Source organism: Hymenobacter actinosclerus, from assembly GCF_900111515.1.
Taxonomy (GTDB): Bacteria; Bacteroidota; Bacteroidia; order Cytophagales; family Hymenobacteraceae; genus Hymenobacter; species Hymenobacter actinosclerus.
Map to the genome: position 1 here is coordinate 251,090 of NZ_FOHS01000001.1, position 56,584 is coordinate 307,673.

Consider the following 56,584-nt stretch of genomic DNA (forward strand, 5'->3'; position numbering starts at 1 on the left):
CTCCCTCAAGGAGCGCGAAAGCTCCATCGAAGGCGCCCTGCGCATGGCCGACCAGGCCAAGCTGGAGATGCAGCAGCTGCAAGCCGGCAACGAAAAGCTGCTGGCCGAAGCCCGCATGGAGCGCGACCGGATTCTGAAGGAAGCCACCGCCATGTCGAACCAGTTCATCGAGCAGGCCAAGACCAAAGCCACCGAAGAAGGCGGCCGCATGATTGAGCAGGCCCGCGAAGCCATCCGCAACGAGAAGAACGCCGCGCTGGCCGAGGTGAAAAACACTGCCGCTCAGCTCTCCATCGACATTGCCGAGCGCATCCTGCGCCGCGAGCTGACCGATCAGCCCGCCCAGCAGCAGCTCGTCGATTCGTATTTGAAAGAAGTAAAGCTCAACTAAGCGGCAAGCTGTGAGCTGCAAGCTGCAAGCTTTCGTTCTACTGGCTAGAGCACGGGCAAAGCAGAAAACTTGCAGCTTGCGGCTTGTAGCTTGCAGCTAAAAATATATGTCTGAACTACGAGTTGCTTCCCGTTACGCCAAGTCGCTGATTGATTTGGCCCAGGAGCGGGGTGAGCTGGAGCAGGTGAAGCAGGACATGGACCTGTTCAGCAAGACGCTGGGCGAGAACCGCGACCTGCGCATGCTGCTGCGCAACCCCATTGTGAAGCACGATAAGAAGCTGGCCATTCTGAAGGCTATTTTCGGCGGCAAGGTGACGGACATGACGGAGAAGTTCTTCACGCTCGTAACCCAGCACAACCGCGAAAACTCCCTCGTTTTCATCGGCGACGAGTTCCTCAATCAGTACAACCTGAAGAAGGGAATGCAGGTCGCCCAGGTGACGACGGCCACCGTGCTCGACCCCAGCCTGCGCGAGCAGCTGCGCCAGCTCGTACGCGAGCAGGCCGGCATGCCCGAGGTAACGCTCCAGGAAAAAGTAGATCCAGCGCTGATTGGGGGCTTCGTGCTCCGCATCGGCGACCGGCTCATCGACGACTCGGTGAGCTTCCGGCTGCGCAAGCTGCGCACCGAATTCTCGAAGAATCCCTACCAACCCCAACTATAACCCACCATGGCAGACGTACGTCCGGATGAAGTATCCGCCATTCTGCGGGAGCAACTCTCCAACTTCAAAACCGAAGCCGAACTCGAAGAGGTGGGCACGGTATTGCAGGTTGGCGACGGTGTAGCCCGCATCTACGGCCTGGGCAACGCCCAGTCGGGGGAATTGCTCGAATTTGAAAACGGCCTCCAGGCCCTCGTGCTCAACCTGGAAGAGGACAACGTGGGAGCAGTAATGCTCGGCGACTACTCCGAAATCCGCGAGGGTGCCACTGTGCGCCGCACCAACAAAATTGCCTCCATCAAGGTGGGCGAGGGCATTGTTGGCCGCGTAGTAAACACGCTGGGCCAGCCCATCGACGGCCGCGGCCCCATCCAGGGCGAAACCTACGAGATGCCGCTCGAGCGCAAGGCGCCCGGCGTAATCTTCCGCCAGCCCGTAACCGAGCCCATGCAGACGGGCATCAAGTCGATTGACGCGATGATTCCGATTGGCCGGGGCCAGCGCGAGCTGATCATCGGCGACCGGCAGACGGGTAAGTCGGCCGTGGCGATTGATACCATCCTCAACCAGCGCGAGTTCTTCGAGCGCGGCGAGCCCGTGTTCTGCATCTACGTAGCCGTGGGCCAGAAGGCCTCGACCGTGGCCCAGGTGGTAAACGCCCTGACCAAGGGTGGCGCCATGGACTACACCGTAGTGGTGTCGGCTTCGGCTTCCGATCCGGCCCCCATGCAGTTCTTTGCGCCCTTCACGGGTGCCGCCATCGGCGAGTACTTCCGCGACACGGGCCGTCCGGCCCTGGTGGTGTACGACGACTTGTCGAAGCAGGCTGTAGCCTACCGCGAGGTGTCGCTGCTGCTGCGTCGCCCGCCGGGCCGCGAGGCCTACCCCGGCGACGTGTTCTACCTGCACAGCCGCCTGTTGGAGCGCGCCGCTAAAATCAACGCCTCGGACACCATTGCCCGGGACATGAACGACCTGCCCGACAGCATCAAGCACCTGGTGAAAGGTGGCGGCTCGCTGACGGCCCTGCCCATCATCGAGACCCAGGCGGGCGACGTTTCGGCCTACATCCCGACCAACGTAATTTCGATTACGGACGGCCAGATCTTCCTCGAAACCAACCTGTTCAACTCCGGTGTGCGTCCTGCTATCAACGTGGGTATCTCGGTAAGCCGGGTGGGTGGTAACGCCCAGATCAAGTCGATGAAGAAGGTGGCCGGTACGCTCAAGCTCGACCAGGCCCAGTTCCGCGAGCTGGAGGCCTTCGCCAAGTTCGGCTCCGACCTCGACGCCTCGACCCGCCTCACCATTGAGCGTGGCCGTCGTAACCTCGAAATCCTGAAGCAGCCCCAGTTCTCGCCCCAGCGGGTGGAGGATCAGGTGGCCATCATTTACGCCGCCACCAACGGCCTGCTCGACAAAGTGCCCGTGAACAAGGTGCGCGAGTTCGAGAAGGAGTTCACCCAGACCATGCAGACCCGCCACGCCCCCGAGCTGGCGGCCCTGAAGGCCGGCAAGCTCGACGACACCGTCATCGGCGCCATCCGCCAGGTTGCCAAAGACCTGTCGGCGGTTTATTCTTCGTAAGCTACAAGCCGCAAGCGGCAAGCTACAAGCTGATGTTTTATGTCAGCTTGTAGCCTACCGCTCGCAGTCCATAGCTCAGCACATATGTTAATTAAGCCGCGAACTTTAAGCGGCGAGCTTCACACTGACATCTACTCGTCAGCTAAAAGCTTGCAGCTTGCAGCTTGTCGCTTGTAGCTCAAAAAAATGGCTAGCTTAAAAGAAGTCCGCAACCGCATTGTGTCGGTGCAGAGCACGCAGCAGATTACCAAAGCCATGAAAATGGTGGCGGCGGCCAAGCTGCGGCGCGCCCAGGACAACATTCTGCGCATGCGGCCCTACGCCCAGCGCCTCAACGGCATCCTGGGCAACCTGACGGCCCAGGCCGACAGCGAGGTGCAGAGCGAGTACGGTGTGGCGCGCTTGGTGCGCCGCGTGCTGATCATCGCCATCACCTCCGACCGGGGGCTGGCGGGCGCGTTCAACAGCAACGTGTTCAAGGCCACCAATACCCTGGTGCAGAGCCGCTACGCCGAGCAGGCGGCCTCGGGCAGCGTGACGGTAATGGCCATCGGCAAGAAGGCGCACGAGTACTTCGGGAAGCGCGGCCCACTGCTGGGCGACTACCAGCACGTGTTCGGGCAGCTCTCGTTTGATACCGTGCGCCAAGCCGCCGAGCAGGCCATGGAGGGCTTCCGCAGCGGCGAGTACGACGAGGTGGTGATGGTGTACAACGAGTTCCGCAACGTGGCCACCCAGATTATCCGGGTGGAGCAGCTGCTGCCGCTGGTGCCCACCGAGGCCCCCGCGGAAGCCGCCGCGACCAGCAACGTGGACTACATCTTTGCCCCTTCCAAGGAGGAGATTGTGCAGACCCTGATTCCGCAGTCGCTCAAGATCCAACTCTACAAGGCCGTGCTGGAAAGCAACGCCTCGGAGCACGGCGCCCGCATGACGGCCATGGACAAGGCCACCGAAAACGCCGGTGACTTGCTCAAGGAGCTCAAGCTGACCTACAACCGCACCCGCCAGGCGGCCATTACCACCGAGATTCTCGAAATCGTAGGTGGTGCCGAAGCCCTGGCCGCCAGCCGGTAATCCTTTTTAGCTGGTAGCTGGTAACTGATGGCTTTCGTGCAAAGGCCCGCTTCCTTCCGGAAGCGGGCCTTTGTTTTGAGGCATGAGCGGCGCGGGGCCGCGGGTGCGGCTGGCTGAACCGGGCCGGCGGCGGCTTAGCGGGGCAGCGTGGCGCGGTGGGCGGTTACTTCGGCTATGGCCTGCTCCGGCCCGGGTACCTGCACCTCCACCCGGCGCACATCAACGGCCTGCAGGAAGGCGGCCACCGGTGCTTGGGGGGCTTAGAGCGAATTTTGAGTCGGTGTACCGGCTGTAGAGACGCAGTAACAACCTGGAAATCCGCTATACGTCTTCGGCGCAGGAGTATATAACGGTGGCGGCGCTGGTGGAGCAGGTGCTGGCAGCCGATACCCCGGCCCCGGAAGCGACCATCGATGCGCTGGTCGCCGCCCTCTACGGCGTGGCCCTGCCGGCGTAGGAGCGAGGGCTACGGTTGTGTTATATTTGTCGCCCCTGTTTCTGCGGGCCTTCCCGCTCGTTGCCTATGACTCCCGTATTCGCCAACGACGCCGGCGAGCTGCTGGCCCACCCCGCCGGCTACGCCCTGCTCCGCTACCGCCCCGGCGCCACCGACGTGGAGGCCCTGGCCGCCCTGCTCACCCGCATGGGCCGGCTGCTGGTGCAGCGCCGCTGGAGCTACCTGCTCAGCGACGCCCTGGAACTGCCCACACTGCCGCCCGCCTGCAAAGACTGGATGGTAACCGAATGGATTGGCGGCCGCATCGAGCGCCCCCCCGTGGTGCACGTGGCCGTGGTGCAGCCCGCCGCCGTGCTGGCCCGGCTTTCCACCTACGAAATGCAGGCCCAGGCCCAGGGCCGCACCCGCTACTACCACTTCGCTGACGAACCCGCCGCCCACGCCTTCGTAGTGGCCCGGCTGGGGGGATAGGGCGGGTTTAAAAGGCCAAGAAAGAACCAGCTCCCCTCCTCATATAAGAAGGGGAACTGGCTCTTTCTTGACCTTTTAAACCCTGTCTCCTCCTTCACCCCTGCATATACTGCCGCTTAGCCAGCTCCTTGCTGGGCTTGGGTGCGTGGGGGTGTTGTGCCAGCAGCTCCCGTACGTGCTGGGGCGTGAGGTGGGTAAAGTCGGGGATGACGGCGAGCGGGGCCTGGAAGTCGGTGGGTTGGAGGGTGGTGCTGAGGGCGATGCAGCGCATGCCGGCGCGGTAGGCGGCCTGCTCGCCGAGCAGGGCATCTTCGAACACCACGCACTGCCCGGGGGGCAGGCCCAGCTTGCGGGCGGTGGTGGTGTAGGTGTCGGCGTGGGGCTTGCCCTGGCGCACGTCGTCTTTGCCGATTACCACGTCGAAGTACTGGCGCAGGTCGAGGTAGTCGAGGATGTAGGAAATCGTGTCGTCGCCGGAGCCGGTGCCCAGGGCTGTTTTGAAGCCGGCCGCGCGGGCCGCCTGCAAAAACCCGCGCAGGCCGGCCACTTCCTGCCGCTTGTTCCAGTACAGCACCCGGTACAGCAGCTCGCGCTGGGCGGCGTACTCCTCGATTTTCTTTTCCGGGACGGGCTTGGTGAACACCGTTTTGAGGATTTCGCCGGCGGGCATGCCGTTGAGGCGGCGCAGCAGCCGGCGGGCGTTGGTGCTCAGGCCCAGGTCGCGGAACAGCAGCTGAAACGCGCGGGCCTGGGAGGCGGTGTTGTCGATGATAACGCCATCCATGTCGAAGATGAGGGCGTAGGGCAGGGGGGAGGAGTCAGGCATAAGGATTGGGGGGCACTCGGTGGGCGACGTTTTCTGCCTCTACGCAACTCCCAACGGGGTAGGCTACCTTTGCCCGTTGAACCGCCCGTGGCCTTCGGGGTGCGGCCTTATCAATTATTGCCTTGAAAACACCCCTGACCCTGCTGCTGGCCGCCACTCTGGCGCTGCCGGCCCTTGCCCAGAAGAAAAAGCCCGCCGCTCAAACCCTGGACCGTCCCAAGCTGGTGGTGGGCATCGTAGTCGACCAGATGCGCTACGACTACCTGTACCGCTACTGGAGCAAGTACGGCCAGGGTGGGTTTAAGCGGCTGCTGGGCGAAGGCTTCAGCTACGAGAATGCCCACTACAACTACGTGCCCACCTATACCGGGCCGGGGCACGCCAGCATTTATACCGGCACCACGCCCTCGGGCCACGGCATTGTGGGCAACAACTGGCTGGTGCGCGAAACCGGCCAGCGCACCTACGTCACCGAAGACAAAACCGTGCAGCCCGTGGGCGGCTCTATGGAGGCCGGCCAACAGTCGCCGGCCCACATGCTGGCCACCACCATCACCGACGAGCTGCGGCTGGCCACCAACTTCGAGAGCAAGGTGATTGGCGTGTGCATCAAGGACCGGGGCTCCATTCTGCCCGCCGGCCACGCCGCCAACGCCGCCTACTGGTACGACGGCACCAACGGGGCCTTCATCAGCAGCACCCACTACATGCAGCAGCTGCCGGCCTGGGCCACGGGCTTCAACGCCGAAAACCGGGCCGCCAGGTACCTCGACCAGCCCTGGACCACGCTGCTGCCCATTGCCCAGTACACCGAAAGCACCGCCGACGACGTAGCCTGGGAAGCCCCGTTCAAGGGCGAGGAGCGGCCTATATTCCCGCACGATTTGCCCCGCCTGAGCGCCCAGCTGCCGGCCGCCGTGAAGGGCGCCCTGAAGGCGGAAGGCGAAAAAGCCGTGCCCACCCGCAACCTCGACCTCATCCGCTCCACGCCCTTTGGCAACTCTTTGACGCTGGACTTCGCCCTGGCGACGCTCCAGGCCGAGCAGATGGGCCAGCGCGGCACCACCGACTTCCTGGCCCTGAGCTTCAGCTCCACCGACTACGTCGGCCATCAGTTCGGGCCCAACTCCATTGAGGCCGAAGATACCTACCTGCGCCTCGACCAGGAGCTGGCCCGGCTGTTCGACTACCTCGACCGCACGGTGGGCAAAAAGCAGGCCCTCGTGTTTCTGAGCGCCGACCACGCCGCCGCCCACTCGCCCAACTTCCTGCTCGAACACAAGCTGCCGGCCGGTTCGGTGGGCCCGCGCCTCATGCGCGACTCGTTGCAGCAGCGGCTGGTGCAGCGCCACGGCCCCGGCCAGTGGGTGCTGAGCTACGAAAACCAGCAGGTCTACCTCAACCGCCCGCTCATCGCCCAGAAAAAGCTCGACCTCTACCAGCTACAGCGCGAAGCGGCCGAGCTGATGCTGGACTTTGCCGGCGTAACGCGCGCCCTGGCCGCCGACGACGTGCAGAAGTCGCACTGGGAAAGCGGGCTGCTGATGTACCTGGAAAACGGCTACTACCCCAAGCGCAGCGGCGACGTGCTGGTGGTGCTCTCGCCCGGCTGGCTCGAATCGTACTCCTACCCCGTGAACAAGGGCACCACCCACGGCTCGGGCAGCTCCTACGACACCCACGTGCCCCTGCTGTTCTGGGGCTGGGGCGTGAAGGCGGGCAAGTCGTCGGCGCCGGCCAGGATTACCGATATTGCGCCCACATTGGCCCGCTGGCTGCACATTCAGGAGCCCAGCGCCAGCACCGGCGAGCCGCTGCGCGAGGTATTGGGCTGGTAGGTTTTTTAAGCTATTAGCTGAGAGCTGTTAGCTGTTAACTTCCGTTCGTCGGCCGGTTTTGTCTGCTTACCTTTGCAGCCCGCTTGTGCGGGGCGGCCGGCGCTGCCGGCCCCTTTCTTGTGTTTTCTCACCTTCAAGCTAACAGCTAACAGCTCTCAGCTAACAGCTTACCCCAACATGGCCAAATTCAACCCCTGGCACGACGTATCGCGCGGCGACAACGTCCCCCAAACCGTTACCGGCATTATTGAAATCCCGAAAGGCTCGAAGGCCAAGTACGAGCTGGACAAAGACAGCGGCATGCTGAAACTGGACCGCGTGCTGTTCTCGGCCGTGCATTACCCGGCCGCCTACGGCTTCATTCCGAAAACCTACTGCGACGACAACGACCCGCTCGACATCCTGGTGCTGTGCTCGGTGGAAATCGTACCCATGTGCCTCGTGGAGGCCAAGGTGATTGGCGTGATGCAGATGGTGGACGGCGACGAGGAGGACGACAAAATCATTGCCGTGGCCGCCCACGACATCTCCGTCAACCACTACAACGAGCTCGACGACCTGCCGCCGCACACGCTGCGCGAAATGCAGCGCTTCTTCGAGGACTACAAAGCCCTGGAGCACAAGTCGGTAACGGTGCAGCGCTTCCTGCCCCGCGAGGAAGCCTACCGCATCATCGACGAAAGCATCCGCCTCTACAACGAAACCTTCCCCAACGGCAACGACCACGACCAGGTGCTGGCCAAGGAGGAACTGAAGGGGTAATAAAAGGCAGTGGCAGAAAAAAAGCTGTCATCCTGAGCTTGCGAAGGACCTTCTTACGGTAGCACTGATGCCATAACGATTGGTGCTACCGTAGGAAGGTCTTTCGCAAGCTCAGGATGACAGCTTTTTTTCTGCTAACTCTTGCTCCTAACTTGCCCGCATGGAACTGCTTCACCCCGAACCTGACCACCTGCCCCGCCCACCACTGGCCGGGTGGCAGCAGGTACTCGACGCGGTGCTATACAGTAGCGTCTGGCTCTCGTTGGCGGCGCTGGGGCTGATGTGGGCCACGTTTCTGTTCTGGGGCGTGCATATTTCGGGGCGGCTGGGGGCGTTGATTTTCACTGCCACCCTGTTTCTCTACAACCTCGACAGCGTGCTGCCCTACAAGCACGGCCAGCTGCCCGGCGCCACCCGCCGCAAGCAATGGATTCGGGCGCACCGCCCCCAGCTGCTGGGCCTCACGCTGGTAGCCGGCGCGGTGGCCGCCGGGCTATACCTGACCGATGCCCAGTTGCGGCCCCTCACGCTGTTTGGAGGCCATCTGGCGGTTATTTCAGTGCTCTACTCGATGCCGCTGTGGCGCCGCCAGGGCCGCTGGTGGGCCCTGCGCGACCTGCCGCTGCTCAAGGTGTTCCTCATTGCCTACGTCTGGTCGGCCGTTACCGTCTGGATACCCGCCCTGTACCTGGGCCGCTACTGGGCGTCGCCGGTGGTACTGGTGCTCTTCGCCCGCCGCTTCCTGCTGATTCTGGCCGTGGCCTTCGTCTTCGATATCCGCGACTACAGCAAGGACCTGCTGACTGGCACCCGCACGTTTCCGGGCCTGCTGGGCATTCGGGCCACCAAATGGCTGGGGCTGGCGGCGCTGCTGGCGGCCGCGGTGCTGGTACCGCCGGGCGTATCGGTGGCCCACGCCGTGGCGCTGGTGGCGCCGCTGGGGCTAATGGCTGCGGTTACCTGGTACGCCGAGGAGTCGCGCCCCGACTACTACTTTGCCCTGCTCACCGATGGCGTAATGGTCGTGCAGTTCGTGGCCGTATGGCTGGCGGTGGGAAGGTGAATGCGTGAATGAGTGGCTCGGTGAATGCGTGAGCCCGTCCGTCATCCTGAGCGGAGCGAAGGACCTTATCCCGTTGCAAGAGCCTTGCCTACGTCGGTGCTGGCGTAAGCAGGTCTTTCGCTCCGCTCAGGATGACAGGCGGGCTCACGCATTCACCGAATCACTCATTCACTCATCAGCTCCTCCAGGGCCGGGCCGATGAAGCGGACGATGTCTGAAGCCAGCAGGCCGGTGTGGCCGGTGTGAGGCAGGGCTAGGTCGCCGGCGCGGCCGTGGGCGTGCAGGCCCAGCAGGGCGGCGTCGAGGGGCGAAAGATTTTTGTGGGCCCGGAGCGCCAGCAGCAGGCCGGTCAGCACGTCGCCGCTGCCGCCGGTGGCCATGCCGGGGTTGCCGGTGCTGTTGAAGTAGAGGGTGCCGTCGGGCGCGGCCAGCACGGTGTAGGCCCCCTTGATGATACAGTAGCAGCTGGTGCGGCCCACGAAGGCGCGGAGCTGCTCCAGGCGGTGGTAGTCGTCGCGGGCCGGCTCGCCCACGAGGCGCTCGAACTCCTTGGGGTGGGGCGTGAGCAGCGAATCGGGCGGCAGCAGCTTCTGCAATTCGGGGTGGGCGCCCAGCAGGTTGAGTGCGTCGGCATCAATAACGAGCGGCACGGTGGCGGTGGTCAGCAGTTGGTGCAACACTTCACGGGTGTCGTCGTGCTGCCCCAGCCCCGGCCCGATGCCTATGGCGGCATAGGGTGTCAGCTCGGGCAACTCGCTTATGTGGTCAGAAGCCGAGTCGGCCAGGCACATGGCTTCGGGGGCTGAAATCTGGAGGATATCGTAGCCCACGGCCGGCACGCGGGTCGTGATGAGCCCCACGCCGGCCCGCAGGCAGGCCTGGGTAGCCAGCACCGCCGCCCCCATCTTGCCCTTGCTGCCCGCCAGTAGCAGCGCGTGCCCGAAGGTGCCCTTATGGCTGAACTTCGGCCGCTTCGGCAGCCGTCCGCGCAGGTCTTCGGCCGTTACGAAATGCTTATCCACCGGCGTATTGCGGATAACTTCCGGGTCCAGCCCGATCGGCAGCAGTTGCCAGTCGCCCACGAAACCGGCGTTCTGCGGCAGCAGGAAGGCCAGCTTGGGCAGCTCGAAGCTGAGCGTGTAGTTGGCCCGTACCACGGCGCTGTCGGCCGGCTGGGGCGCGTCGGCCAGCAGGCCCGAGGGCATATCTACCGCCACCACCGTCGCGCCCGCCTCGTTGATGTGCCGCACCAGCGCGGCCGCCACGCCCGCCAGCGGCCGGCTCAGGCCGGTACCAAACAACGCATCCACGACCACCGCCCCGGCCGCCAGGGCAGGCAGCTTGTTTGGGTCGATTTCCCGGGCCGGCAGCTCGGCGGGCAGCTGCTGTTGCTGGTGGCTGAAGTCGGCCGAGTGCCGGGCGGCGGGCAGCAGCCACAACTGCACGGCGTAGCCGGCACGGTGCAGGTTGCGGGCCACGGCCAGCCCGTCGCCGCCGTTGTTGCCCGGCCCGCAGCACACGTGGATAGCGGTATCGTAGTCGAGCAGCAGCTCATCCAGCAGCCAGCTGGTCACGGCATCGGCGGCCCGCTCCATCAGGTCGGTTGAGGTGATATGTTGGGCCTGAATGGTGGCCTGGTCGAGGGCGCGGGTCTGGGCGGCGGAAAGGAGTTTCATCTTCTCTATACCTTCAGCCGGCTCCGAGGGATGCACCGGCCGGCTGGAAAGCGCCTCAAGCGGCTCGCCAGAAACTTCCGGGCCGCCCGGCGCGTTTGTAACCTGGGCCGCCCGGCGGTCCATCTTCATTTAACCCGACCCCTTATGCAAACCTGGAACGATATTATCCGGCTGGCCAACCACAGCAGCCCGGCCCCCGATAAGCGCGTAGAGAAAACCGATGCCGAGTGGCGCGCCCAGCTCACGCCCGAGCAGTACCACGTCACGCGCGAGCACGGCACCGAGCGGGCCTTCAGCGGCGAGCATTGCGAAAGCCACGAAGCGGGCCTCTACGCCTGCGTCTGCTGCGCCACCCCGCTCTACGACTCGCGCACCAAGTTCGACTCGGGCACCGGCTGGCCCAGCTTCACCCAGCCCGTGAAAGAAAACGCCCTCAAGTACAAAAAGGACACGAGCTACGGCATGACGCGCATCGAAGTGCTGTGCAACGCTTGCGACGCCCACCAGGGCCACGCCTTCCCCGACGGCCCGCCGCCCTCCGGCGTGCGGCTCTGTATCAACTCGGCCAGCGTGCAGCTGGTAAGCGAAAAGCAGGAGGCGTAGGCCGCTTCAACGGCTGCGGTAACACTGCTAAAAGCCCTTTCGCCCCGCGCGGAAGGGCTTTGCTGTGGCCGCCTGGCCGGAAGCCGGGGCGGGCCCGCCCGAAAGGTGGTGGCCCGGTAGCCGGAACCGAGGAATTTCTGCCGATTTTTGCACTCCCACCGCGCGGCGCCGGTTATGCGCGTACCGTCTTTCCTGCCACCGGGCGCCAGGCCTCGCCTGCGCCCTCTTCCCACCCCGCCCATGTCTTTGCTCTTCACCGATTTCACCAGCTGGCAGGCCCATTGCGCCGCCACCAGCGAACCGCTTTTTCAGCCCGTGCTGCAGTACGAAATCGAGCAGAAGGGCCGCACCGAGGAGCAAATATGGGACGGTCTGCAGCGGGCCTACGACGTGATGCGCGACGCCGTGCACACCGGCCTGACCCAGGACATGACTTCGCGCTCGGGCATGGTGAACAACGGGGCCAAGAAAATTGCCGCCTCACCCATCACTGTGCTGTCGCCCGAGTTCAAAAACCTCATTACTCGGGCGCTGGGGGCCAAAGAGGTCAACTCGTGTATGGGCCGGGTGGTGGCCGCGCCCACGGCCGGCGCCTCGGGCATCCTGCCCGGCGTGCTCGTCACGCTCCAGGATATTCATAAGCTGGAAGACCGCCAGATTCTGGAAGGCCTGCTGGTAGCGGCCGGCATTGCCCTCATCATTGAGCAGAACGCCTCGCTGGCCGGCGCCGTGGGCGGCTGTCAGGCCGAAACCGGCTCGGCCGCGGCCATGGGCGCCGGGGCCATCGTGTACTGCCTGGGCGGCTCGGTTGAGGAAACGTTTGCCGCCGTGGCCATTACCATTCAGTGCATGCTGGGCCTCGTCTGCGACCCGGTGGCGGGCCTGGTGGAGGTGCCCTGCGTGGTGCGCAACGCCTCGGCCGCCGCCATTGCCTTCAGCTCGGCCCAGATTGCCATTGCCGGCGTCAACCCCGTCATCCCCGTCGACCAGTGCGTGGCGGCGCTGGGCGAAGTGGGCGAAAGCATGGAAACCCGCTATAAGGAAACCGCCCTCGGCGGCCTGGCCAACACCCCCCGGGGCCGCGAAATCGAGAAAATGGTGCTTGTGCAGGACGTGCAGATCCTGCCCGACGAGGACGGGGACTAAGTTACCCGGTGGCTAAATACGCTGGCCAACAAAGACAGTGCGTGAGTTGATGGCGGCATATTTACCCCATCAACTCACGCACTGTCTTTGTTGGCCAGCCAGTCGTTGTCCAGCTCGCTGCCCGGGTTCATGGTGATACGGGCCAGGTGGGCGATGGCGCGGGCGTAGCGCCTGCGCAGTTCGTGGTACTGCTGCCAGGCCTCGTCTTCGGGGTGCAGGTCGAGGCCGGTTTCGCGGAGCTGCTCGTGGGCGCGGGCGAAACTGGCGCGGGTGGTGGGGTCGTCGGGCGAGTGGGCGGCGTCTTCTTCGAAGTGGAAAAAGCGCGCTACCCGGTTCAGGGCCACGCAGCCGGCCTTGAAGCAGATTTGCAGGTGCGGGTTGGCGGGTTGGTTGAGGCTGCTGGTGATGAGGGCGGCCGTATCGAGGATGACGCCGGCCGTCGACACCCAGGAGCGGCCGGGCTGGGGCGAGCGGAAGAAGGAGAGAATGGGCAGTGAGGTGTGGGTTTCCTCGATTTCGATGAACCACTCTTCCCAGGCCTGCCACTGCTGCTGATTTTCACCCAGCCCGTTCGTGCGCTCGAGCCAGCAAATGAGTTCCGTAGCCGAGGCCCTGGTGCCGGCCCGCAGCTCCAGCCGGGCCACCGTCAGCTCGCGCTTCGAGAAGGCCTGGTACATGGTGGGCAGGTAGGAGATGAGCAGCGTGAGCAGCAGCAGCCCCAACGTGGCCTCCGAGTACGAGAGCATGTTGGCCCACATGTTGTGGCTGGGCTCCTCCGAGCCCAGCGTAAGCAGCGAACTGTTGCTGATGCGAAAGCAGCGCTCCAGATGGCCCTCGCCCAGCGCCCAGAAAATAAGGGTATAGCTGATGCTCAGCAGCGCCAGCCACACGATGGGCAGCATAATCAGGCCGACGGGTGCATACAGGGCCATTACCCGGTCGCGCTGGGCATAGGTGCGGCCCAGGCGGGCCACGGCCCGAAACAGCACCCGGATGCTGCGAAACACCCAGCTGCTGAGCAGCACGTTTTCGTTGCGCGGCAGCACGAACGAGCGCACGGCCCCGAACAGGGTGCTCACTACCAGAAAAAGGCCGACCCCCAGGGCCAGCCCGCGCAATACAATATCCGGCATAAGCTCAACGGGCGCGCTAACAGGCCGCCCGCCCTTGTACTGCCCGCGGGCCGCCGGGGTTGGCTAAGCGGGCACCCTTCCACAAAGGCAAGTGCATGGAAGTTGCGGCTATATCAGGGCTGAAACTTTACCCCCGCGCCTTCCACAGCTGCCGGAACGTTTTGGGGGCCACCTGCACGGCATCGCGGCGCTTGCTCCAACCCACCTGGCCCAGCAGGCGGCTCAGCACCCAGTTCTTGGCGGCGGCCGGGGCCAGGTCCCAGACCCAGCGGCGCTTCATACCGTGCAGCCAGAGGCTGATGGCGCGGCGCTCCTCAGGGTCGGTGTAGCCGGCTTGCACGCTTTGCTGGCGGTTTTTGAGCAGCAGGTTATGAATCGGAATCTTCACCGGGCACACCGAGGTGCAGGCCCCGCACAGGCTACTGGCGAAGCTCAGGTGCTTGTTTTCCTCCATCCCCGACAGGTGGGGCGTAATCACTGAGCCGATGGGACCCGAGTAGGTGGCCTCGTAGCTGTGGCCGCCGATGTTCTTGTACACCGGGCACACGTTCAGGCAGGCCCCGCAACGGATGCAGTTGAGGGCCTCGCGCTGCTCGGGCTGGGCCAGCAGGTTGGTGCGGCCGTTGTCGAGCAGAATCACGAACATTTCCTCGGGGCCATCCTTTTCCAGCGGCTGGCGCGGACCGGTATAGATGGTGTTGTACACCGTGAGCTGCTGGCCGGTACCGCTGGTGCTCAGCAGCGGCCAGAACAAATCCAGGTCGCGCAGCCGGGGAATCACCTTTTCAATGCCCACAATGGCAATGTGGGTGCGCGGAAACGTGGCCGAGAGGCGGGCGTTGCCTTCATTCTCCGTCACGCACACCGCGCCCGTATCGGCCACCAGAAAGTTGCCGCCCGTGATGCCCACTTCGGCGGCGGTGTATTTGTCGCGCAGCAGGTGGCGGGCCGTAAGCACGAGCTGCTGGGCGTCGTCGGTGTGGGCTATGCCGAGATGCTTGACGAAGATATCAGCAATGTCGGCCTTGCTCAGGTGCATGGCGGGCGTGACGATGTGGTAGGGCCGCTCGCCGTTGAGCTGCACGATGAACTCGCCTAAATCTGTCTCCACCGACTCGATGCCGCGCTTGCCCAGGTACTCGTTGAGGTGGATTTCCTCGGTCGTCATGCTCTTGGCCTTTACCACGGTGCGGGCCTTGCGGCGCTCCATAATCCGGCCCACCTCGGCCAGGGCCTCCGCCGCGTCGCGCGCCCAAATTACCTGGCCGCCGCGTTTGCTGAAGTTCTCCTCAAACTGTAGCAGGTACTCGTCGAGGTGGTTGATGACCTCCGTTTTCAGGTACGACGCCCGGCTGCGGGCCAGCTCGTGGTCGGCGTAGAAGCCCATGCCGGTGGTTACGGCCGCGTTGTACTTGCCAATGTTGAAGCGGATTTTGCGCCGGTGCTCTAGGTCGAAGGCCTTGCGGTCGGTGTCGACCAGAAACTGGGCGGCTTTGGTGGGGACAGGGGCGGCAGTCGGCTTCATGGCAAGGGGGCGTCGGTGAACAGGGTCAGACAAAGATAAAAACCCGCCGGACCGGAATCGGTTCGGCGGGTTTCAGAAGCTGGCAAGAAACTGACGGCTACAAAAGAACGTCATGCTGAGCATGTGGCGCATAGAGCCAGTGCTCGAAGCATCTCTACCGCAGTGCTAATCCTGACGCAGGAGTTAGTTTGGCAACGAAGCGGTAGAGATGCTTCGACAAGCTCAGCATGACGTTCTTCTCTAACAGCTCGGCTACTTCTTGTTCGAGTCCACCACGATGCGCTTGTCGCGGTTGGCCAGGTCCCAGGCAGTGTAGAAGACGAGGCGGGCGCGCTTCTCCATCTTGGGGAACTCGATTTTCTCTACTTCGTCGCCCGCGCCGTGGTAGTCGTCGTGCACGCCGTTGAAGAAGAAGGCCACCGGAATGCCGTGCTTGGCGAAGTTATAGTGGTCGGAGCGGTAGTAGAAGCGGTTGGGGTCCTCGGGGTCGTTGAAGCGGAAGTCGAGGTCGATGTTGGTGTACTTCTCGTTCTGGGCCTGCAAAATGGTGTGCAGCTCCGAGCTGAGCTTGTCGGAGCCGATGACGTACACGTAGTCGCCCTTGCCCTCGTGCTCCTTGTCGGTGCGGCCCACCATGTCGGTGTTCAGGTCGACTACCGTGTTTTCGAGCGGGAAAATGGGGTGGTCGGTGTAGTACTCGGAGCCCAGCAGGCCCTTTTCTTCGCCCGTTACGGCCAGAAACAGGATGCTGCGGCGGGGGCCGTGGCCCTCCGCCTTGGCTTTCTGGAAGGCCTGGGCCATTTCCAGCACCGTTACCGTGCCCGAGCCGTCGTCGTCGGCGCCGTTGTGCACCTCGCCGTTGATGATGCCGATGTGGTCGTAGTGGGCCGACAGAATCACCAGCTCGTCCTTGCGGTCGGTGCCTTCGAGGTAGCCCATCACGTTCTCGGTTACGAAATCCTCGGTTTTGCGCGGGGCGAATACCGTAGCCTTAGCGGGCCGGAAGGGGCTGACAACCGGCTTGCCGGCCTGCGTTACGGCCGCCGCGTACTTAGGCACCGTCTGGGCGTTGGTGCCCAGCAGCTTGTAGCCCACTGCCGGCGACACGAAGTAGGCCGTAGGCCGGCCGCCGTCCTTGGCATCCTTGAAGGCAATGCTGGGCCGGCTGATATAGGGCGCCATGCGGGCTGCCAGCTTGTCGAAGTTGCTGTTGGGGTTGAAGTCCACGAAGAACACCGAACGGGCGCCCTTCTGGGCCGCCAGCGTCAGCTTGGCCCGGAAATCCTGGCCCCACTTGCTGTTCTGGCCGTCTTTGCCCAGCAGCGCCGTGCCCTTGGCCGTCTGGGGCTCGCCGAGCATAATCAGCAGGTCCTTGCCTTTCACGTCGCCCAGGCTGGCGTAGTCGGAGTAGCCGTCCTGCTCGATGCCGTAGCCCGCAAACACGGGCTGCACGGCCGTGGGGGCCGCAAAGCCCAGGCCGCCGAGGGCGTAGAAATCGGTGAGCCACTTGTAGGAGTTGGGGCCGATTTTGAGCGTGGCGCCGTCGGCCCAGCTGCTGCGCACCATGGTGAAGTGCTGGATGTAGGGGTTGTCGGAACCCTTTACCGGACCTTGCAGACCGAGGTCGGCAAACTGCTTGGCCAGGTAGTCCATGGCCATTTTCTGACCCTTCTCGCCGGTTTCGCGGCCCTCGTATTCATCCGAAGCCAGAATGGTGAGGTGCTGGCGCAGATCGGCCTGGGTGATGGTTTCGGCGTAGGTGCGGGCCGGGTCGGCGGCGGTGGTGGCCGTGGAGCCGGCCGTGGTTACGGCAGTAGTGGCCGTGGCGGCGCCAGCACCTTTGGCCGAGCCCAGCGGCTGCTGGGTGGCGCAGGAAGCCGCCGTAAAGCCCGCAGCCAGCAGGTAGGCGAAGTGGGATGGTTTGAACATGGAATGGTTGAGGGATTTGTGGACTGATTTATCGTGTGTCATCCTTCACAGGCTCAGGATGATAAAGGCGCGCGTTACTCCTTCACAATCAGCACCGAAGCATACGCCGCCACGCCTTCGCGGCGGCCCACAAAACCGAGCTTTTCGGTGGTTGTGGCTTTGATGCTGACGTCGTCGGCCGCAATGCCTAGTACCTCGGCCAGCACGCGCTGCATTTCGGGGATGTGGGGGTTGACTTTGGGCGCTTCGAGGCAGATGGTGGAGTCGATGTTGCCAATGGTGTAGCCTTTCTCGCGCAACAGACGCGCAACTTCGGCCAACAGACGCTTCGAGTCGACGCCTTTATACTGCGGGTCGGTGTCGGGGAAGTGGAAGCCGATGTCGCGCAGGTTGGCCGCGCCCAGCAGCGCGTCGCAAATCACGTGAATGAGCACGTCGGCGTCGGAGTGGCCGAGGCCGCCGTGGGTGTGGGGCACCAGGATGCCGCCGAGCCAGAAGGGTAGCCCTTCCTGGAGCTGATGAACGTCGTAGCCGAAGCCAGTGCGGATTTTCATGGAGAGGAGCGTTGGAAAGCGGGCAAGTTACGGCTTCGGCCCAAAGCTGCCCGCCGGCCAAACCAGGCCGGGCGAACCGGCAGCCCGGCAGCAGCAAAAGCGGGCCACGGCGGAAGCTGAAAACCGCAGTTGCAGCAGCGGCCAGAAGCGCCCTGGCAGGGTAGGGGCGAAGGATTAGGAAATATCTATGGAAACCAACAACTCATTTAAAGTTTCCTGCGTACCTTTGCACTCCGCTATGGAAATCAAAGACCGAATTCTGCAATCCGCCCTGACGCTTTTCACCCGCAACGGGATAAAAAGCGTGTCGATGGATGACATTGCCTCCGACCTGGGTATCTCCAAAAAAACGCTCTACAAGTGGTTCGATAACAAGGACGATTTGGTGTCGGGTGTGATTGGGGGCCACCTGCACGGGGTGCAGGACGAGTGCGCCGGCATTGCCGGCGCGGCCGACAACGCCGTGGACGAGATGGTGCGCATGATGGAGTGGGCCAAGCGGCAGTTCTCCGAGGTGAACCCCAACACCGTGCACGACCTGCGCAAGTACTACCCGGCCGCCTGGCAGCTGTTCCACGACCATAAAAACAAGTACATCCTCAGCCAGATTCAGGACAACCTGCACCGCGGCATTGCCGAGGGCCTCTACCGCCCCGACCTCGACGTGGAAGTGCTGTCGCGCCTGCGCCTGGCCCAGATTGACATCCTGTTCGACGCCGACGTGTTTCCGCACGTCCATTTCGGGCAGCCGCGGGTGCAGCTGGCCTGCAACGAGCACTTTCTGCTGGGCATGGTCACGCTCAAGGGCCACAAGCTCGTTAATGAGTACCGCCACGTAACCGAAGAAGAATAGATTTCTGGGGCCTGGCGCCTGGTTTGAACCCCAATAGGACCTAAGCGCTACCAACCACGCATCAAGCACTACAAAAGCAACTCCTGCTTCCCATTTATATGAAAAAGAACCTTCGCCTTTTGCTGCTGGCCGCCGGGTCGGGCCTGCTGGCCCCGGCCGGGGCGGCGCTGGCCCAAACGGCTCAGCCCGCGCTGGGCTCCTCCCTGGATGCCACTGCCGGCACGCTGCCGCTGAGCCTCAAGCAGGCCATCGACTACGCCGTGAAAAACAAGCCAACGCTGCTGTCTACCCGCCTCGGCGAGCAGTCGGCTAAGGCGAAAGTGGGCGAAATCCGGTCGGCGGGCCTACCGCAGGTGAACGTGGTGGCCAATGTGGCCGACAACTTCAAGCTGCAGAAGAGCCTGGTGAACTTCGGGGCGCTGGGCGGCGGACAGTCGGCCACCACGCTCACGCCGCAGGATATTGCGGCCGCCCAGAACGGGCAGACGGTGAACCTGGGCACGGTAACGCTGCCTTCCGACCCGGTACCGCCCCAGGCGTTTGCCTTTGGCCTGCAATGGGCCGGCAACACCAGTGCCTCGGTGTCGCAGCTGCTCTTCGACGGCGCCTACCTCATTGGCCTGAAAGCGGCCAAAGTGTACGAGGAGCTGGCGCAGAAGCAGACCCAGCAGGCCGAAATCGACGTGGTGGAGCAGGTGAGCAAGGCCTACTACAGCACCCTGGTGGCCCGCGAGCGGCTCCAGCTGCTCTCGCGCAACGTGCAGCGCCTCGATACGCTGCTTTATCAGACCAGTGAAACATTCAAGGCGGGCTTCGCCGAGAAGCTCGATGTGCAGCGCCTGCAGGTGCAGCGCAACAACCTGGTGGTGGAGCAGCAGAAAGCCAGCCGCCTCACCGAGCTGAGCGTGGCGCTGCTTAAGTTTCAGATGGGCCTGCCCCAGAGCCAGACCGTGGCCCTGAGCGACTCGCTGAGCACTGCCCTCGTAGATGCCGGCACCCTGCGGCGCAGCCTCGGAGCGGCCGATTTCAAAACCGGCGGCGGCGCGAGCGGCCTCGGCGACGTGCCTTCGGCCCCGGCTCCGACTACCACCGATAACGCCGACCAGCGTGCCCAGGACCAGCAGACGGCCCTGAGCGGCGCCCGCACCGGCCAGCTGGCCGGCGCCATCAACTACAACAACCGCATCGAGTTCAGCACCCTCGAAACCCAGCAGGCCCTGGCCGGCCTCGATTTGGCCAACCGTCGGGCCGGGGCCTACCCGCGCCTGCTCGCGACGGCCGCCTATGGTTTCTCGGGCTCGGGGCAGAATGCCAGCGACCTGTTTGCGTTTCGCGGGCCCAACTCGCGCACCGGCAACGGCTTCTCGAACCAGAACTGGTTTGGCTTCGGCAACGTGGGCCTGAGCTTGCAGATTCCGGTGTTCGACGGCTTCCGCCGCAAGTATCTGGTGCAGCAGTCGCGCATTCAGCAGCAGACCATTGAGCGGGGCTTCGAAACCCTGCGCCAGAGCATCGACTTGCAGGATGCCCAGAGCCGCACCAGCCTCATCAACGCCCTCGACGTGCTCGACAATCAGCGCGCCAACCTGGGCCTGGCCGAGGAAGTGGCCCGCGTGTCTCGCATCAAGTTTCAGGAGGGCGTCGGTGCCAACCTGGAGGTGATTTCGGCCGAAACCAACCTGCGCGAAGCCCAGACCAACTACTACGCCGCCCTCTACGATGTGCTGGTAGCCAAGGTCGACCGCGACAAAGCCACCGGCGAACTGTTCCGCAAAGCATCTAATTGAGGAGCTAGAAGATAGGAGCTAGAAGCTAAAATTGCTTTGAATTCCTACTCCAGACCTCTCCATTCCCTTCTTCTAGCTCCCAGCTTCTAACTCCTAGCTTCCCTTACATATGTCTTTCGTTTCAATTACTCCTTCGCGCATCGCGGCCTGTGGCTTGTGGCTTGCAGCTTGCGGCTCCCTGGCCTCCTGCGGCTCCAAGGACCCGGCGGCGGAGCTGGCCAAGCTCAAGCAGGAGCAGGCTACCACCCAAGCCAAAATTTCGGACCTGGAAGCCAAAACCGGCCCCACGGATGCCGAAAAGGCCTTGCAGGCTACGCCGGTATCGGTTATCAAGGTGACCAACGAGGACTTCAAGAGCTACCTCGAAGTGCAGGGCCGGGTTGATTTCGACCAGAACGCCACCGTATCGGCCCGCGCGGCCGGCACGCTCACCACGCTCAGCGTGAAGCGCGGCGACCGGGTGCGCAAGGGCCAGACCCTGGCCACCGTGGATGCCGCCGTACTCGACGCCAGCGTGGCCGAGCTGAAGGTGCGCATGGACCTGGCCAAGGTGGTGTACGAAAAGCAGAAGCGCCTCTGGGACCAGCAGATTGGCACCGAAATCCAGTTCCTGCAAGCCCGCAACAACTACCGCGCCCTGCAAAGCAACCTAGCCACCCTCAACCGCCAGCGCGACCTGTACCGGGTGGTAGCGCCCTTCGCCGGCACCGTGGATGACGTGCTGCCCAAGCTGGGCGAAACCGTAGCCCCCGGCGCGCCCGTGGTGAAGCTGCTCAGCAGCAGCGGCAGCGGCAAAATCGTGGTTGATGTATCGGAGGCCTACGCCAACAGCATCAAGGTGGGTGACAAGGCCCTGGTCACCATCCCCGATTTGGGTGAAAGCGACCTGCCCGCCACCGTACGCGTGGTAACCAGCACCATCAACCCCACCAGCCGGACCTTCACGGTGGAGCTGCGCCTGGCCGACCCCGGCAAAGCCGGCCGCCTGCGCCCCAACATGGTAACCAACGTGCGCATCCTCAACTACAACCGCCAGAACGCCACCGTAGTACCCGTCGATCTGGTACAGCGCGACGAGCAGAACAGCTTCGTGCTGGTCGTGGACGAAAAAGGCGGCAAGAAAGTGGCCGCCAAGCGCGTTATTCAGGTAGGCAACACCTACAACGGCAAAGTCGAAGTAACCCAGGGCCTGCAAACCGGCGACCAGGTTATCTCAGCCGGCTACCAGAATCTGAACGAGGGACAGGCGGTTAGTTTGTAATTGAGCTGCAAGCCACAAGCTGCAAGCTTCAAGTGCTGTTCTTTTCGCCTGTCCTCACAAAAACTTGCGGCATGCAGCCCTAACCTCAAAGTAGATGCGCCATTTCCAGCAGCTTTTAGTGTGGCAGAAGGGGATGAACATTGTGGCGGGGGTTTATGCGGTGGCGCGGCAGTTACCTAAAGAGGAATTGTTTGGCTTGCGTAGTCAGTTAACCCGGGCCGCGGTTTCTATTCCGAGCAACATTGCGGAGGGTAGCAGTCGGGGTAGCGCCAGGGACTACAAGCGGTTCCTGGAAATAGCGTTGGGTTCGACTTTTGAAGTGGAAACGCAACTATTAATAACTGAACGGATTGGGCTTGTATCACTTGATGAACTAACACCACTGCTTTCCATTGTTCGGGAGGAGCAAATGATGCTTCAAGCATTTATGCGCCGTCTGGAAAAAGAGATTCAATAAACACCTAAAGGGCCAACAGACCAATGCTTGCAGCTTGCAGCTTGTAGCTTGTAGCTCCCCACCGCCATGCAGGACACCGGAAAAGAATTCGGACCCACCAGTTGGTCCATTGACAATAAGACGACGATTTACATCGTCACGCTGGTGCTCACCATTATGGGCATCTTCGCCTATATCAACCTGGGCAAGGAGAAATTTCCGGACATCGTAATTCCGCGTATTATCGTGGCCACGATTTACCCCGGCACTTCGCCTACCGACATTGAAAACCTGGTGACGCGCCAGATTGAGAAGGAAATCAAGAGCGTGAACGGGGTGAAGAAGATTTCTTCGACCTCGAACCAGGACTATTGTATTGTAGACGTGGAGTTTACCTCTGGCGTCGACGTGCAGTATGCCAAGCAGCTCATCAAGGACGCCGTGGACAAGGCCAGCTCCGAGCTGCCCAACGATTTGCCCTCGCCGCCCACCGTGCAGGAAGTCAACCTGTCGGAGCTGCCCATCATGAACATCAACCTGGCCGGCAACCTGCCCATCAGCCAGCTGAAAAAGTTCGCCGACGACTTCCAGGACAAGATTGAGGCTCTGCCCGAAATCACCCGCGTGGATATCATCGGGGCCCTCGACCAGCAGGTGAACGTGGACGTGGACCTGAACCGGCTCCGGGCTTCGCGCCTGAGCTTCTCGGACATCAGCCGGGCCATTGGTTCGGAGAACGTGACCATTTCGGGCGGTACCGTGGACGTGGGCAACCAGAAGCGTGCCGTGCGCGTGGCGGGCCAGTACGTGCGGGCCGATAATATCGCCAACATCCAGATCAAGAACCTCAACGGCTCGGCCGTGCGCCTCGGCGACATTGCCACCGTTACCGACGGCTTCAAGGACCGCGAGTCGTTTGCCCGCCTCGATGGCAAGCCGGCCGTAACCCTGAACGTGGTGAAGCGCCAGGGTGAAAACCTGATTGACGCCTCCGACAAAATCAAGGAAATCATTGCCGACTCCAAGCTGACGCTCCCCAAGGAGCTGACCATCACCGTAACCGGCGACACCTCCAACGACACCCGCGTTACGCTCCACGACCTGATCAACACCATCATCATCGGCTTTATCCTGGTAACGCTGATTCTGATGTTCTTCATGGGCACCACCAACGCCCTGTTCGTGGGTTTGTCGGTGCCGCTGAGCATGTTCCTGGCCTTCGTGCTGCTGCCGACCTTCGACTTCTCGCTCAACATGATTGTGCTCTTCGCCTTCCTGCTGGCGCTGGGTATTGTGGTCGACGACGCCATTGTGGTAATTGAAAACACCCACCGCCTGCTGCACGAGCACCCCGAGCTGACAACGGCCCAGGCCGCCAAGTACGCCGCCGGCGAGGTATTCATTCCGGTACTGGCCGGTACGCTGACGACCGTGGCGCCGTTCGTGCCGCTCATGTTCTGGCCCGGCATTGTGGGCTCGTTCATGTTCTACCTGCCCGTTACGCTGATTCTGACGCTGATGTCGTCGCTTATCGTGGCCTTCATTATGAACCCGGTGTTTGCCGTGAGCTTCATGGAGCGCGAAGACCACCACCTGGGCGAGAAGCCCCAGTGGGACCGGCCGCTCTCCATCGGTATTGGCGTGCTGGTGGCCATTGCCCTCGTGGGCTTCCTAGTGGGCTCGACTTTCGTAGGCAGCCTAATGCTCACGCTCGCCGTGCTCGTGATTCTGAACCGCTTCGTGTTCGTGCACCTGATTGCCGGCTTCCAGACCAAAGTGCTGCCGCGCTTCCAGAACGCCTATGGCCGCCTCGTGGGCTGGGCTATTTCGTGGCCGAAGGCTATTATGCTGAGCATGGTCGTGCTGTTTGTGGTGTCGATTGTGGCCATCGTGGCCCGCGGCCCCAAGGTCGACTTCTTCCCTAAGGGCGACCCCAAGTTCATCTACACCTACCTGAAAATGCCGGTGGGCACCCGCGTGGAGGTAACCGACTCGGTGGCCCGCGTGCTCGAACAGCGCATCTACAGCGTTATCGGCAAGGATAACCACGACGTGGAATCGGTGATTACCAACGTGGCCATCGGCGCCGCCGACCCCGGCGAAGCCACGGCCGCCGGTACCTCGCAATCCAACCTGGCCAAAGTGGCCGTGGCTTTCAAAGAGATGAGCGAGCGAACCGGCCAGTCGACGGCCATCTACATGGATGAGATTCGCAAAGTGGTGAAAGGCATTCCGGGCACCGAAATTTCGGTCGACCAGGAAAGCAGCGGCCCGCCTACCGGCAAGCCCATCGCCATTGAGGTAGCCGGCGACGACTACCCGACGCTGATTAAGCTTTCCAAGGACGTAACCCGCTACATCGAGTCGAAGAACATCGGCGGCATCGAGCAGCTACGCTCCAACCTGGAAGACCGCAACCCCGAAATTGCCGTGGACATCAACCGGGTGCGCGCCAACCGCGAGGGCATCAGCACCGCCCAGATTGGGATGGAAGTGCGCACGGCCATTTATGGCACCGAGGCCAGCAAATTCAAGACCCCCGACGACGAGTACCCGATTCAGGTGCGCTACGCCGAGCCCTACCGCTCCGACATCGACGCCATCCTGAACTCGCCCCTGACCTTCCGCGACGCCACGGGCCAGATACGCCAGGTGCCCATCGCCTCGGTGGCCGATGTACGCTACGGCACGACCTACGGCGGCATCAAGCGCAAGGACGTGAAGCGCGTTATCACCATCTCCTCGAACGTGCTCGGTGGCTTTACGGGCCCCGACGTGGTGCGCCAGATTGAAACGGCGCTCCGCTCGTTCCCCGTAACGCCCGGCTACACCGTGAAAATGGGGGGTGCCCAGGAAGACCAGAAGGAAACCTCCGACTTCCTCGGCATTGCCGCCGTCAGCGCCATCGGCCTCATCTTCCTGATTCTGGTGATGCAGTTCAACTCCATCAGCAAGCCGATTATCATCCTCATCGAAATCATCTTCTCGGTTATCGGCGTACTGCTGGGCCTGGCCATTACGGGCATGAACATCAGCATCGTGATGACGGGCGTGGGCATTATCGCGCTGGCCGGTATCGTGGTGAAAAACGGTATTCTGCTGGTTGAATTCACCGACATGCTGCGCGACCAGGGCATGCCCCTGCGCGAGGCCATCGTGCTGGCCGGCCGCACCCGTCTCAACCCGGTAATCCTGACGGCCACGGCCGCCACGCTGGGCCTGATTCCGCTGGCCATCGGCCTGAACGTCGACTTCTACGAGCTGTTCAACTCGGGCAGCCCCAACATCTTCATCGGCGGCGAGTCGGTAACGTTCTGGGGCCCGCTGGCCTGGACCATCATCTTCGGTCTGGTGTTCGCCACGCTCATCACGCTGGTGGTAGTGCCGGTGATGTACCTGATTACTGAAAGCCTGAAAACCCGCATCAAGGGCGAGCCCGAGGTGCCGGCCGACCAGGAAGAGGTAGACGCCGCCACGCCACCTATTCTGGCCAACGTGTAAATCAGCAAGCTCCGGGAAGTACTTCTTTCCGGAGCTTTTTTTGCGGAGCCTTGCAACCATTCCGGCCAACTCCGCACTCCTTCGCCCGAACGGGCGCAAAAGGCCCAGCTGCCGGCCTCATTCTGCTTTTTCTACTCTCTGTTGGCTCGTTTCATGTACGCCTCCACCACAACCGCCTCCAAAACCATTCAGCAGCAGGTGCTGCGCATCATCAGCAAGCGCAAGGCCATCAAGGCCCGGCGCCTGCGTATCGGTAGCGACCTGAGCCGTGAGCTGGGCTTCGACACCGTGGATGTTGTCGACATCATTCTGGAACTGGAGCGCAACTTCCACATCGTTATTCCGGATGAAGTGCCTCTGACCACCGTGGGCGACTTCGTTAATTACGTGGCCACCCACACGCCCACCACCGCCCAGGCCGCGTAGGTTAGTTAGCTGTTAGCGCATAAGAAAGCCCCGTCTGATAGTTCAGACGGGGCTTTCTTATGCAGCTAACAGCTAACAGCTAACAGCTAGCAGACTCTAGCGGACGTTGCCGCCCAGGTTGCCGCCGGCGGGGCGGTCCTGGGTAGAGAGGTTGGGCTCGCGGCTGCTGTCGGTGGTGTTGGCGGCTACGTCGGCCTGGGTGGCAGTGGCCGAGGCCATATCGGGGGCCGGGGTTGCTACCGGCGGCTTGTTGGCCTCCGAGCCCATGTTGCCTACCTTGGCCGAGGTATTATCAGATGAGGCAGCCGGCTTGGTGGAGCCGGTTGCGGGCTGGTCTTTGGGTTCCACGACCAGCGTCGGGCGGGTCTGTTCCCACTCGGCAAACTTCACCAGCTCGTCCTGAATAGTGGTGCTGAACCAGGCCACCAGCGCGACATCGTCGAGCAGGCCCAGTACCGGAATAAAGTCCGGAATCAGGTCGATGGGGCTCAGGAAGTAGATGGTAACGGCCACGGCAGCTACTACCGTCGAGGTGGGCAGGCCCGTGTACTCGCCCGATGCCGAGAGCTTGATGAGCCGGAACATGGTCTGCATCGTTTCCCAGGCCTCGTGGGCAATAGAGCCGACGTCCTTCTTGCTGCTGGCTTTCTCGTACGCCTCAGTCAGCAGCTGCTTCATGCGCGTGGGCTTTTTCACGTATTCCTCTGCCTTGCCGAGAAATTTTTTGAACAGGGCCGAAGAGGCTATATCCTGTCCTTTAGGGTCTTGCTTATCCATGGAGATGTTGAAAATAGAAAGGGAGATACCGGCTTTAGCGCCGATGTTGTGCTATACTCTATCAGGCCAAAATGGTTTTGCCCGCCTCTGCCCACCCCCAGCCCACAAAACCGCCCCCAGGCATCTACACAACTACGCCCCGACGGGAAGGACGGGGCGGGGTTGTAAAACAGGAAATAACGGAGCCGGGGGCTGCCTACCGGTCGACGCGGCCGGCGGCGTAGAAGTTGCGGCTGTAGTAGGCCTGGCGCAGCGAGCTAACCATTACGCCGCCGTTGCAGGCAGCATGAGCAAACTTATTGTCCTTCAGGTAGATGCCCACGTGGTAGATGGGCTGGCCCGGACCCCGGCGAAAGAACACCAGGTCGCCGGTCTGCATTTCGTCCTTATCAACCCGCTTCACGGTGCCGAACATGGAGCGCGAGCTGCGCTGCAGCGTGAGGCCGTACACTTCCTGAAAAACACGGGTAACGAAGCCCGAGCAGTCGGTGCCCTTTTTGCTGCTGCTGCCGTAGCGGTAGGGCGTGCCCAGCCACGAGGCCACCGTGGCCAGCAACGACTGGTTTTCGGTGTAGTTGGTCTCGATGCCCAACCGCTCGGCTACCTTGTCGTAGGCCACCGAATCGGAAGAGGAGAGGGTGCGGGAGTTGTCGCCCTCGAAAGCGGGCACGAGGCCGCTGAGCAGGGAGGCTTGTTGGGAAGAAGCAACCACTAGGTTGCCAGACGCGGCGGGGGCTTGCTCAAAGAAAAAAGAGAGGACCATGGCGGCCGCGGCGAGGCAATAGAGGATGCTGTTTTTCATTGTCCGTCGGAAGGGGTGCTGGCAGCTTCGGCAGGCAGGGCCGGGCTGTTCCAAAAAGGTGTTCGTTACTCGATAGGCAACCGGTAGTCCGGATGGCAAAAGCGAAAGAAGTGACAGTAGCTCCCTGCTTTCCGGACTGGCCGGACAGAGGCGTGGGGTAAAGCTAAGTCGAGGCAACCCGAAACACCAAGGAAAAATGCGGCTAAAACAGAATATTCTTGTAATAAGTCAACGAATTTTTCGAATAGTCTTGCAACTTGCTCAACTTGCCCGAATAATATTACGTACATCACGCCCTTCGCATTTCCTCATTATTGCCTTATGCAGGTAGCCCGCATTGTGGAAAACTCGCCCTTCGCCCGGCTGGCCCGGCTGAAACTGGCGGCCCCGAACGTGGCCATGGTGCTGGGCCGCAGCATTCATCTGAGCGGCGTTACGCGCGAGCAGTTTCTGCGCGACCCGTTCTGGGTGGCGCACGAGATGGAGCACATCCGGCAGTTCGAGCAGTACGGCCGGCTGGGGTTTCTGGTGCGCTACCTCTGGGGCTGGGCCCGCCACGGCTACTACCACATCCCGTTCGAGGTACAGGCCCGCGCCGCGGCCGAGCGCGACGCCCACCACTACACCCAGGGCCGCCCGCTGCCCACCGCCGCCGAGCGCCACCCCAGCCCGAAGGTGAGATAGTGATATGGTGAGATGGTGAGTTGCTGTTCGAAAGGCCTGATTGCGCAAGTGGCGCTGGGAAACCTTTCGAACAGCAACTCACCAGCTCACTATTTCACCATATCACCTCAAAGCGCCGCCAGCCGGCCACCGTCGACGACCAGGGTGGTGCCGTTGATGAAGCTGGCTTCGGATGAGGCCAGGAAGCAGATGGCGGCGGCCAGCTCTTCGGGCGTGCCCACCTGGCCGGTAATTTTTTCCTGGCCGCTTTTCACGTTGGGGTTGCTCCAGAGCATGGGCGTATCCACGGCGCCGGGCGCTACGGCATTTACGCGGGCGTGGGTGTGCGGTATTTCCTGGCTCAGGCCCCGCACGAAGGCATCGGTGGCGCCCTTGCTGGCGGCGTAGGGTATTACGTTGGGCGTGGTCTGGAAGGCATGCACCGAGCTGACGGCCACAATGGCGCCGCCCTTCATGTGGGGCAGGCAGAGTTGGGTGAGCCGGAACAGGGCCCGCAGGTTCACGCTCATCAGCTGGTCCCAGTCTTTGGGGTCGAGCTTGGTGATGGGGTCGAAGGTCATCATGGCGGCGTTGCTGATGAGCACATCGATGCGGCCCCATTGCTTGAGCGTGCGCTCCACGGCCCGTGTCAGTTCACTGTCTTTGCCCACGTCGCAGCGGATGAACAGGGCCTCTCCGCCGGCCTGCTCCACCAGGCTCACTGATTCTTTGCCCTCGTCGGTGTTGCGGCCGATAATGACCACGCGGCCCCCTTCGCGGCCCAGGCGCACAGCCGTGGCCCGGCCAATGCCCGAGGTGGCGCCGGTAACGAAACAAACTTTATCCTGAAAGCGGCGGGCCGCGTCGGCAATGGCAGTGGAGGGCATGAGCAGCGGGTTATAAAAAGAGTAGTACCCCAACTGGTAGCCCGGCCGGATGTTTAGGGCCGCCCAACCACCGCTGGCCAAAACAACGGCGCCAAAGGCAACTTCGGGTGGCCTTTTCACGAATACAACCGGGCAAGCCCGGGTTCGCCCGTTGGCAATTCATCCACGTTACTCTTCCATTGTTATGAGCACTTCAAAAAACAACCCGGCCGGCGAGGCCGCTGCTAAGCACGTATCGTTCACGCCCGCTCACTCCGAAGCCGGCGACACTGCCCGCGACCAGCAGCCGCAGGGCACCAGCCGTAAAGCAGACCAGGGCCAGGACGGCGCCGAAGGCGGCCTGGAAGCCCAGGCCAAGAACTGGCTCGGCCAGCAGCAGTGGCTGCAGAACATCGATGTGAACCAGCTTTCCAAGCAGGCCAAAGACCTGGGCTCGAAAGCCGTGGAGCAGGTAAACCGCCTCAGCCCGACCCAGAAAGTAGTAGGCGGCGCCCTGCTGGTAAGCGGCTTGAGCTGGCTGGCACTGCGCTCCGCCAGCAACAAAAGCCGTAGTTCCGCGGCGGCCTCCCACGATGATTCCGACAACGACGACACCTGGCAGCGCAGCAGCGAGTCGGTGTACCGGGGCCGCACAACGAAAACCGAGTAAAAAGCAGGGGAGAAGCAACCTGCCGTAGCTAAAGCCCGCAAAGCAGCCCGCTTCTCACCCGGCCCTACGCCTACCAACCACAAAGCCCCTGCCGTCTGCACTGACGGCAGGGGCTTCGTGCTTGGTAGGCTTTCCGGAGGTTACGCCCGCGCTATGGTTCAGCTTCAGCCCGCTTGAGGAAGTCCGGCAGCGTATGCCTGCATTACTACGCCACCCACTACCGGGCCGGCGCAGTCTGCTCCAGCAGGCGGACACGGTGGCGGGTGCCGCTACGCAGTTTCAGCCACTGGCGCAGCCGCTGGGCTTCGGGCACCGGCAGAGGCTGGCGCGAACGAATGGCTACTACTACCAGCGTATCGGCACGGAGCGAGTCGGTGGCCGACTGCACCACGCTGCTGGTGCCCAGCTGCTGCACCAGCGGGTGCTCAATCTGCACCTCGCGCAGCAGGGCGGAGTCGGAAGGCAGGCCGGTGGAAACCACGGTGCTGGCCACTACAATGCGCTGAATGCGCTGGGTCAGGCGGTCGTCGTAGCTGGCCAGCGTCTGCTGGCCCAGGTCGCGCACGTCTTCCAGCAGGCTGGTTCGCAGCGAAAGGGCATCGGTCGAATCGAGACGGCCCAGGCCCTGACGCACAATTAGCCTGGCGTCTTCCAAGCTGTAATCAGCCAGCCGGTTGTGCAGGGTCTGGATCTGGGGGGGCGTGAGGCGCTGGCCGGCAAACAGGATGTTGATGGTGCTGGTTTCGGGGTCGAGGCGCCGGGTGGCTACGTACGAATTGGCCAGGGTGCACTGCTCCTCGATGAAGCGCTGGGCATTGTGGGTGAACACCGTGCGCTGCACGATGCCAGCGGCCAGGTACACGCTGGGCACGGCCGTAAGCAGGGCCAGGCCCCACACCGTCAGCTGCACGCGCCGGGCGCGGGCATCATCCGTGAACGTGGCCCGCGCAATGGGCAGCAATTTCACTACCAGCAGCGTGGAAAGCACGATAAAAACGCAGTTGATGAAGTACAGGTAAAGAGCCCCCAGCATGTACTGCCACTGGGCAGTGGCCAGCCCGTAGCCGGCCGTACACAGCGGGGGCATTAGGGCGGTGGCAATGGCTACGCCGGGCAGCACGTTGCTTTTCTCGCGCCGGGTGAGGGCCACGGCCCCGGCCGCCCCGCCAAACAGGGCAATCAGCACATCCCAGGTGGTGGGCACGGTGCGGCCCAGCAGCTCGGTGCCGGCCTCGGTGAGGGGCGTGAGCCGGAAGTACATGGCCGATACCAGCAGGCTGATAACCGTAGCCAGCAGCAGGTTGGAAAGGCCCCACTGGATAATCTCGACCCGCACTGTGGCCGCCCCGAACCCAATGCCCACGATGGGGCCCATGAGCGGCGAAATCAGCATGGCGCCAATTACCACGGCCGTCGAGTTGACGTTCAGCCCCACCGACGCCACCAGAATGGCGAACATGAGCACCCACAGGTTGGTCCCCTTGAACATGAGCCCGTCTTCCACGTCCTGCACAATGTCGGCGGGCGTGCCCATGTCCTGGGTCAGGTCGAAGCGGCGGCGCAGCCAGCGGAGCAGCACAAGCACAAAATTCATGGGAGCGGGGCAAGAGGATAGAGCGGCGGCAGCGGCCCCCGAAACAGGGCCTTAGCAAGGCAGCAGCAGCGCAAAAGGGCTACCTCGCATTTGGCCGTAAAGAAAGCATCCGGCTTCGGGCCGCCGCTACCGGGCTTCGCCAGCCGACTCGTCGTCGCGAAACAGCTTCATATCGGCCCAGAAAGTGCCGAAAGGTATAATGGACGCCACGAAAGCCAGCGCCGTTTTGCGCCACGACCAGCTGTAGCGCACCGCCGCTCCGATAACGAGCAGGCAGTAGAGTACGAACAGGGCGCCGTGGGCCGTGCCAACGGCCCGTACGGCCGTCGGCTGGCCGAAAAAGTACTTCAGCGGCATGGCAATGCCCAGCAGCACCAAAAACGAAAGCCCTTCCAGAAATCCAACCAGCCGCAGACGGCCCAGCGAGGAAGCAAAAAACTGTTTCATAAGCACAACGAACGGAGGCCGCAGAAAACGGCCGCTCGGGTGCAAAGGTACGCCGGCGGCCTCGTCCTCACCTGCTGCGGCCTTTTTGGCCGGCTCCCGGGCGTTCTGCCCGAACGCACCAACGGCGGCAGCTTCCGAAGAAACTGCCGCCGTTGCGCGCATCAGCATCGGTCAGGGCCCGGTTACTGCTTCACGAACCGCTCGTGGAAGGTTTTCTGACCATCGGAGACGGTGAGCAGATAGACGCCACTGGCCAGGTTGGCCACGTCCAGCTGACCGTTTTCGAAGCGGGCATTGGCCACGTTGGCGCCGCGCAGATCGGTAACCGAAGCCGATACCACCGGGGCCTTACCGGCCAGCACGATATTGAGCACGCTGGCCGTTGGGTTCGGATACAGTGTCAGGGCCTTATCGAAGTTGCCGTCGCCCACCGAGGCGCTCTGGGCCGCTACGTAGGTCTCGGTGCCGGCCGCTACGCCCGCGCCTTCGGTGATGGTAACCGAGTAATCCTCGGTTTCGCCGTAGCTGTAGTTGCCGCAACTGGTGGTGGCGGCATTGTCGCTCATGGTTACGCGCAGGCGGGTTTTACCGGTTTTGGCTGAAGACGGTACCGTAAAGGTGGCCGACAGCGTACCGGCACTCGACGAAGAGCCCGACACCACCGTCTCGCCGGCATCGGTGAAGTCGCCGTCCTGGTTGTAGTCGATGTACACGCGCCAGTTCTCGGAGTAGGCCGTCGAGGCGAAGGCCGCCGAAATGTTAATCGTCTGCGACGAGCCGGCTGCAATGTTGGTATTGAGCGCGGTACCGTCGTAGTAGCCGCCGTCTTTGCCCGAGGTGCGGTTGATGGAGCCCAGCTTCACCAAGTCAATCCACTCGTAGCTCACGTTGCTGCCCTTGCTGGCGCAGTACGTAACGACCACCGGCGGATTGGTGGGCGGCGTGGGTGGGGTAGGCGGCGTTGGCGGCGTGGTGCCGCCGGTCGGGGCCGTACCGCTAACCGTGAACGAGCCTATCGAGCCGTAATCAGAGTAGCCATCGGTTGCGGGGTTGGCTGAGCCGGTGCCATCCACCTGCACAAAGTAGGTGCCGGCCCCCAGCGTGGTGCTGACCGTCGCGTTGAGGCTGCCGCTGGTATCAAAGGTGCCCACCACGCCGCCGGCGCTGTCGAGCAGCCGCACTATCACATCGAGGTTGCCGTAGCGGGCCACGGTGTTCACGTTGAAGCTGACCGCGCCGCCGCTGGTCGTGAAGCTGAAGTAGTCCTGGTCGTCGGTGCGCTCGATGAGGCCGTTGCCGGTCAGGGCGTTGCCGTTGCGGGCCAGGGGCGTGGCGGCCCCGGTCGAGTTGCCGTGGTCGTCGGCGCGGTAGCCTACGTTGTAGGTCGAGCTGCTGATGATGGCCAGATCGTCCTCCTTGTTGTTGGCGCTATTGTATTCGCCCTTGCTCCACTGCGTAACCGGCTTGTAGTAGCCCACGCCCATAATCGGGGCCCAGGTGCCCTGGCCCTGGTAGTAGCCTTCGCTGGGGCTGGTGCGGCCGTCGTGGCTCAGGCCCAGCGTGTGGCCCACCTCGTGCGAGGCCGCCTCACCCCCCGACTTGGGGTCGCTCATGAACACCCAGCAGGGCGTGTCGTTGTTGTAGCGGAACGACGTCACGTAGGCCACGCCGCCGGCGCCGGGGGCTGCCGTAGTGGTGGGCGTCACAATCACGCGCATGCGCATGTTCTTGGGGTAGGCGTTGAACACGGCCTCGTCGGTGGTCACGTTCATATCGAACGGCCGGAAATCCTCGCTCACCAGCTCCCAGAACGCCTGCACCTTGGCCGCGTCGTTCTGAATGCCCGAAGGCGCGGCGTCAATCGGGTTGCCGTTGTTCCAGGGCGTGCCCGATACGTACTGCCCGTCGAGGTCGATGTAAATGCAGCCCTTGGCGCCGGGCAGGCTCTGCAGCGAGGCAATGGCGGCCGCCGTTGCGGTGCCGCGGTTGGCCGCGGCCGGCTCGGGCGCCTGGTAACCCACGGGCTTATCGTAGTCGATGCAGATTACCTGGTTGATGTCAACTTCCTGTACCTGGGCATTGCCCTGGGCGTCGGTCGAGTAGCGGTAGGCCCGCTTGGCATCGCGCAGCACAATGTTGCCCTCCACCTGATTACCTTCTACCCGCAGAAAAAACGACGAGTTGGGCACGCCGGCCAGCTCGCCGATGAGGTATTCGCCGGTCGAGGCCAGGTCTTCGCGGTAGTTCACCTGGCCGGTGAAGTCCTTGTTGGCGGCCACCCGCAGCGAAACGGTGGGCTTGGGCTGGCGGCGGGCCAGGTCGGAGGCCACTTCCATTTCGAGCTGCCGGGCCAGGTTTTGTGGGCTCCCCAGCGAGTAGGTGGGGCCAGCGGGCCGGTTTTGGGCGGGGGCCGGTGTGGCGGCGGCGGACAGTAGGGCCACACCGAGCCCGTAGGCATAAAGCTTGTTCATGGAAAAGAAGGTTGGTTGTGGAAAAGAGAGGGCAAACAAGCGCCGCAGCTGGATGACCTGTTGCGCTATCCGGCAAATGTATTATTAATCAGGAAACGGCCGCTATATTTATTTCTCATATATAGGTTTGATCCATAGGTTCTTGGCCGTGCTGTCAAAGGGGTGATCTGCAGCCAGCTGTTCAAAAAAGCCAATTCGGACCCTGGCGGCGCTATCGGCCCGGACCGGCAGGATAAATTGTCTTTATTCCGGAAGCCATAATTATATTCAGTTGGCCGGTTCCCCGCACCCCGCGGCCAACTGGCCCTGAATGGCAGCGGCGACTACCCCTTTCGGAGTAGTCGCCGCTGCTGGCATTGCCGGAAACCGGGGTATTAACCCGCTACCGCCATTTTTACGTTGAAGGCGCTCGGGCCTTTCTGGCCCATCTCTACCTCAAAGGTCACCTTGTCGTTTTCCTTGATGGTGAGGCTGCCCAGATTGTTGGCGTGCACAAATACGCTCTGCTGCGTAGCCGAGTCCTTGATGAAGCCGTAGCCTTTCGAGTCGTTGAAGAAGGTAACCGAGCCGGTCCGCACCGGATCTTCTTCCTCCATGTCTTCCTGCCGGATAGCACCAATGCGGATGCTTTCGAGCGGAATCTCCTTCTTCTTCTTGGTCGGATCCGGGGGAGTGTCCACGATGTTGCCGTTCTCGTCAACATAAGCGAGCATCTCCTCGAGACCCTGGCCTTTGCTGGAGTTGGCTAAGCGCTCCTCCTTCTTCTCCGCCTTTTCCTGGCGCTTCTTCAGTCGTTTCTTCTCGTTCTCCCTTTTGCCGAAGGTGGCCTGTGATCTACCCATATAATGTGTTCGATTGATGTCAGATTCGCCCCTGCGAAGCAGGAGCTGTGATGATAAAAAAAGCCGCTTACCTGGTTGAAACAGCCCATAATCTAGCAAAGTTCCTATATTGAACTCTGCCGGAAGGGCACGGGTACAGCGGGGCCGGAAGCCAGGGGCGCCGCGTTGCAGGAAGGCTGAGGGGCGCGGAACAAACCAGCGCGGCCGGGGCTAAGCAATAGCGGCAGGGGTAAAGTTACGCCATAATTCCGGCAAAAAGAACACCCCGCGGCTATATTGCAGGCGAGGACGGCCGCCACCCGCCCGCGCCCGAACGTGCCCCGGCAGCGCCCGTCGCGGCAACAACGGGCGGCGTGGTAAGGCTAGGCCGACAGGGCCTGGACGGTCACCGGCGCCAGCACCAGGGCTACCACATCGGCTACTTCGCGCACTTCGCCCGGCACCATATCGGCCAGCACCACCCCGCCAATGCGGACGCGCACCAGCCGGAGTGTAGGAAAGCCCACGGCGGCCGTCATTTTGCGCACCTGGCGGTTTTTGCCCTCGGTAACCGCAATGCTCACCCAGCTGGTGGGGCCGTGGCGGTCGTCGCGGATTTTGCGGGGGCGGGGCGGCAAATCGGGGGCGCCGGGCAGGCGGTGGGCAGCGCCGGGCAGCGTCTGGTAGGGCTGGTGCTCCACGCTGATTTCGACGCCGGTGCGCAGGCGGGCCAGGGCCTCATCGGTGATGCTACCGTCGAGCTGGGCGTAGTATTCCTTCTCCACATCCTTGCGGCGGATTCGCTCACTCGCCAGCCCGTCGGTGGTGAGCAGCAGCAGCCCCTCGCTGTGCTCGTCGAGGCGGCCAATGGCCATGGTGCCCGCCGGGAAGTCGTGCAATTCGCCCAGAAACCGCTTTTTCCGGGCTTCCCGGGCGTCTTCACTCCGGAACTGGCTCAGGTAACCGAAGGGCTTGTACAGCAGAAAGTGGCGGGGTTCAGTCATGGCTGGCAAAGGTACGATACGGGGCCGCCCACGGGGCCCGGACTGCGGCCAACCGCCAACTCTTCCCAACGCTTCGGGCAAATCGACCAGGCAGGATAGCGCTTCCCACCAAGGCAAACAGCGGCCGGAAAGCACCCTCCGCAGGTGCCCGCAGACTTGCTGCGGGCACCTGCGGAGGGTGCCGGAAACCTGCCTGTCGCCTTATTGGGGGCGGGTTTTGTTGTGAATGTCGCTGGAGCCCGAGGCGCGGGAGGTGAGCTGTACGGCCGCCACGTAGGCGTCGGAAGAGCCGCTGGCCTGCACGTCGGCCTGCTGGCTTTGCAGGTTGCTGGCGTGGTAGTCGCTGCTGCCGCTAAGGCGGATTTGCTGCCGGTCGGCGCGGCCCGTCAGCTTGATATCGGAGGCGCCGCTGGCCGTTACCGTTAGCTGCCGGGTGTTGAGGCCCAGCGTTACATCGGAGGCGCCGCTGGCCTCGATGCTGAAGTTGTCGGCCTCGAAGGTGGAGGTGCTTTTGATATCGGACGCGCCGCTGGCCTGCAGGCCGGTCAGGCGCGGGCAGGTCACGTACACGGTCACCTTTTTTTGGTTGAACAGGCTCGCCGGGGCGTCTTTGGCGCGGTAAATCACAAGCACCCCGTCCGCTACTTCGGTTTTGATGTAGCGCTCCAGTTCGGCGTCGGTTACCACTTTCACGCTGGTGGCCGCCCCCTGCGTCAGCACCACGTCGCAGGCGCTGCTGGCCCGTAGCTTGTCGAAGCTGCCCACCGGGCGCAGCTGTTGCGCCCAGCTGCTGCCGGCGCTTAAAAGGCCCAACAGCACCGTGGCGGCCAGTTTTTGTAAAAGGGATGGGGTAGGCATGGCAGTAGAAAGTAAGGGGTTGAAGGTAAGACAGCTAGCGGAATAGATGCGGCGCCCGGCCGAAGGGTTGCCCGGCCCGCGGCCGCGGTTCGGAATAGTTGGCAGGCGCGCGTCCCGATAACCCGGACGCGGCTGCCGCCGTATCAGGCCCCAGTATAGCTACTGGCCTATATCCGGCCGCGTAGTTTCTTTCACCTGACCCTTTTTATCATGAATAAGTCGCTGCTTTTACTTTCTGCCGCTGCCAGTCTGGCCGTGGTTTCCTGCAACCAGGACAAACAGGCCGCCGTGGATGCCGCCGTTACGCCTTCGGCCGATACGGCCGTGGTGATGAACGATAACATGGACTACCGCGCCGATGCCGACCGCACGGTAACCCAGATTGCCAGCGACCTTGACCTCGACGATACCACCGCCGTGTCGACCATCGGCCGGGGCTACTACGACCGGGGCCGCCGCTTCGCCGAAGTAAACAACCAGTACAAAACCGACACCGTGGGCTATTATGCTGCTCAGCGCGCTGTAAACGACGAAACCGACAAGACGGTAAAGAGCGTTGTCGACGAGGACCGCTACACTACCTACACCAACAACCGCGACACTTACTACGCCGGCACGCCCTACACGCCCGCCCCGGCGCCCGTAGCGAAGGCCGCACCCGCCAAGCCCGCCGGCCCGACGGTGGTAAAGCGCGAAAAGCGCCTCGGCGGCGACACCAAAATCACGTACTCGAACGGTAAAGTCATCAAAATCGACAAGGATGGCGACACCAAAGTGAAATACTCCGACGGCACCAAGGTGAAAACCGACGCCGACGACGGCAACGTGAAGGTGAAAGACTAGCCTTCGAGCCGATAATAGCAAAAAGCAAGGCCCCCGCCCGGATTTTCCGGACGGGGGCCTTGCTTTTTTAGCGTTAACTGGCAGGCTACTCGCGGGTGAACAGGTAGCTGCCGCCACCCTGGCGCAGGGTAAACGTGTGCTGGGCGGCATCGAAATCCATCATAATGCCCGCCTGATCGAAGGTGAACTGGGTTTTGGATTTGGCCGTGAGCGGAAGGGCCGGCTGGCCCGTTGCCTGCGCCGTTAAGGTGGTGCCCGATGCCGTAACCGTGATTTTAAGTGGAATCTGGGTGCTGGCGTAGGTGCCGGTCAGTTGGTTGAGGTCGGCGGCGACAACGTTCACCGAAGTGGCAGGGCGCAGGTCGGGCAGGCGGTAGGGCTTGCCGAAGTAGCTGGCCAGCGCGCCGATGAGCACGTCGTTGAGGGGGAAGTTGCCTCCATTCTGGCAGTAGGCCAGGGCGAGCTTTTCGGTGGGGTAGTAGAGGACGGTGGAGCGGAACTCGTCGATGGAGCCGTTGTGGCCGTAGCCCTTTTTGCCGTCGAAGGGCATCATCAGCAGGGCCATGCCGTAGTTGTCCTGTTGCGGCATCATCAGTTGCAGGCTGGCCGGCTTCACCAGCTTGCCCCCGAACAGGCCCTCGATAAAGCGGTCGAGGTCGGGCGTAGTGGAAACCAGGGCGCCGGCCCCGCCGGGGATGCTCATGTCGGTTTCGGGCTCGGGCTGCCAGGCGCTGCCGGTCCATTTAAACGAGGCCGCCTCGCGCTTTTTGCCGTCGATGCGCCCGCCGTAGTACGTGTCTTTCAGGTTCAGCTTGCCGGTAATGCGCTTTTGCAGAGCCTGGGCGTAGGGCTGGCCGCCGGCTTTCTCCAGAATGTAGCCCAGCAGCACGTAGTTGGTATTGTTGTACTCGAACCTGGCGCCAGGCTCGAAATCCGGCGTCAGCTGGCCGATGGTGGTGAGCATCTGCGCCTGGGTCCGGGGCGTGCTCATGTAGGTCGGGTAGGCCGCGTCGCGGGTGAAATCGTGCAGGCCGCTACGGTGGTGCAGCAGCTGGTCGAGGGTGATGCGGGCGGCGTTGGGCAGCTGCGGAAACCAGGTGGCCAGCGGGGCGTCCAGCTTCAGCCTGCCTTCCTCAACCAGCTGCATGAGCATGGTGGCCGTGAAGAGCTTGCTGATGGAGCCGATGCGGTAGCGCGTGGCCGGGGTGGCCGGCACGCCCGGTTGCTGCTGCCCAAAGGCGCGGCTGTACACCACCTTCCCATCCTGCGACAGCGTGAGGCTGCCCATGGCGCGGTGGCTGGCCTCCAGGCCCGTGAGCAGGCTGTCGAGCCTGGGCTTATTGAACGGGGCCGCCGGGGTGGATTGGGCCGGGGCGGTGCCGGCCAGCAGCAGCGGCAGCACGAGCACGGAAAGAAGCTTGCGGAGCATAAGGAGCGGGAGCTAAGGGTAGAAGATAGTCCAAAGGAAAAGTCTACATCGAAGAAGTTGAATTCTTTTCAACCACCGCCCCTAATCCCGCCGTCAACGGCCTGATAAAGCCCGCGTTATCGTGCAACGCCAATGCAGTTTTTTGCTAAGCCCTGGGTTCGGGTAGGCCCTGAAAGTAGGGGCGGGGTTGCGGCGCAGGGGCTGATTCGGATGGGGTTATTTCTTGAAATAGGCCAGCAACTCGGCCCGGTGCGAGTTGCCGATGGGCAGCAGGGTGTTGTCGAGCAGCAGCACGTTGTCGGGCTGCAGCATGCGGATGTGGGCGGCGGCCACGATGAAGGAGCGGTGCACCCGCACGAAAGCCGGGCCTAGCACGGCCACCATTTCCTTCATGGTGTGGTGGAGCAGGTAGGCCTTGGTGGCGGTCGTGATTTTGACGTAATCCTTGCAGCCTTCCACGTACACAATGTCGCGGTGCGGAACCTTCAGCAGGCCCTGGCGCTCCTTTACCAGCAGGTATTTCTCGGCCGCGTCGTCGGCGGGCGGGATGGGCTGGGTGGCGGGCAGGCGGGCAATGGCCTTGGTGAACCGCTCGTAGCTGAAGGGCTTGAGCAGGTAGTCGAGAATATCGAGCTCGTAGCCCTCGTAGGCGTACTCGCGGTAGGCGGTGGTGAGGATGGTTTTGGGCGGGTGGGTAAGGCTTTTGAGGAAGTTGAGGCCCGTGACCAGCGGCATTTCAATATCGAGAAACAGCAAATCGACGGGGTGCTGGGCCAGGTGCTCGTAGGCCTCGATGGCGTTGCGGCATTTGCCCGTCAGCGTCAGGCCCGGCGTCTGGCCGATAAACTGGCTGAGCACCTGGTGGGCCAGCGGCTCATCATCCACAATCAGGCAACGAACGGGCGCGGGCGTGTTGGTCATGGCTTGGGGGATGAGGTGATAGGTGATAGGAGGATGAGGAATGGACAAAAAAGCACGGCTATTCCACCCGGAGCGTCAGCTCGGCGCGGTAGCGGCCGTTGTGCTCGGTCAGGTGCAGCTCGTGGGCGTTGGGATAATACAGATTCAGGCGCTGGCGGATGTTCCGAAGGCCGATGCCGCCGCTGCGCCGGGGCGAGGCCGCCGGGGCTTCGGGCAGCATGTCGTTTTCGATGAGAAAGTGCAGCCGACCGGGCGTAGTCGTGAGCGTGGCCCGCACGCTGGCGTCGTCGGCGAAGTGGTGGCGGCCGTGCTTGAAGCTGTTTTCGACCAGCGGCAGCAGCAGCAGCGGCGGTAGCTGCACGCCGGCCGCGTCGCCCACCGCCCGGAACTCCACCCGCGCCCCGGCGTACTTGCGCTGCTCCAGCTCGAAGTAGTTCTGCAGAAACTCCACCTCCTCGGTCAGGGCAATGCGGGCCTTGCCGCTGTCGTAGAGCACGTAGCGCATCAGCTCGGAAAGCAGCAGAATAAAGCGCGGCGTTTCCGGCGAGCCGGCCAGGCTCAGGCCGTAGATGCTGTTGAGGGTATTGAACAGAAAGTGCGGCTGCAGTTGCGCCTTGAGCTGCTCCATCTGCAGGGCCAAGTGGTCTTTTTCGAGGTGGCGGCGGCGGTATTCCTGCTGAAAAGCAAACCGCACAAACGCCACGCAGCTAAAGGCCAGCAAGTCGGTAAGCAGCAGTTTGAAGTAGGGCTGGGCCCACCAGGTAGTCAGGCCCTGGACCGCCAGCCGGTAGCCCTGCTGATAGTACGTAACCAGCGCCGGCGGCTGGGCAATGTGCTGAAACAGGCCGTAGCTCAAGGCCATATTCAGCTTGATGCTCCACCATACATACACCACGCCAGCGAGCCCGAGCAGCAAATAGCGACGACGGTGCAACAGCAGCGGCAGCAGCCCCCGGTAGTAGGGCACCATGTAAAGCGTAGCCAGCAGGGCGAGTAGGCTGAACTGGGGGTAAGGAAAGTTGGGGTGCCTGATAAGCGGCAGCTGCCTGGTGGCTCCTTCCACCAGCACACTGTACTTGTAGAGCCCCACGTACAGCGCCCACACCAGCCCCTCGAACACGAGCGGGAAGCGGCTGGGCCGGTCGGGGGCGGCAGGTAGGGCGGGGGTTTGCATGGGGGCAAGTTGGCGGATTTTTTCGCCGCCCCCTGCATCAGCAGGTCCGGATTTCGACCAATGGGGGGTGTTTTTTCGACCAAAAAAACGCGGCGGGTACTTGGTCGCGTCGGGACCGGGAGTGGTCGAAAAACGCCTTGGAAACGCGCCGGGCGGGTGTTGCTTTGTCCCATTCCCAGCCGGTTGGCGGTTGGGCTCTCTCCCCAACGCTGCCTAACCTCCCGACCCATGAAAACTGCTTCTGCCTCCCTGCTCCTGCTGGCTGCGCTGGTCGCCGCCCCCGCCGTGGCCACGGCCCAAACCACTCCGGCTAAAACTGCGGCCGGCCGGCCCACCGCGGCAGCCGCGCTCAGCGGCACCGTCGCCGACAGCCTCACCGGGCAGCCCCTGGCCTTTGCCACGATGGTGGTCAGGAAAAGCGCCGACCCCGCGTTCGTGCTGAGCACGATGACCGACGAAAAAGGCGCGTTTCGTTTCGAGGGTCTGGCGGCCGGCACCTACAACCTGCTCGGAACTTATATCGGGTACAGGAATGGCGCGGTTGAAGCAGTGGTGGTAAGCGCCAACACGGCCGATAATAAGCCGCTGACTATGGCTTTGGCGCCGGACCGGAACCTGCTCAAAGAAGTGAAAGTAACCGGCAACCGGCCCTTTATTGAGCTGCGCGCCGACAAAGTGGTGCTCAACGTGGCCGAAAGCCCCATTGCCCAGGGCGGCACCGCCGCCGAAGTATTGTCGCGGGCTCCCGGCGTGGTGGAGCAGGGCGGCCGCTACCAGGTGCGGGGCAAAACGGCCCTGGTGCTCATCGATGGCAAGCTGACCAACCTGGGGGGCACCGACCTGGCCAGCCTGCTCGCTTCGCTGCCCAGCAATACCCTCGATAAAGTGGAAGTAGTTGCCAACCCCTCGGCCCGCTACGACGCCAACGGCGGGGCCGTCATCAACATCCTCACCAAGAAAAACAGTGCCTTCGGGACCAATGGCAGCGTAAGTGCCGGGGTGGGGGCCGGCCGCTTCGCCCGCTACAACGGCGGCGCTACTTTGAGCTACCGCCGCGACAAGCTGAACATATTCGGGGGCCTGGACTACTTGCGCACCAGACAGTACCGCCGCTTCGAGAGCAACCGCGTGCTGGGCCAGGAAACGCGCATCGCTGAGGCCAGCTACAGCGTAACCGGGCGCAACAGCCAGACGGCCCGCCTCAACTTTGATTACGACCTGACCAAGCGCAGCTCGGTGGGCCTGCAGATTCGTGGAATCGTGAGTGCCCGCGAAACGGACGGCAACACCAACTCGGCCGTGGCGGGCCTGGCCGGGCCGCCCAACGCCACCAACGCGCTGCAAACCAACGGCACCGCGCGCGGCTTCAACCCCACAGTAAGCGTGTACTACCGCACGCTGCTGGATTCGGCCGGCAGCGAGCTGAAGCTCAACGCCGATTACCTCACCTTCCACAAGCGCTTCGACGAGCAGTACCGCAACGCCGGCTACAACCTGCTGAGTGAAGAAGCTACAACCAACGAGCTGCGCACCTACTCGCCGGCCCGCAACTCGGTGGCTTCCTTCACCGCCGACTACACCCGCACCCTTGGCAAAACCACGGCGCTGGAAGCGGGCCTGAAGTCGTTGCGCACCGTTACCGACAACGACATCAACTGGGAAAACCTGGCCGACGACGGCAACTGGCTCAACGACGCGCGTCGCACCAACCACTTCGTGTACCGCGAGTACATCAACGCGGGCTACGCCTCGCTGCGCCGGCCAATGAGCAAGAAAATTGGCCTGCAACTGGGCCTGCGGGCCGAGCACACGCACAGCGAAGGCGAGTCGCTGACGCTGGGGCAGGTGAACAGGCGCGACTATTTCAACCTGTTTCCGAACGTGTCGCTTGACTACGCAATGTCGGAGAAGCAGCAGTGGAATTTCAGCTACCGGCGCAACATCGACCGGTTTCGCTTCGACATCGTCAACCCCTTCCTGACCTACCTTAGCCCCTACCTCTACTACCAGGGCAACCCCAACATCCGGCCCTCGTTCTCGCACAACTTCTCCGTTTCGCACAGCTACAACAACGCCGTGGCTACCTCCGTGAGCTACGGCCGCCACACCAACGCCCTGGCCGAGGTATTCCACCGCGACCCGGCCACCAACATCGTCATTCAGTCTGATGCCAACCTGAGCCGGGCCACCACCCTGGATGCCAACGTGAGTCTGACCAAGCAGCTTGGCGGCGGGGCCATCACCACGGCCAATTTTGTGGGCGCTACCTACGTCCGGTTCTACTCGCCCAGCATGCCCTGGCTGAACCAGTCGAGCGTGGGCGTGATGGCCAGCAGCAACACCACCCTAAACATGCCCAATGGCCTGCGGGCCGAGCTCAACCTGTTCTACCGCACGCCGCTCACGTATGGTGCCTACGCCTTCAGGGCCCAGTACAACGGCAGCGTGGCAGTATCGAAGCCGGTGTTGAAGGAAAAAGGCATGCTCACGCTGACCGTCCTCGACCCGCTGAACCTGCAGAAAAGCCGCTACGATACGCGGGCCGCAGAAGTGCAGGCCTACAGCCTCGATAAAACCGAAACCCGCTTTGTGCGCCTGAACTTCAGCTACCGCTTCGGCAACCAGAAAGTGAAGATTATCAGAGCGCGCCGCACGGGCATCGAGGCCGAGAAGATGCGCCTGGAAAACTAGCGGCCGGCTCCCGACTTTCAAAATAGGTTGTTGCGCCCCGGTCTTTCCTCTATGAGAGGAGCCCCGGGGCGCAATGCCTTTCCTGAAAAACTGCTACTACTGCACCCCAAATTCGCGCAGCTCGGCGTCGATGCGCTGGTTCCAGCGGGCCTGGGCGGTGTCGTTGGTGCCGCCCGCCGTTTCGTGGTCGTACTGGTCCTGAAGGCGGTTCATCTCGCGGAAAGAATCCAGGTACTGCCAGCCCAGGATGCTCTGGTAATCGGCCACCGTGAGGCTGTCGGGGCCCACCCTGCGCCGGAACTGCTCGGCCACCAGCCGCACGATATCGAAGTGGCGCTGCTCGTGGTTGAGGTTGAAAGCCGTGCGCTGCCCCTGCGCCACCCACGACGAAGTGCGCACCACGTACACCTGCAGCTCAATATCCAGCTCTACCACGCCCTGGCGCACCCGCGGCCGGGTCCGGTAGCCGAAGCTCGGGAACACCGCCGCCGCATACTGCCCCCTGGGCCGGGGCGGGCCCGTGAAATCGGTCCAAGCCAGGGGGCGGGCCGGGTCGTAGAACAGCGTGTCGGGCTCGGTCTGGCGGGTATCGTAGCGGAAGGTGGGCTGCACGGCCGTGGCCAAGCGCAGGTCGGTGGCCGCCGCGGTGGCCAGCCAGCCGTTGAAGTAGCGCAGGCTGCCGGCCAGCGCCTGCCCCAGGGCGGCCTCCACCACGGCCCGGTCGGGGCGGGCGCGGCCGTAGCGGGCCTGGCCGCGGTACTCGGTGAGCGTAATGGAGCGGCCTTCGGGGTTGCGCCACTCGAAAGCCAGGTGCAGGACAATGGTGCCGTTGGCGGCGGCCGGGTTGGGGCCGGGCGTTTCGCGCACCTGCAGCGCCAGCACCCGCAATGTTACGGGGTAGCGGCTGGTTGGGCCGGCCGGCAGCGTAGCAGCCGCAAACTGCTGCAGCGCCGCCGCCGTACCGCCGCGCAACTCTACCGGCCGGGCCACTGCCGCCGCCGGGCTGGCTGCTGGCGCTACGGGCAGCAACAGCGCCACTGCCGGCTGGCCGGGCCGCTCGTCGCGCACGGCGACTATGCTGAACAGCGCCGGCCCGAAACCGGGCGCAACGGGCCGCAGCACCAGCGGCGCTTCGGGCGCGGGCCACAGCAGGTGCAGCAGCAGTACAAACAGGTTCAGCGTAAGCATCATTCAGCAGACACCCGCAGCCGGCTGCTTGTTCCGGGGAGGAGATGATGGAATGAAGAAGTGAACAAGAACTGTCATCCGAAGCAAGCACGGCGAAGGACCTGTTTACGCTGGCACCAACCAAAATCCGGCTCGTTTCAGCAGCATAAGGTCCTTCACTGTACTTGCTTCGGATAACAGTTCTTCTTCACCCCAACTCAGCCCCCGCCCAGGCGCTGGCGGCGGTACTCGGTGGGGCTTTGGCCGGTGAACTTGCGGAAGGTTTTGTTGAAGTGCGACAGGTTGTTGAACCCGCAGGCGTAGCAGACCTGGGTGACGGCCAAATCGTCGTCGAGCAGTAGCCGACAGGCCTGGCCTACGCGGTACTCCTGTACGAAGTCGGTGAGCGTGTGCCGGGTCATTTTCTTGAAGTAGCGGCAGAAGGCCGGCACCGACAGGTAAGCCACGTCGGCCACCTCCTGCACCGAGAGGTTGGCGCGCTGGTAGTTCTGCTCCACAAACTGATACACCCGGCTCAGGCGCTGCTGCTCCTTGCCGCTCAGGCCCTGGCCGCCGGCACCGGCGTGCAGCGGCTGGCAGTCGGGGGTGGGGGCGGCCTGGGCCAGCTGCTGCAGGGCCTGCAGCAGCAGCAGCAGCCGGGCAAAGGGCGGGGCCGTGAGTAGCTGCCGCAACAGCGGGCCCACGGTCTGGCGGGTGGCGGCCCCGAACGAAAGCCCCTCGTGCGAGCGGGCCAGCAACTGCCGGATAGCCACCATCTCCGACCGCTCCCAGAAGTCGGGCCCCAGGAAGTCGCCGCGCAGCTGCACCACAATTTCCTCGAACGGCGTGCCTACCGGCTGGCCGTAGCTGAAAGTGAGGTGGGGCAGATCGGGCCCGATGAGCACCAGCTCGCCATCTTCGAAGCGCGAAATATGCTGGCCGATGTGGCGCCGGCCGTGGCCCCGCGGGATGTAGACCAGCTCGTACTCGGGGTGGTAGTGCCAGAGCAGCTCGGCCTTGCTTACCTGGGTGTAGTGGAGCAGCGTAAACGAGCTGTCGGCGGTGGGGTGGATGGGCTCAAACTGTAGCTTCACGGCGAAAAATGGTGCCTCAATGGCGGAGTGGGAGCGTGAAGTTAACACATTTGGTCAATCAGGCACTAAGAATGGCGAATAAAGCAGTAGTTATCTGCCTGAAGCTTAACGACCTTTGTTAAGTGGAACCGGATCCGGCACAAACCGGCCCCTGGGTTTGCCAGCCTTTGCGCGCTGGCAGCGGGTTTCACAACAGCATCGCAACTGTGGTTGCGTCCGGGCGGGAAATCTGCAACTTTCCCGCCGCTACGGCCGGCGTCAGCTGAAAAGGACAGCCGGCGCGTCGGCCAAAAAGTGGGCGTTGTGTGCGCATCAGATATCCAGCGGCTTTGGGTGGGAATTTTAGCCGCTGGCCGTTTCCCGGCTCTTTCTGAGGGTTGGTAAACGCAAAAGAGGTTGAGGCTGTGGGAGCTTCAGCCTCTTTTTTTTGTTGCGTGCCGTATGACGAGCAACTCCCCCCGCCTTTTTGCCCGTACTTTGAGGCGTCCCAAGCTGTACCTTATGCGTTTATTTCTGTTGTGCGCGGCCCTGCTGCTCGGCTTGCCGCGCGCCTGGGCCCAGCAAGCCGATACCACCCGAATCCGCCTCCAGAACGTTGATGTAGCCCCCAATGCCGCCAATATCTCGGGCTGGCTGCTGCTCGACAAGGACATCCAGACCGAGCTGGAGGGGGCCGTGTACAACCTCTACAACTTCAAGTACGACAAGGCCGAGCGGCAGTTCCGGAGCCTGCGCCGCCGCTACCCCCAGCACCCGATGCCCTATTTTCTGCTGGGCCTGAGCACCTGGTGGAAAATCATGCCCAGCAACATTACCAACAAGCAGTACGACAAGGTTTTTCTGGCCTACATGGACACGGCCGTTACCCGGGGCGAGGCGCTCTACAGGGCCGATAACAAGAACTACGAAGCCAGCTTTTTCCTGTCGGCCTCCTACGGCTTCTCGGCCCGCCTGAACGCCGAGCGCAGCAACTGGCGCAAGGCCACCGTGGAAAGCAAGCGGGCCCTGAGCTACCTCGAAAAAAGCCGCGAAGCCAACGGCCTGAGCCCCGAATTCCTGTTCGGCCAGGCCCTCATCAACTACTACGCCCCCTGGATTTCCGACAACTATCCGCTGCTGCGGCCGGTGCTGCTGTTCTTCCCGAAGGGCAACAAGCAGCTGGGCCTGCAGCAGCTGCGCAACGTGGCCGCCAACGGCTTTTACACTGGTCCCGAGGCCAAGGTGTTCCTGATGAAAATTCTGCAGAACCAGGAAAACAAGCCCGCCGAAGCCCTGCCCATCGCCCAGCAGATGGCCACCACTTACCCCGATAACGCGTATTTCCAGCGCTTCTACGCCCTGATGAGCTACCAGGTGGGCGACCTGCGCGAGTGTGAGCGGGTGAGCCGCGACATTCTCGAAAAAATCAACCGCGGCATGCCGGGCTACGAGGGCATCAGCGGGCGCTACGCCACGTTTTTCCTGGGCAGCCTGATGGAGAGCCGCTACCAGGACCTCGACAAGGCCCGCGACTACTACCAGCGCTGCGTGGTATTCTCCGAAAGCACCGGCGACACCCAGCAGGGCTTCTACCTCTACGCCCTGCTCAACCTGGCCCGCATCGCCGCCAAGCAAAAGGACCCCGAAGCCGCCACCCGCTACTACCAGGACGTGCTCAAAAAAGCCGACCGCAAATCAGACGCCCAAAAAGAGGCCAGGGCTTATCTGCAGAAGCAGAAAAAGGCCCGGAAGTAGCAGTTGGCAGGCGGGCATTATCAGGCGCCACGCCCAAGCCACCCCGATCAATGAGGTAAGAAGCCAGGCTCGCCACCCCGCGCCGCACGCAGGCAGCCTGAGCGGATTAAGCGCGAATCCGCATCAAACGCCAAGCCCCCGGCGCCAGCACGGACGTCAGGGGCTTGGCGCTTAAAACAGCCTGTTGGTTTATGCGGGTGGATTCGTTGCGCTGTCCTTCGGGTGCTTGCAATACCATAGGCTTGCCAAGCACTGATTTTCTACTGCTCCTTGAACACCGTGTCGATGGCCAGGCCGGCGGCCAGCAGCAGCACGTTGGAGGCCGCCTGCTGCTCGCCCATGTCGTGGATGGACACCAGGTAGTTGTCGGCGCTGGTGAACAGCTCGCGGCCCAGCCCGGCCCACTTCTTCGTAACGAGGCCGATTTCCTGGCCCGAGGCGCTGATGAACTTGAAGTCCCAGCCCTTCCAGTTGCCCTTTACCTCGGCCACCAGCGCATCCTGCGGCGAGTAGACGTGGAAGCCGCCGCCCAGCGAGAACAGCTTGCTTTTGAAGTAGCCCACGGGCTGGTTCTGCGCGTCGTACACGTGCACTTTGGCGCGCAGGAACGTCCAGCCCCGCTCGATGCGGAACAGGGGCATAGCCTCGGGCTGCTCGCGCACGACAATCGTTACGGGCAGCATGCGCTTGCTCACGACCAGCCGCAGGGCCAGCAGCCAGCCGGGCGTGGCCTCGGTAACATAGCCCAGTTGGTCCTGGGTTTCGGGGTCGAGGATGTCGTAGGTGTCCTTGAGCTTGAAGGCGCCCACGTGCTCGCGGATGAAGTAGCTTCTTCTGGAAAGCATAGAAAGGGGTTGGTGGAAGGAATAAGAGCTGCGCCCACGGACCAGGAATCGGTTGGGCGCGGGCGGCAGTGCGTACTGGCAAAACCCGGCGCAAGCTACGGTTTTGCCGCTGTTGCCCGGGGCCGGCGCCGCAGTCCGGCTGAACAATTGCCTAACCTTTTGAGTATGAACAGCCAGCGGCCCGCTCTTCGGGGCGGCCGTAGTTGTTCTGCCTCAATTCTCCTTCTTATGGTTTCTGTTTCCTCGGCTCCGGCCGCTACCCAACTCTCCATTCCTGAGCTGTTTGCCCGCCAGCAGGGCCGCGCCGGGGCGTTGCGCCGCGAGGCCGTGAGCAGCCGCGCCGCCCGCCTGCGCCGCCTCGATACCTGGCTGACCGACAACCGTGAAGCCATCCAGCAGGCCCTCTACACCGATTTCCGCAAGCCCGCCGTCGAAACCGACGTCACCGAAATCTGGTCGTCGCAGACCGAACTGCGGCACACGCTGCGCCACCTAGAGAAGTGGGCCGCCCCGCGCCGGGTGGGCACGCCGCTGGCCCTGGTGGGCACCAACGGCTGGGTGCAGGCCGAGCCCAAGGGCGTTACGCTGATTATCGCGCCCTGGAACTACCCGTTCTACCTGGCCATCGACCCGCTGATTTCGGCCCTGGCAGCCGGCAATACGGCCATCATCAAGCCCTCGGAAATGACGCCCGCCGTGGCCGAGCTGCTGGCCCGCATGTGCCGCGAGCTGTTCGAGGAGGCCGAGGTAACGGTGGTGCAGGGCGACAAGGACGTGGCCACCGAGCTGCTGAAGCTGCCCTTCGACCACATCTTCTTCACGGGCAGCCCGCAGGTGGGTAAAATTGTGATGCGCGCCGCCGCCGAACACCTCACCAGCGTAACGCTGGAGCTGGGCGGCAAGAGCCCGGCCGTCGTCGACCAGACCGCCGACCTGCGCGATACGGCCGAGAAAATCATCTGGGGCAAGGGCGTAAACGCCGGCCAGACCTGCGTGGCCCCCGACTACGTGCTGGTGCACGAAGCCGTGCGCGACGAGCTGGTGGCCGAAATGAAAGCCGCCACCCAGCGCTTCTACTCGCCCCAGGGCCAGCCCATCAGTGAGTCCGACTCCTACGCCCGCCTCGTGAACGACCACCACTTCGGGCGCGTAGCCGGCCTGCTCGACGATGCCTGCGAGCAGGGCACACAGGTAGCCTTCGGCGGCACCATCGATGCCGGCCAGCGCTTTATCGAGCCCACCGTGCTGCTCGACCCGCCCGCCGACAGCCGCATTATGCAGGAAGAAATTTTCGGGCCCCTGCTGCCGGTGCTCACCTTCAGCAGCCTCTCGGCGGCCGTGGATGCGGTGAACGAGCACCCCAAGCCGCTGGCGCTTTACGTGTTCACGCAGGACAAGGAAAACCAGCGCTACCTGCTCCAGAACATTCCGGCCGGCGGGGCCTGCGTCAACGAAACCATCCTGCACCTGGCGCACCCCGAACTGCCTTTCGGCGGCTTCGGCAACAGCGGCATTGGCCGCTGCCACGGCCATGCGGGCTTCCTGGCTTTCAGCAACGAGAAATCGGTGCTCAGGCAGCGCGTCGGCCTCACCGCCCTCAAACCCCTGTACCCGCCCTACACGGATTCGGTAAAGAAAATGGTGAACCTGCTGCTGCGCTGGCTGTAGCGGCTGGAGGTGAGTTGGTGAACTGGTGAGGGGGTGAGTTTGATGTTTTAGGGGCCTAATTGCGCTACTTGCGCAGCCAGGCCCCCTGAACATCAAACTCACCATCTCACTAGTTCACCAGCTCACCTTATAGTATGCAAGCCGAGTAGTTTTCGGAAAAAATACCGACCTTTTAGGGCCCGCTTTCCGGCGGGTGTTGCCCTCCGAATTCCCGCCCCGCCATGCAGTTTACCGAAGCCCAGCGCGCCACTCTGCGCGCCCTTGCCGATACGTTCATTCCGGCCATGGATCCGCCCGCCGGCGCCACTGATACCGGGTACTGGGCCCGTCGCGGCTCCGAGGGCATCGATTTGGATAAGATGGCCGAGGCAATTTCGGCCCAGCCGGCTGGGGCGCAGCAGGAGTTCGGGCAGCTGCTGCGGCTGCTCGATTCGCCGGCGCTGGGTTTAACGTGGTTTGGGCCGCTGAAACCGTTCGGACGGCTTGATGCCGGGCAGCGCGAGAAGCTGCTGCAGAGCTGGGCAGGCTCCAACCTGCCGCAGTTGCGCAAGGGGTTTCAGGCCCTGCGCAAGCTGTGCGCCTTCCTCTACTACGGCGGCTCGCAGCCCGATACCGCCCATTTCGTGTGGGAGGCCATCGGCTACGACGGCCCCCAGGTGCCGGCCGAAACGGTAGCGCCCGAACCAGCCGCCCGCCCCCTGCACACCCTGCAGCCCACCCACGACACGACCTACGACTGCGACGTGCTGGTAATTGGCTCCGGAGCCGGCGGGGGCGTGGTGGCCGGCGAGCTGGCCGCCGCCGGCCACCAGGTGCTGGTGCTCGAAAAGGGTCCCTACTTCCACGGGGCCGATTTTTCGCAGCGCGAGGTAGATATGCTGGGCCAACTTTACGACGCCCGCGGCACGCTGAGCACCCAGGACGGCGGCGTGGCCCTGCTGGCCGGCTCCTGCCTGGGCGGCGGCACCACCGTCAACTGGGCCGGGGCCTTCCGCACGCCCGATTACGTGCTGCAGGAGTGGGCCCGCGAGCATCAGGTGCCGCATTTCACGTCGATGGAGTTCAAGCAGAGCCTCGACGCTGTGAGCCGCACGCTGGGCGTAAACATCGATTACGGGCGCCACAACGGCCAGAACCAGGCCCTGCTCGACGGCTCGCGCCAGCTGGGGCAGGAGGTGAAGTTGATTCCGCGCAACGAGCGGCACCCCGCCGACTGCGACGACGCGCACTTTGCCGGCCTGGGCTACAGCTGCTTCGGCGACCGGCACGGCGTGAAGCAGGGCACCCTGAATACCTACCTGCAAACCGCCTTCGAGCACGGCGCCCGGCTGCTCTGCGACACCCACGTGGAGCGCGTAACCGTGGCCCAGGGCCGCGCCACCGGCGCCGAGGCCACCTACATCGGCCCCGATGGCCGGCCATTGCGCATTACGGTGCGGGCCAAACGGGTGGTGGTGGCCGGCGGGGCCATCCAGACGCCGGCGCTGCTGCTGCGCAGTGGTCTGCGCCACCCGCACCTGGGCCAGCACCTGCATCTGCACCCTACGGTGGTGGTTTCGGGCATCTATCCGCAGCGCATGAACTCCTGGCACGGGCCGATGATGTCGGTGGTGAATGACGGGTTTACGATGCTCGACGGCACCAACTTCGGCGCCAAAATTGAAACCCCGCCCGCCCACCCCGGCCTGATGAGCATGGTGATGCCCTGGCTGTCGGGCCGCCAGCACAAGGAGCTGATGCACGAGGCCGCGCATATCGGCTCGTTCATCGTGCTCACCCGCGACCGGGACGGCGGCCGGGTGTCGGTGGATAAGCACGGCCAGGCCCTCATCGACTACGCAATCAGCGACTTCGACCGCCACAACATGCTGCGCGGGGTGCGGGCGGCGGCCGAAATACAGGTGGCCGCCGGGGCGCGCACGGTGCTGCTGCCCCACGGCAGCCTGCCGCTGCTGCACGCCGAAAACGGCCGGCTGCGCAACCCCGAGGTGCTCGACGGGCTGCCCCAGCTCAGCTGGAAAGCCAACCAGTTTGGCCTGTACAGCGCCCACCAGATGAGCACCTGCCGCATGGGCGGCGACCGGGCCACGCATCCGGCCAGCCCCGCCGGCGAGCTGTACGAGGTTCAACAGCTGTTTGTGGCCGATGGCTCGGCCTTTCCGGCCTGCAGCGGCGTGAACCCCATGCTCACGATTATGGCCCTGGCCCACTACACGGCCCAGCAGCTCAAGGCTACCAACCTCTGAAATCAGCCTTGGCAGGGCTTTTCGCGTAGGTAGGGTTTTCGCTCCCTGAAATTCGATCCTATGACTTTCCGTACTCCCTTGGCGTTGGTGCTGGCAGCCGGGCTGCTGGGCGGCGCCTGCACCCGCCGGCCCGCCGCTGCTACCAGCACTGCTGCGCCCGCCAAATCGGGCCGTGAGGTGCGGGCCGAGGCCAAGGCCGTAGCCGCCGCGCCGCCCGCCGCCCGCGACCTGACCGATGTGCTAACCGAGCAGCTGGCCCTGACCGACGAGCAGCGCAGTAGCGTCCGGCAGATTTTTACCAGCACCGTTAAGCAGGCCCAACAGGCCCAGGAGCGCCTCAAAGGCAACCGCCCGGCGCTGCTCACCGAGCTACGGAACATCAACGCCACCTCCGACCGGGAGTTGCAGCAGGTGCTCAGCCCCGAGCAGTACCAGCAGCTAAAGGCCAAGCAGAAGCAGGTGCAGGAGCAGATGCGCGCCCGCAAGGCCCAGTAGCAACCCGGCCCGATTCTGCACCTTTGCCGGCTCGCCCTTCTTCCTTCCGTTTCTATGTCCGCTTCCCTCGTCCTAACGCCCGAAACCATTCACCGCATCCGATTCCAGGACTGCGACATGCTCGGCCACCTCAACAACGCCCGCTACCTCGACTACTTCCTCAATGCCCGCGAGGAGCACGCCCTGCAGCACTACGCCCTGAATCTGGGCCAACTCTCGCAGGAGCTGAACGCGGGCTGGGTGATTACCAAGCACCACCTGGCCTACCTGCGGCCCGCGCGCCACGCCGAAACCGTGCGCATCCGCACCCAGCTCATTCATTTCGATAACTCCAGCTTGGTGGTAGAAATGCAGATGCTGCGCGAGGACGGCCTGCAGCTAAAAGCCCTACTGTGGTCGGAAATGGCCTTTGTACGCCTGCCCGGCGGCACCCGCACCGAGCACTCCGACGCCCTGATGGACCTGCTCGAACAACTCGATGTGCAGGAAGTGGACTACGACCCCGACGGCTTCGACGAGCGGCTGCGCGAGCTGCGCAAGCAGTTCAAGAAAGCCCGCAAAGGCGAGGACGAGTAACCGGCCCCGGCCCATTCTGGGGGCGGCCCGGTCGGGCCGATGCCAAAATCCTGCTCAACCTCCGGCCGTTTCTGCCGTTAGAGAAGAACCGAAAGCGCCCGGCGCTTTCGGTTTTTTTATTCCTCTACCATAACCCGATACACCATGAGTATTTTTGGAAGCGACGCCCTGAAGGGTAAAAAAATAGCCATTATTGCCACCGACGGCTTCGAGCAGTCGGAACTCGAAAAGCCCAGGAAATACCTGGAAGATGAAGGCGCCGAAACCCACGTCATCTCGCTGAAAAGCGGCTCGATTAAGGGCTGGGACGAGAAGGACTGGGGCAATAAAGTAGACGTGGACAAGGTAATCGGCGACGTGAAGGTGGCCGACTACGATGCCCTGGTACTGCCCGGCGGCCAGATGAACCCCGACGTGCTGCGCACCAAGCCCGAAGTAGTAAGCTTCGTGGGCGAGTTCGTGCGCTCGGGCAAGCCTGTGGCCGCCATCTGCCACGGCCCCTGGACGCTGATTGAGGCCGACGTGGTACGCGGCAAGAAAATGACCAGCTGGCCCAGCCTCAAAACCGACATCAAAAACGCCGGTGGCCACTGGACCGACGAAACGGTAGTAGTCGATGGCAACCTCATCACCAGCCGCAACCCCCAGGATATTCCCAACTTCAACGAGAAGATCAAGGAAGCCCTGGCCGGGAAAAAGTAAGGCAGTAAGCCGGCAAACCACCCTGTCATCCTGAGCACAGCGAAGGACCTATCCAGGAAGCTATATCAATAGATAATAGCTTCCTGGATAGGTCCTTCGCTGTGCTCAGGATGACAGCTCTTTTACCCTCCCAGCTGCGCTGCGAATTGGTGGTAGGCGAAGTAAAAGCCTAAGTCGAAGCACAGCAGGAAGCCGCCCTGCAGCCACAGCGACTGAGCGTAGCCGCGCAGGCGCTCGGGCCGCTCGGCGGTGGCTGCGCGGCGGTGTAGCCAGTAGCCGATGAGCACGTAGCCCACATCGAGACCCACATTGAGCAGCAGCAGGTTCTCGAAGCTGCGCTGAGCGGCCAGGCTGTCGGAGAGCGAGAGGCCGGCGACGCCATTGGGCTGGGCCCGCAGAATGCCCCATACGGCCAGCAGCGTGTTCACCACGTTCCAGGCCACGTTCATGAAGTGGAAATGGTAGGCGGCAGTGCGGGCATCGGTGCGCGACACGCGGTAGCCGCTGACCAGCAGGTTGAGCAGCGCCCAGGCCCCGAGCAGGCCCATGCCGTGCTCGGCCATCAGCTCGCGGGCGTGGTTGATGGCGGGTAAATCGACGGCGGAAAGCGGCATACGGTTGGGGCAGGGAAGAAACGCAAAAAAGGAAGCCCGGGGGCTTCCTTTTTGTTTGTGGGCGGGTGGGTAGGCTAGCGGTTGAAGCCGATGCCGACGTACACCTGGAAAGCGCCGTTCTTGATATCAGAAATGGCCTTATTGCCAGTTTTGGCCAGGTCCTGGTCTTTAATGATTTCGTTGAAGCCAGCCACGTAGCGGCCCCCAATGCGCGCCGGGCCCAGGCGGGCCTCCAGGCCGGCGGCCAGGCCGTAGTCGAGGCTGTTGTAGGCGTAGCTGTATTTGTTGTCGTCGTTGGCAATTTTGCGCTCCACCCCGTTCTCGCGCACTTTAGTCAGCAGCGAAACCTGCGGGCCTACGTGCACGCTCACGTTGTCGAGGAAGTTGTACACCAGCAGCACGGGCACCTGAATATAGTCGAGGCGGGTGTTGTAGGCGCCGACAATTTTTTGGCCCTGGGCGTTAGGCAGGCCGTTGTTGCCGGCAAAGCCCTGGCGGCTGTAGAGCAGCTCGGGCTGAATCGAGAACTTGTCGTTGAAGCCGTACTGGGTGTAGATACCGGCGTGGAAAGTGTTGTAGATGCCTTCGTCGGCGTAGTTCTTCTTATCGTCGCCGCGGAAGTTAGAGGCCGTGAAGCCACCCTTAATGCCGAAGCCGGTGTTGCGCGAGTCGGAGCCGTTGGAGCCAGCCGAGTAGTCGGTAGAGGAGGGCAGGCCGGTGGGGCCGGTGGTTTGGGCCAAGGCGGGTACGCTAAGCAGGCTGGCGGCCAGCAGGGGGAAGGCAAGGTTTTTCATGGTAGCTAAAATCAGAGGAAGAAAAAGGGGAGCAGCCGGACCGTCCGGGTCCGGCTGGGGTTAGTAGTAGCCCTATACTGCCTGATGCGGCGAAGGTTACACGGTGGCCGGCGCCCAAACCAGAATTTTATACCCCGGCTGGCTGGGTTTACCGGGGCCTTGCCCTATCTTTGAGCCTTACGGCCGCCGCCCGGCTGGCTTTATTTGGGGTGTTAGCTCAGTTGGTTCAGAGCACTACCTCGACAAGGTAGGGGTCATCGGTTCGAGCCCGATACGCCCCACACAAAGTATCCGAAGCCGGAAATAACCGCCCCTGTCCGGCGGTTATTTTTGCGTTGAGCCGGTGGCGGCCACCGCCGCGGCCGTACCAAAACCCAGGCCCGGCGCAGCCAAAATGCCCGGCGGCTGGTTAACCACCGGCTCCCGCCCCGTCGTCGGGGCAGGCGGCCCCGTTCCCGAATCACTTCGCCCTGCCTGCCCGCATGCTCTCCATTGCCTGGGACCCCGTGTACGCCCACCCGCTGCCGGCCAACCACCGCTTCCCGATGCTCAAGTACGAGTTGCTGCCCGAGCAGCTGCTGCGCGAAGGCACGGTGCCCGAGTCGGCCTTTTTTGCGCCCCGCCCGCCGCTCGAAGCCGATATCCTACG

50 protein-coding genes and 1 tRNA gene (2 of these 51 cut by a window edge) are annotated in these 56,584 nt (G+C 63.1%); 28 read left to right on the forward strand and 23 right to left on the reverse strand.

Annotated features, from left to right (window positions below; all coding sequences use genetic code 11):
- From BMY67_RS01065 to BMY67_RS01085, 5 genes are all read left to right on the forward strand, one after another.
- A protein-coding gene (locus BMY67_RS01065; protein ID WP_092767470.1) for a F0F1 ATP synthase subunit B crosses the window boundary here: on the forward strand, positions 1-391 show its 3' portion. It extends 107 nt beyond the left edge of the window; only the last 391 of its 498 coding nucleotides appear in the window; its start codon lies off the left edge, out of view; the stop codon is at positions 389-391.
- Positions 392-497: 106 nt separating this feature from the next.
- Positions 498-1,058: an ATP synthase F1 subunit delta gene (atpH, locus tag BMY67_RS01070; RefSeq protein WP_092767472.1), complete on the forward strand. Its 561-nt coding sequence runs from the start codon at positions 498-500 to the stop codon at positions 1,056-1,058.
- A gap of 6 nt (positions 1,059-1,064) precedes the next feature.
- Complete coding sequence (atpA, locus tag BMY67_RS01075; RefSeq protein WP_092767474.1) at positions 1,065-2,645, forward strand: F0F1 ATP synthase subunit alpha; 1,581 nt, start codon at positions 1,065-1,067, stop codon at positions 2,643-2,645.
- A 186-nt stretch (positions 2,646-2,831) separates the two neighbouring features.
- Complete coding sequence (gene atpG / locus BMY67_RS01080; protein WP_092767476.1) at positions 2,832-3,722, forward strand: ATP synthase F1 subunit gamma; 891 nt, start codon at positions 2,832-2,834, stop codon at positions 3,720-3,722.
- A gap of 523 nt (positions 3,723-4,245) precedes the next feature.
- On the forward strand, positions 4,246-4,650 hold the full coding sequence (locus tag BMY67_RS01085; RefSeq protein ID WP_092767478.1) for a hypothetical protein: 405 nt from the start codon (positions 4,246-4,248) through the stop codon (positions 4,648-4,650).
- 94 nt (positions 4,651-4,744) lie between these two features.
- Here BMY67_RS01085 and BMY67_RS01090 read toward each other — a convergent pair whose 3' ends face one another.
- Entirely contained in the window at positions 4,745-5,476 is a 732-nt protein-coding gene (locus BMY67_RS01090) for an HAD family hydrolase (RefSeq protein ID WP_092767480.1), read from the reverse strand.
- 122 nt (positions 5,477-5,598) lie between these two features.
- Here BMY67_RS01090 and pafA point away from each other — a divergent pair, with 122 nt between their 5' ends.
- From pafA to BMY67_RS01105, 3 genes are all read left to right on the forward strand, one after another.
- Entirely contained in the window at positions 5,599-7,314 is a 1,716-nt protein-coding gene (gene pafA / locus BMY67_RS01095; protein ID WP_092767482.1) for an alkaline phosphatase PafA, read from the forward strand.
- A gap of 177 nt (positions 7,315-7,491) precedes the next feature.
- The gene (locus tag BMY67_RS01100; RefSeq protein WP_092767484.1) at positions 7,492-8,076 is read left to right on the forward strand and encodes an inorganic diphosphatase; all 585 of its coding nucleotides are present in this window, start codon (positions 7,492-7,494) and stop codon (positions 8,074-8,076) included.
- 160 nt (positions 8,077-8,236) lie between these two features.
- Entirely contained in the window at positions 8,237-9,139 is a 903-nt protein-coding gene (locus BMY67_RS01105; protein WP_092767486.1) for a UbiA prenyltransferase family protein, read from the forward strand.
- Positions 9,140-9,303: 164 nt separating this feature from the next.
- Here the strand turns inward: BMY67_RS01105 and BMY67_RS01110 are convergent, their stop codons facing one another.
- A complete protein-coding gene (locus BMY67_RS01110; RefSeq protein WP_092767488.1) occupies positions 9,304-10,815 on the reverse strand; it encodes an NAD(P)H-hydrate dehydratase in 1,512 nt (503 codons plus the stop codon).
- Positions 10,816-10,959: 144 nt separating this feature from the next.
- On the opposite strand from BMY67_RS01110, the gene msrB reads away from it, so the two are divergent.
- Positions 10,960-11,418, forward strand: coding sequence for a peptide-methionine (R)-S-oxide reductase MsrB (msrB, locus tag BMY67_RS01115; protein ID WP_092767490.1), 459 nt, complete (start codon positions 10,960-10,962; stop codon positions 11,416-11,418).
- 240 nt (positions 11,419-11,658) lie between these two features.
- Entirely contained in the window at positions 11,659-12,564 is a 906-nt protein-coding gene (gene sdaAA, locus BMY67_RS01120; protein WP_092767492.1) for an L-serine ammonia-lyase, iron-sulfur-dependent, subunit alpha, read from the forward strand.
- A 74-nt stretch (positions 12,565-12,638) separates the two neighbouring features.
- Here the strand turns inward: sdaAA and BMY67_RS01125 are convergent, their stop codons facing one another.
- From BMY67_RS01125 to ispF, 4 genes are all read right to left on the reverse strand, one after another.
- A complete protein-coding gene (locus BMY67_RS01125; RefSeq protein WP_092767494.1) occupies positions 12,639-13,697 on the reverse strand; it encodes a hypothetical protein in 1,059 nt (352 codons plus the stop codon).
- Positions 13,698-13,824: 127 nt separating this feature from the next.
- Positions 13,825-15,222 (reverse strand): LutB/LldF family L-lactate oxidation iron-sulfur protein, encoded by a 1,398-nt coding sequence (locus BMY67_RS01130; protein WP_092767496.1) that lies wholly within the window; start codon positions 15,220-15,222, stop codon positions 13,825-13,827.
- A gap of 252 nt (positions 15,223-15,474) precedes the next feature.
- On the reverse strand, positions 15,475-17,151 hold the full coding sequence (locus tag BMY67_RS01135; RefSeq protein WP_092767498.1) for a M28 family peptidase: 1,677 nt from the start codon (positions 17,149-17,151) through the stop codon (positions 15,475-15,477).
- Between the two features lie 74 nt (positions 17,152-17,225).
- Positions 17,226-17,705, reverse strand: a complete 480-nt coding sequence (gene ispF, locus BMY67_RS01140) for a 2-C-methyl-D-erythritol 2,4-cyclodiphosphate synthase (RefSeq protein WP_092767500.1) — start codon at positions 17,703-17,705, stop codon at positions 17,226-17,228.
- Between the two features lie 238 nt (positions 17,706-17,943).
- Here ispF and BMY67_RS01145 point away from each other — a divergent pair, with 238 nt between their 5' ends.
- The 6 genes from BMY67_RS01145 to BMY67_RS01170 all read left to right on the forward strand — a co-directional run bounded on the left by BMY67_RS01145 (position 17,944) and on the right by BMY67_RS01170 (position 25,969).
- The gene (locus BMY67_RS01145; protein WP_092767502.1) at positions 17,944-18,558 is read left to right on the forward strand and encodes a TetR/AcrR family transcriptional regulator; all 615 of its coding nucleotides are present in this window, start codon (positions 17,944-17,946) and stop codon (positions 18,556-18,558) included.
- A 98-nt stretch (positions 18,559-18,656) separates the two neighbouring features.
- On the forward strand, positions 18,657-20,345 hold the full coding sequence (locus BMY67_RS01150) for a TolC family protein (protein ID WP_092767504.1): 1,689 nt from the start codon (positions 18,657-18,659) through the stop codon (positions 20,343-20,345).
- A gap of 109 nt (positions 20,346-20,454) precedes the next feature.
- Complete coding sequence (locus BMY67_RS01155; protein WP_092767506.1) at positions 20,455-21,606, forward strand: efflux RND transporter periplasmic adaptor subunit; 1,152 nt, start codon at positions 20,455-20,457, stop codon at positions 21,604-21,606.
- Between the two features lie 94 nt (positions 21,607-21,700).
- The gene (locus BMY67_RS01160; RefSeq protein WP_092767508.1) at positions 21,701-22,063 is read left to right on the forward strand and encodes a four helix bundle protein; all 363 of its coding nucleotides are present in this window, start codon (positions 21,701-21,703) and stop codon (positions 22,061-22,063) included.
- A 66-nt stretch (positions 22,064-22,129) separates the two neighbouring features.
- Complete coding sequence (locus BMY67_RS01165; protein WP_092767510.1) at positions 22,130-25,543, forward strand: efflux RND transporter permease subunit; 3,414 nt, start codon at positions 22,130-22,132, stop codon at positions 25,541-25,543.
- Between the two features lie 141 nt (positions 25,544-25,684).
- Positions 25,685-25,969 carry an acyl carrier protein gene (locus BMY67_RS01170; protein WP_245744826.1) on the forward strand — a complete coding sequence of 95 codons (285 nt, stop codon included), beginning with the start codon at positions 25,685-25,687 and terminating at the stop codon, positions 25,967-25,969.
- Positions 25,970-26,065: 96 nt separating this feature from the next.
- Here BMY67_RS01170 and BMY67_RS19795 read toward each other — a convergent pair whose 3' ends face one another.
- Positions 26,066-26,746, reverse strand: coding sequence for a YkvA family protein (locus BMY67_RS19795; protein ID WP_092767513.1), 681 nt, complete (start codon positions 26,744-26,746; stop codon positions 26,066-26,068).
- A 196-nt stretch (positions 26,747-26,942) separates the two neighbouring features.
- Positions 26,943-27,509 (reverse strand): C40 family peptidase, encoded by a 567-nt coding sequence (locus BMY67_RS01180; RefSeq protein ID WP_245744828.1) that lies wholly within the window; start codon positions 27,507-27,509, stop codon positions 26,943-26,945.
- Between the two features lie 360 nt (positions 27,510-27,869).
- Between BMY67_RS01180 and BMY67_RS01185 the strand changes: the two genes are divergently transcribed.
- Positions 27,870-28,232 (forward strand): hypothetical protein, encoded by a 363-nt coding sequence (locus tag BMY67_RS01185; RefSeq protein WP_092767517.1) that lies wholly within the window; start codon positions 27,870-27,872, stop codon positions 28,230-28,232.
- Positions 28,233-28,339: 107 nt separating this feature from the next.
- Here the strand turns inward: BMY67_RS01185 and BMY67_RS01190 are convergent, their stop codons facing one another.
- A complete protein-coding gene (locus BMY67_RS01190; protein ID WP_092769525.1) occupies positions 28,340-29,098 on the reverse strand; it encodes an SDR family NAD(P)-dependent oxidoreductase in 759 nt (252 codons plus the stop codon).
- A 184-nt stretch (positions 29,099-29,282) separates the two neighbouring features.
- Between BMY67_RS01190 and BMY67_RS01195 the strand changes: the two genes are divergently transcribed.
- The gene (locus BMY67_RS01195; RefSeq protein WP_092767519.1) at positions 29,283-29,747 is read left to right on the forward strand and encodes a hypothetical protein; all 465 of its coding nucleotides are present in this window, start codon (positions 29,283-29,285) and stop codon (positions 29,745-29,747) included.
- 217 nt (positions 29,748-29,964) lie between these two features.
- Here BMY67_RS01195 and BMY67_RS01200 read toward each other — a convergent pair whose 3' ends face one another.
- From BMY67_RS01200 to BMY67_RS01225, 6 genes are all read right to left on the reverse strand, one after another.
- The gene (locus BMY67_RS01200; protein WP_092767521.1) at positions 29,965-31,341 is read right to left on the reverse strand and encodes a DUF389 domain-containing protein; all 1,377 of its coding nucleotides are present in this window, start codon (positions 31,339-31,341) and stop codon (positions 29,965-29,967) included.
- 126 nt (positions 31,342-31,467) lie between these two features.
- Positions 31,468-31,788: a DUF3817 domain-containing protein gene (locus BMY67_RS01205; protein ID WP_092767522.1), complete on the reverse strand. Its 321-nt coding sequence runs from the start codon at positions 31,786-31,788 to the stop codon at positions 31,468-31,470.
- 182 nt (positions 31,789-31,970) lie between these two features.
- Entirely contained in the window at positions 31,971-34,259 is a 2,289-nt protein-coding gene (locus BMY67_RS01210) for a GEVED domain-containing protein (protein WP_092767524.1), read from the reverse strand.
- Positions 34,260-34,633: 374 nt separating this feature from the next.
- On the reverse strand, positions 34,634-35,101 hold the full coding sequence (locus tag BMY67_RS01215) for a cold shock domain-containing protein (protein WP_092767526.1): 468 nt from the start codon (positions 35,099-35,101) through the stop codon (positions 34,634-34,636).
- A gap of 362 nt (positions 35,102-35,463) precedes the next feature.
- Positions 35,464-36,084: a pseudouridine synthase gene (locus tag BMY67_RS01220; protein ID WP_092767528.1), complete on the reverse strand. Its 621-nt coding sequence runs from the start codon at positions 36,082-36,084 to the stop codon at positions 35,464-35,466.
- A 201-nt stretch (positions 36,085-36,285) separates the two neighbouring features.
- Positions 36,286-36,942 carry a head GIN domain-containing protein gene (locus tag BMY67_RS01225; protein WP_092767529.1) on the reverse strand — a complete coding sequence of 219 codons (657 nt, stop codon included), beginning with the start codon at positions 36,940-36,942 and terminating at the stop codon, positions 36,286-36,288.
- 210 nt (positions 36,943-37,152) lie between these two features.
- Here BMY67_RS01225 and BMY67_RS01230 point away from each other — a divergent pair, with 210 nt between their 5' ends.
- Complete coding sequence (locus BMY67_RS01230; RefSeq protein ID WP_092767531.1) at positions 37,153-37,785, forward strand: T-complex 10 C-terminal domain-containing protein; 633 nt, start codon at positions 37,153-37,155, stop codon at positions 37,783-37,785.
- A gap of 85 nt (positions 37,786-37,870) precedes the next feature.
- Here the strand turns inward: BMY67_RS01230 and BMY67_RS01235 are convergent, their stop codons facing one another.
- From BMY67_RS01235 to BMY67_RS01245, 3 genes are all read right to left on the reverse strand, one after another.
- A complete protein-coding gene (locus tag BMY67_RS01235; RefSeq protein ID WP_092767532.1) occupies positions 37,871-39,214 on the reverse strand; it encodes a serine hydrolase domain-containing protein in 1,344 nt (447 codons plus the stop codon).
- A 216-nt stretch (positions 39,215-39,430) separates the two neighbouring features.
- Positions 39,431-40,135, reverse strand: a complete 705-nt coding sequence (locus BMY67_RS01240; protein ID WP_092767534.1) for a LytR/AlgR family response regulator transcription factor — start codon at positions 40,133-40,135, stop codon at positions 39,431-39,433.
- Positions 40,136-40,193: 58 nt separating this feature from the next.
- Positions 40,194-41,309, reverse strand: coding sequence for a sensor histidine kinase (locus tag BMY67_RS01245; RefSeq protein WP_092767535.1), 1,116 nt, complete (start codon positions 41,307-41,309; stop codon positions 40,194-40,196).
- 228 nt (positions 41,310-41,537) lie between these two features.
- Here BMY67_RS01245 and BMY67_RS01250 point away from each other — a divergent pair, with 228 nt between their 5' ends.
- Positions 41,538-44,000, forward strand: coding sequence for a TonB-dependent receptor (locus BMY67_RS01250; RefSeq protein WP_177189637.1), 2,463 nt, complete (start codon positions 41,538-41,540; stop codon positions 43,998-44,000).
- A 96-nt stretch (positions 44,001-44,096) separates the two neighbouring features.
- On the opposite strand, the gene BMY67_RS01255 is transcribed toward BMY67_RS01250, so the two are convergent.
- A complete protein-coding gene (locus tag BMY67_RS01255; RefSeq protein ID WP_092767539.1) occupies positions 44,097-45,191 on the reverse strand; it encodes a hypothetical protein in 1,095 nt (364 codons plus the stop codon).
- 194 nt (positions 45,192-45,385) lie between these two features.
- Positions 45,386-46,261 (reverse strand): AraC family transcriptional regulator, encoded by an 876-nt coding sequence (locus BMY67_RS01260; protein WP_092767541.1) that lies wholly within the window; start codon positions 46,259-46,261, stop codon positions 45,386-45,388.
- Positions 46,262-46,762: 501 nt separating this feature from the next.
- Here BMY67_RS01260 and BMY67_RS01265 point away from each other — a divergent pair.
- A complete protein-coding gene (locus tag BMY67_RS01265; protein WP_092767543.1) occupies positions 46,763-47,995 on the forward strand; it encodes a tetratricopeptide repeat protein in 1,233 nt (410 codons plus the stop codon).
- Between the two features lie 260 nt (positions 47,996-48,255).
- Here the strand turns inward: BMY67_RS01265 and BMY67_RS01270 are convergent, their stop codons facing one another.
- A complete protein-coding gene (locus tag BMY67_RS01270; RefSeq protein ID WP_092767545.1) occupies positions 48,256-48,840 on the reverse strand; it encodes a phospholipid scramblase-related protein in 585 nt (194 codons plus the stop codon).
- Positions 48,841-49,068: 228 nt separating this feature from the next.
- Between BMY67_RS01270 and BMY67_RS01275 the strand changes: the two genes are divergently transcribed.
- From BMY67_RS01275 to BMY67_RS01295, 5 genes are all read left to right on the forward strand, one after another.
- Entirely contained in the window at positions 49,069-50,508 is a 1,440-nt protein-coding gene (locus BMY67_RS01275) for an aldehyde dehydrogenase family protein (protein WP_092767546.1), read from the forward strand.
- 221 nt (positions 50,509-50,729) lie between these two features.
- Positions 50,730-52,754 carry an FAD-dependent oxidoreductase gene (locus BMY67_RS01280; RefSeq protein WP_092767548.1) on the forward strand — a complete coding sequence of 675 codons (2,025 nt, stop codon included), beginning with the start codon at positions 50,730-50,732 and terminating at the stop codon, positions 52,752-52,754.
- Between the two features lie 60 nt (positions 52,755-52,814).
- Positions 52,815-53,249, forward strand: coding sequence for a death domain-containing protein (locus tag BMY67_RS01285; RefSeq protein WP_143069656.1), 435 nt, complete (start codon positions 52,815-52,817; stop codon positions 53,247-53,249).
- Positions 53,250-53,303: 54 nt separating this feature from the next.
- Complete coding sequence (locus BMY67_RS01290) at positions 53,304-53,825, forward strand: acyl-CoA thioesterase (protein WP_092767552.1); 522 nt, start codon at positions 53,304-53,306, stop codon at positions 53,823-53,825.
- 144 nt (positions 53,826-53,969) lie between these two features.
- Positions 53,970-54,527: a type 1 glutamine amidotransferase domain-containing protein gene (locus tag BMY67_RS01295; RefSeq protein WP_092767554.1), complete on the forward strand. Its 558-nt coding sequence runs from the start codon at positions 53,970-53,972 to the stop codon at positions 54,525-54,527.
- 122 nt (positions 54,528-54,649) lie between these two features.
- Here BMY67_RS01295 and BMY67_RS01300 read toward each other — a convergent pair whose 3' ends face one another.
- Both BMY67_RS01300 and BMY67_RS01305 read right to left on the reverse strand, forming a co-directional pair.
- On the reverse strand, positions 54,650-55,141 hold the full coding sequence (locus BMY67_RS01300) for a DUF6992 family protein (protein WP_092767556.1): 492 nt from the start codon (positions 55,139-55,141) through the stop codon (positions 54,650-54,652).
- A 74-nt stretch (positions 55,142-55,215) separates the two neighbouring features.
- Positions 55,216-55,935 carry a porin family protein gene (locus tag BMY67_RS01305; protein ID WP_092767558.1) on the reverse strand — a complete coding sequence of 240 codons (720 nt, stop codon included), beginning with the start codon at positions 55,933-55,935 and terminating at the stop codon, positions 55,216-55,218.
- A gap of 206 nt (positions 55,936-56,141) precedes the next feature.
- Here BMY67_RS01305 and BMY67_RS01310 point away from each other — a divergent pair.
- Positions 56,142-56,216: transfer RNA gene (locus BMY67_RS01310), tRNA-Val, on the forward strand.
- Positions 56,217-56,417: 201 nt separating this feature from the next.
- Positions 56,418-56,584: the 5' portion of a histone deacetylase family protein gene (locus BMY67_RS01315; protein WP_092767560.1), read on the forward strand. It continues 745 nt past the right edge of the window; only the first 167 of its 912 coding nucleotides appear in the window; its start codon is at positions 56,418-56,420; its stop codon lies off the right edge, out of view.

Bases quoted from the DNA above. Each gene is read 5' to 3' on its own strand.
- atpH (WP_092767472.1), top strand. From the start codon at position 498: ATGTCTGAACTACGAGTTGCTTCCCGTTACGCCAAGTCGCTGATTGAT.
- atpA (WP_092767474.1), top strand. From the start codon at position 1,065: ATGGCAGACGTACGTCCGGATGAAGTATCCGCCATTCTGCGGGAGCAA.
- atpG (WP_092767476.1), top strand. From the start codon at position 2,832: ATGGCTAGCTTAAAAGAAGTCCGCAACCGCATTGTGTCGGTGCAGAGC.
- BMY67_RS01085 (WP_092767478.1), top strand. From the start codon at position 4,246: ATGACTCCCGTATTCGCCAACGACGCCGGCGAGCTGCTGGCCCACCCC.
- BMY67_RS01090 (WP_092767480.1), bottom strand. From the start codon at position 5,476: ATGCCTGACTCCTCCCCCCTGCCCTACGCCCTCATCTTCGACATGGAT.
- BMY67_RS01100 (WP_092767484.1), top strand. From the start codon at position 7,492: ATGGCCAAATTCAACCCCTGGCACGACGTATCGCGCGGCGACAACGTC.
- BMY67_RS01105 (WP_092767486.1), top strand. From the start codon at position 8,237: ATGGAACTGCTTCACCCCGAACCTGACCACCTGCCCCGCCCACCACTG.
- BMY67_RS01110 (WP_092767488.1), bottom strand. From the start codon at position 10,815: ATGAAACTCCTTTCCGCCGCCCAGACCCGCGCCCTCGACCAGGCCACC.
- msrB (WP_092767490.1), top strand. From the start codon at position 10,960: ATGCAAACCTGGAACGATATTATCCGGCTGGCCAACCACAGCAGCCCG.
- sdaAA (WP_092767492.1), top strand. From the start codon at position 11,659: ATGTCTTTGCTCTTCACCGATTTCACCAGCTGGCAGGCCCATTGCGCC.
- BMY67_RS01125 (WP_092767494.1), bottom strand. From the start codon at position 13,697: ATGCCGGATATTGTATTGCGCGGGCTGGCCCTGGGGGTCGGCCTTTTT.
- BMY67_RS01130 (WP_092767496.1), bottom strand. From the start codon at position 15,222: ATGAAGCCGACTGCCGCCCCTGTCCCCACCAAAGCCGCCCAGTTTCTG.
- BMY67_RS01135 (WP_092767498.1), bottom strand. From the start codon at position 17,151: ATGTTCAAACCATCCCACTTCGCCTACCTGCTGGCTGCGGGCTTTACG.
- ispF (WP_092767500.1), bottom strand. From the start codon at position 17,705: ATGAAAATCCGCACTGGCTTCGGCTACGACGTTCATCAGCTCCAGGAA.
- BMY67_RS01145 (WP_092767502.1), top strand. From the start codon at position 17,944: ATGGAAATCAAAGACCGAATTCTGCAATCCGCCCTGACGCTTTTCACC.
- BMY67_RS01150 (WP_092767504.1), top strand. From the start codon at position 18,657: ATGAAAAAGAACCTTCGCCTTTTGCTGCTGGCCGCCGGGTCGGGCCTG.
- BMY67_RS01155 (WP_092767506.1), top strand. From the start codon at position 20,455: ATGTCTTTCGTTTCAATTACTCCTTCGCGCATCGCGGCCTGTGGCTTG.
- BMY67_RS01160 (WP_092767508.1), top strand. From the start codon at position 21,701: ATGCGCCATTTCCAGCAGCTTTTAGTGTGGCAGAAGGGGATGAACATT.
- BMY67_RS01165 (WP_092767510.1), top strand. From the start codon at position 22,130: ATGCAGGACACCGGAAAAGAATTCGGACCCACCAGTTGGTCCATTGAC.
- BMY67_RS19795 (WP_092767513.1), bottom strand. From the start codon at position 26,746: ATGGATAAGCAAGACCCTAAAGGACAGGATATAGCCTCTTCGGCCCTG.
- BMY67_RS01180 (WP_245744828.1), bottom strand. From the start codon at position 27,509: ATGGTCCTCTCTTTTTTCTTTGAGCAAGCCCCCGCCGCGTCTGGCAAC.
- BMY67_RS01185 (WP_092767517.1), top strand. From the start codon at position 27,870: ATGCAGGTAGCCCGCATTGTGGAAAACTCGCCCTTCGCCCGGCTGGCC.
- BMY67_RS01190 (WP_092769525.1), bottom strand. From the start codon at position 29,098: ATGCCCTCCACTGCCATTGCCGACGCGGCCCGCCGCTTTCAGGATAAA.
- BMY67_RS01195 (WP_092767519.1), top strand. From the start codon at position 29,283: ATGAGCACTTCAAAAAACAACCCGGCCGGCGAGGCCGCTGCTAAGCAC.
- BMY67_RS01200 (WP_092767521.1), bottom strand. From the start codon at position 31,341: ATGAATTTTGTGCTTGTGCTGCTCCGCTGGCTGCGCCGCCGCTTCGAC.
- BMY67_RS01205 (WP_092767522.1), bottom strand. From the start codon at position 31,788: ATGAAACAGTTTTTTGCTTCCTCGCTGGGCCGTCTGCGGCTGGTTGGA.
- BMY67_RS01210 (WP_092767524.1), bottom strand. From the start codon at position 34,259: ATGAACAAGCTTTATGCCTACGGGCTCGGTGTGGCCCTACTGTCCGCC.
- BMY67_RS01215 (WP_092767526.1), bottom strand. From the start codon at position 35,101: ATGGGTAGATCACAGGCCACCTTCGGCAAAAGGGAGAACGAGAAGAAA.
- BMY67_RS01220 (WP_092767528.1), bottom strand. From the start codon at position 36,084: ATGACTGAACCCCGCCACTTTCTGCTGTACAAGCCCTTCGGTTACCTG.
- BMY67_RS01225 (WP_092767529.1), bottom strand. From the start codon at position 36,942: ATGCCTACCCCATCCCTTTTACAAAAACTGGCCGCCACGGTGCTGTTG.
- BMY67_RS01230 (WP_092767531.1), top strand. From the start codon at position 37,153: ATGAATAAGTCGCTGCTTTTACTTTCTGCCGCTGCCAGTCTGGCCGTG.
- BMY67_RS01235 (WP_092767532.1), bottom strand. From the start codon at position 39,214: ATGCTCCGCAAGCTTCTTTCCGTGCTCGTGCTGCCGCTGCTGCTGGCC.
- BMY67_RS01240 (WP_092767534.1), bottom strand. From the start codon at position 40,135: ATGACCAACACGCCCGCGCCCGTTCGTTGCCTGATTGTGGATGATGAG.
- BMY67_RS01245 (WP_092767535.1), bottom strand. From the start codon at position 41,309: ATGCAAACCCCCGCCCTACCTGCCGCCCCCGACCGGCCCAGCCGCTTC.
- BMY67_RS01250 (WP_177189637.1), top strand. From the start codon at position 41,538: ATGAAAACTGCTTCTGCCTCCCTGCTCCTGCTGGCTGCGCTGGTCGCC.
- BMY67_RS01255 (WP_092767539.1), bottom strand. From the start codon at position 45,191: ATGATGCTTACGCTGAACCTGTTTGTACTGCTGCTGCACCTGCTGTGG.
- BMY67_RS01265 (WP_092767543.1), top strand. From the start codon at position 46,763: ATGCGTTTATTTCTGTTGTGCGCGGCCCTGCTGCTCGGCTTGCCGCGC.
- BMY67_RS01270 (WP_092767545.1), bottom strand. From the start codon at position 48,840: ATGCTTTCCAGAAGAAGCTACTTCATCCGCGAGCACGTGGGCGCCTTC.
- BMY67_RS01275 (WP_092767546.1), top strand. From the start codon at position 49,069: ATGGTTTCTGTTTCCTCGGCTCCGGCCGCTACCCAACTCTCCATTCCT.
- BMY67_RS01280 (WP_092767548.1), top strand. From the start codon at position 50,730: ATGCAGTTTACCGAAGCCCAGCGCGCCACTCTGCGCGCCCTTGCCGAT.
- BMY67_RS01285 (WP_143069656.1), top strand. From the start codon at position 52,815: ATGACTTTCCGTACTCCCTTGGCGTTGGTGCTGGCAGCCGGGCTGCTG.
- BMY67_RS01290 (WP_092767552.1), top strand. From the start codon at position 53,304: ATGTCCGCTTCCCTCGTCCTAACGCCCGAAACCATTCACCGCATCCGA.
- BMY67_RS01295 (WP_092767554.1), top strand. From the start codon at position 53,970: ATGAGTATTTTTGGAAGCGACGCCCTGAAGGGTAAAAAAATAGCCATT.
- BMY67_RS01300 (WP_092767556.1), bottom strand. From the start codon at position 55,141: ATGCCGCTTTCCGCCGTCGATTTACCCGCCATCAACCACGCCCGCGAG.
- BMY67_RS01305 (WP_092767558.1), bottom strand. From the start codon at position 55,935: ATGAAAAACCTTGCCTTCCCCCTGCTGGCCGCCAGCCTGCTTAGCGTA.